This window comes from Mycobacterium paraffinicum (assembly GCF_001907675.1).
Lineage (GTDB): Bacteria > Actinomycetota > Actinomycetes > Mycobacteriales > Mycobacteriaceae > Mycobacterium > Mycobacterium paraffinicum_A.
On sequence record NZ_MPNT01000042.1, the window covers coordinates 1 to 44,947 of the forward strand.

Here is a 44,947-nt window from a genome sequence, read left to right on the forward strand (position 1 = left end):
TGGGAGCCGACTACAACATGCTGCTCGTTTCGCGAATGCGTGAGGAATCGCCAAACAGCATGCGTTACGGCATCGTTCGCACTCTGGGTTCCACCGGCGGTGTGATCACCGCGGCAGGTCTGATCTTCGCCGCCTCCATGTGCGGCCTGTTGTTTTCCAGCATCAGCACCGTGGTGCAGGGCGGCTTCGTGATCGGCGCCGGAATTTTGCTGGACACCTTTCTGGTGCGCACCATCACCGTTCCCGCGATTGCTGCGCTGGTGGGATCGGCGAACTGGTGGCCGTCACGAGTGGGGCCACGGCGGCTGCCGGCCGGACGCGCCGAGCCGCAACCCAATTAGCGCGCGCACATGAGGTGTGTGAGACTACGAGACGATTCAAGCGGTCAGGAGTAGGGATGAAGAAACTACTCGCAGGAGTCACGGTGCTGGTAACTGTCGGCGCCACAATATGTTTCGGCGTTGTCACCGCGACGGCCGACGACACACCCATCGGTGGCCCGCCGACCCCCGGGGCGCCGGGTGACCAAACCGCCTTCGCCCTCGGCGGCGCTCACGTTCTGGGCATCCCTTACGACGAATACATTCGCCAGGAGGGCGCTCAGTGGTTCCCCGGCCAGCACCGAGAGATCGTCCGCTACCCGGCGGGCCAGGTTCAGGGCCACGTGCTGGAGCGACTCTTTCCGGGCATCGGCAAAGTCGGCGATGACCTGTTCCCCGGCCTGGGGCTCGACGGCCCCAGCGTGGGCGAGTCGGTCGACGTGGGACTGGGCAACCTGGATGCCGCGATCCGAACGGGTCGTCCCGGCACTGCGATCGGCCTGTCCGAGGGCGGGTTCGTGGTCGACGGCGAGCAGGCCCGGCTGGCCAACGACCCGACAGCTCCCCCGCCGGACAAGCTGAACTTCGCCACGTTCGGCGACCCGATCGGGCGTCATGCCTTCGGTCAGAGCTTCCTGACCGCCATGTTCCCGGTCGGCAGCGTCGTTCCCGCGCTCGACTACACCATGCCGCCGCCGTATGAGAGCCAGTACGACACCAACCGGTTCGTGGCCGCGTACGACTCGATCGCGGACTTCCCCGACCGGCCGGACAACATGTTCGCTCTCGCCAACACGCTGCTGGGCCTCGCCACGGGTCACACCGCGGTGGCCTTCACCAACCCGAGCATGGTGCCGCCGCAGAACATCAGGACGACGATCAACTCTCGCGGCGCCAAAGACACCACGATCATGGTCCCGGAACAGCACCTTCCGCTGGTCATGCCGTTGAAATACATCGGGATACCGGAGGACACGTTGAACAAGCTGGATGCAATCCTGATTCCCCGGGTGAACGCGGGTTACTCGCGAAACGACGACCCGGCGACCGCTCCGGTCCAGGTGGACCCGGTGCACGGCTTCGACCCAGCGGAAGTGACCGCGCCGGCCAACCAGGTGACCTTCGGCGGCGGCGCCGACCCGCTTTCCCAAATCCTCAGCGGCGCCACATCCGTGTTGTCCCACGGCGCCGGCTGACAACGCGCCTATGTCTCAACCAACGATTCTGTCCATGTTGCATGGACGTGCCAGCATGCGGCCCGACGACGTGGCGTACACGTTTACCCGTTACGAAGACGACTGGGCGGGTGTTCCGGAAAGTCTCACCTGGTCGCAGGTGGCCCGTCGAACTCTCAATGTGGCGCAAGAACTTGGCCCGCACGGGTCGGTCGGCGACCGGGCGGTGATCCTGGCCCCCCAGGGCCTCGACTACATCGCGGCGTTCCTGGGATCCATGCAGGCCGGGCTGATCGCGGTTCCGCTCCCGCTGCCGCATCGCGGTTCGAGTCATCAGCGGGTGACCGCTGTCCTTGCCGATACGTCGCCCGCGGTCGTCCTCACCACGTCCGAGGTCGCGGAAGATGTCGCCGAACACGTCGACCAAGCGCGCATGGAAGACGTGCCCAAGATCATCGAAATCGATTCGATGAACCTTGACGCCGATGGCGGAACAAGCTTCCCGACAGCTGATTTGCCCAGCCTCGCGTACTTGCAGTACAGCTCGGGCTCGACCCGCACACCTACCGGTGTGACCATCTCGCACCGTAATCTTCAGGTGAATTTCGAACAGTTGATGCGCGGCTTCTTCGCGAAATCGCATGCGAAGGCCCCAACGGACGCCACGATGGTGTCGTGGTTGCCGTTCTACCACGACATGGGTTTGGTGCTGGGGGTATGCGCGCCGATCCTGGGCGGCTATCGCGGCGAGCTGATGAGTCCGGTCGCATTCCTGGAAAGGCCGGCCAGGTGGATGCGATCCCTGGCTGAGAATCCGTCTTCTTGGTCGGCGGCGCCCAACTTCGCCTTTGACTTGGCGGCTCGCAAAACAAGTGACAGGGACCTGGCCGGGCTCGACCTGTCCGGCGTGCTGGGCATCATCAGCGGCGCCGAGCGGGTCGAGCCGGCAACTTTGAATCGCTTCGTCGACCGTTTTGCTCACTTCAACTTTCGGGACGACATGCTGCGTCCTTCCTATGGCTTGGCCGAGGCAACCGTGTTCGTGGCGAGTGGCACCTGGGGTGACTCGTCGACGGTTCGTTTCGACCTCGACGAGCTATCCGCGGGTCGGGCACGGCGGTGTGCGGGGACAGGCGCAGCGCTGGTGAAATACACAGTGCCGCAATCGCCCACCGTGCGCATCGTCGACCGCGACACAAACCGGGAGTGCCCGCCGGGGTTGGTCGGCGAGATCTGGGTGCATGGCGCCAATGTGGCCGAAGGCTACTGGCGTAAATCGCCGGAGGGGCAGGGCTGTTTCGGCGCGACGCTGGTGGACCCGTCCCCGGGTACGCCCGAGGGACCCTGGCTGAAAACTGGGGACCTGGGTTTCATCTACTCCGGCGAGCTGTTCATCGTCGGCCGCATCAAGGATCTGCTCATCATCCGCGGGCGCAACCACTACCCGGAAGACATCGAGGCGACGGTCCAGGAGATCACGGGTGGCCGGGTCGCGGCGATATCGGTTCCGGTGAACGGTACCGAGCAGCTCGTCACCGTGATCGAGCTCAAGAAGCGCGGCGATTCGGATGAGCAGGCGATGCGCTGGTTCACCTCGGTCAGGGCAGACGTCACTTCCGCCATCTCCAATGCGCACGGCGTGAACGTTGGGGACGTCGTTCTGGTCCCGCCCGGCTCAATTCCCACCACCACGAGTGGCAAGATCCAGCGCGCCGCCTGTGTCGACCACTACAGCCGGCACCAATTCACGCGGTTGGACGCTTAAACCCGGCCGGGGGGGCCCGCCGACAATGGCAATGCTGGTCACTGTCCTGCTGATGGCGGTTGCCGTCAGTCTCGAACCTTTCCGGATCGGCATGACGGTACTCATGCTGAACAGGCCGAAACCGGTGCTGCAACTGCTCGCGTTCCTGGCTGGTGGTTACGCGATGGGCATGACGGTTGGCCTGGTTGTCTTGTTCGTCTTTCGACGCACATCGCTGGGCTCTGCGCACTTCGCGCTGCCCCAGGTTCAGATCCTGGTCGGGCTCCTCGCGCTGCTCGTCGCGGTAGCCGTGGCCGTCGACCTCCCCGCGCGGTTGGGCTCGCGCACGACGAGAATGGCGACGCCGGCTCGACGATTGCTGAGCGGGCATTCGTTGTCCGTCGCCGGAATCGCCGGTCTCGGGATCGCGTTGCCGTCGGTCGACTATCTCGCCGCGCTGGCCGTCATCCTGGCCTCCGGCACCGCGGTCCTGACGCAACTAGCCGTGCTCTTCCTGTTCAACGTCGTGGCCTTCGCGCTCGTGGAGTTCCCGCTGCTGGCCTATCTACTGGCGCCCAAAGCGACCGCAACTTCGGTGGCGGCGCTGCACAACTGGATTCGATCGCGTCGCCGCCTTGACGTTGCAGTGCTACTGGCCGTGGTAGGCGGTGTGGTCCTCGCGCTCGGCGTGGCAGGGCTTTGACCCTTCTCGAACCGCCGCGTAGCGCTGACTAATAATGAGTCCAACCGCACCGGCAAAGGAGCCAGCATGAGCACCACCAGCACCGGCCGTCCCATCCGCGTCATCCAGTGGACCACCGGGAACATCGGACGACGTTCGCTGCACGCGATCATCGGCAGGCCGGACATGGAGCTGGTCGGGGTGTACGCACACGGGGCGGACAAGGTCGGGGTGGATGCTGCCGAACTGGCCGGCTGGCCGCAAGCGACGGGCGTGCGGGCGACCAACGACATCGACGCGCTACTCGCCCTGGGCGCCGACGCCTGTTGCTATAACCCCTTGTGGCCCAAGGTCGATGAACTCGTCCGGTTGCTGGAATCCGGCGTCAACGTCTGCTCCAGCGCGGCCTGGATCACCGGGGGCAAGCAGACGCCCGAGGACCGCGAACGCATCGCGGACGCCTGCAAGCGAGGCGGTTCGACGATATTCGGCAGCGGCGCGCACCCGGGCATGACCAACATGGTGGGCATGGTCCTGTCGGGCGCCTGCGAACGCGTGGACGAAATCCGCATCACCGAATCGGTGGACTGCTCGTCGTACGAATCCGCGGAAACCCAAACGGCGATGGGCTTCTCGCAGGACCCCGATACTCCTGGGCTGGCGGAAACCGTGCGGCGTGAAAGCGAGGTCTTCGCCGAATCGGCCGCCATGATGGCCGACGCGATCGGGGCGAAGCTGGACCGGATGACGTTCGACGTCACCTTCACCACCGCCACCGGGGATTCCGATCTGGGCTTCATGACGATTCCCGCGGGGACCGTCGGCGGCGTCTATGGCTACCACCGCGGCTGGGAGGGCGACCGCAACGTGGTCAGCGTCGGGTTCAACTGGACCATGGGCAGTCATGTGGTGCCCCCCAAACCGTTGGAGCACGGCCACGTGATCCAGGTGTTCGGGCTGCCCAATATGCGCACCGTCCTGCATTGCCTGCCGCCCAAGGAGTGGACGGAACCGGGGTTCATGGGCTTGGGAATGATCTACACGGCCATGCCGGTGACCAATGCGGTCCCGACCGTGGTGGCCGCCGAGCCCGGGATCGTCACGCTGGCCGATCTCCCGCCGGTCACCGGCCGCGTGGCCCGCTAGCCGCACCATATGCCGTTCACCACATCGAAGGCCCCCGGAGGAACGCTTGCGTGCACTAAGGTTTAGAGTGCTTAGCTGAGCAAATAGTCTCAAAGACGGCGGTGCCGTCGACGACGTAGGTGAGCTTCGTGGCAATGCCGGACGGCGGGCAAGCGGAAGGCGGTCAGGTGGTGGCTGGTCAAGACTCGGGTCCACGTGCTGGCACCGTGACGCGGGTGCTCAAGCGGGCGTGGATACCGCTGGTTTTGGTGGTCGTCCTGGCCGTATCGGCATTGATTGTGTCTCGCCTCCATAAGATTTTCGGCTCTCAAGACCTCAACGCGAACGCCGGCAAGGGGATCGAAATCGTGCAGTTCAACCCGAAGGTGGTCGTCTACGACATCACCGGGCCACCCGGGGCCACCGCCAACATCAACTACTGGGACGAGAACGCCAACACCCATCAGGTGAACGCGGCGCCGCTGCCGTGGTCGACCACCATCTCGACGACTTTGCCGTCGGTCAGCGCCAACATCATGGCGCAAAGCGACAGCGGTGAGATCGGCTGCAAGATCACCGTGGACGGCGTCGTGCGAGAACAGCGGAGCTCCGACGGCCACAACGCCCAGACCTTCTGCCTGGTGAAGTCCGCATGAGCAACACGAGTAACGAGACCCAGCGTGACCTGAGCGCGGCCGACACCGGCCCGATCACCACCAAGGGCCTGTCCAAGGCCGAGCGGGGCCACCGCCCATACCTGCCGCACGCGATCCGCATCTTTGCGGTGCCGATCATTTTGGTTTGGTTGTTCGTGACGATCCTGGTGAACGTCATCGTTCCGACACTGGAAAAAGTCGGCGAGGCCCACTCGGCGCCGATGACACCGCTGGACGCACCGTCGATGAAGGCGATGATGCGCCTGGGCCACAATTTCCACGAATTCGACTCCAACAGCACGGTGATGATCGTGTTGGAGGGCCAGCAACCGCTCGGCCCCGACGCGCACCAGTATTACGACAAGCTGATTCGGCAACTCCGCCAGGATCCCAAGCACATTCAGCACATTCAGGACTTCTGGGGCGACCGACTGACGGCCGCGGGTGCCCAGAGCGCCGACGCCAAGAGCGCCTACGTGCAGGTGAACCTCGCCGGTAACCAGGGCACGACGCTGGCCAACGAGTCCGTGGATGCCGTCCGCAAGGTGATCGAGGAGAACAAGGCGCCGCCCGGCGTGAAGGCCTACGTCACGGGCCCTGCCGCGCTGTCCGACGATATGCACATCATCGGTAACGCCAGCCTGGCCAAGATCACGCTGTTCACCCTGGGCGCCATCGCGATCATGTTGCTGCTGGTCTACCGGTCCATCGTCACCACGCTGGTGCAGCTGTTCATGACCTTTGTCGCGCTGGCGTGTTCGCGGGGGGTCGTAGCGGTTCTGGCGTACCACAACGCATTCGGGCTCACCACCTTCGCCGCCAACATCCTCACCATGTTGGCGATCGCCGCGGGGACGGACTACGGCATCTTCCTGATCGGCCGCTATCAGGAGGCGTTGGCCGCGGGCGAGGACCGAGAAACCGCGTACTACACCACATTCAAGGGCGTCGCCCCCGTCGTCTTGGGGTCGGGCCTGACGATTGCGGGCGCAACCTATTGCCTCAGCTTTTCGCGGCTACCGTGGTTCAACACCATGGGGGCGCCCGTGGCGATCGGCATGATCGTCGTGGTGCTAGCGGGCGTCACGCTGGGGCCCGCGGTGGTCTTCGTTGGCAGCCGCTTCCACTTGTTCGAGAAGCAGGCCAAGCGTGGCCGGCTGTGGCGCCGGGTGGGTACCGCCGTAGTGCGTTGGCCGGCACCGGTTTTGGCCGTCAGCGCCGCGGTGGTGCTGGTCGGCATGATCGCCCTGCCGAGCTTCCACACCAGCTACAACGACCGCCATTACCTGCCCTTGTCGGCCCCGTCCAATCAAGGGCAAGAGGCCGCGAACCGGCATTTCTCCGAGGCACGGATGAACCCCGACCTGTTGATGGTCGAATCCGACCATGACATGCGAAATCCGGCCGACATGCTGGTGCTGGACCGGGTAGCCAAAAACGAGATGCGCACGCTGGGCATCGCCATGGTCCAGGACATCACCCGGCCGCTGGGCATTCCGATCCAGCACAGCTCGATACCGTTTCAGAACAGCGTCCAGAGCCAGACGACGATGCAGAACATGAGCTTCCTCAAGGAACGCATCGCCGACATTCTGCGGATGGCCGACGACCTGCAGACCCAGATCGACACCACGCAACGCCAATACGAGGTGTCGCTGGACCTGGCCAACGCCGCCGATGACAGCGCGAAGACCACCGCGGTGACGTCGCAGATCACCGACACCCTGCGTGACCACATCGCCGATTTCGACGACACCTTCCGGCCGATACGCAGCATCTTCTACTGGGAGCGGCACTGCTACGACATTCCCGTGTGCATCGGGTTGCGGTCCCTGTTCGACACGTTCGACGGGTTCGACCAGCTCGCCGAGCAGTTCCACTATCTGACAGCCGATATCGAGCACACCGCCAAGGCCACCCATGACCTGAATGCGCTGTTTCCCACGCTGATCAACACGCTGAAGACCACCAGGGGCATCACGCTCACCCTGTATCAGACGTTCAAGGCGATGATCGACCAGATGGAGGCGATGAGCAACACCGCGATCGTGATGGGTCAAAGCTTCGACGCGTCGAAGAACGACGACTTCTTCTATCTGCCGCCCGAGGCCTTCGACAACCCGGACTTCCAAACCGGCCTTCGCATGTTCTTGTCGCCGGACGGTAAATCGGCGCGGTTCTTCATCACGCATCAGGGCGATCCGATGTCGCCGGAGGGCATCGCGCAAGTCGACGCCGAACGCACCGCCGCGCAGGAGGGCCTCAAGCAATCGTCGCTGTCCGACGCCCGGGTCTATCTGGGCGGAACCGCCGCGACGTTCAAGGACATGGCCGACGGCGAGAAGTACGACCTGATGATCGCCGTGGTGTCCGCCCTGACGCTGATCTTCATGATCATGCTGCTGCTTACCCGGAGTGTGGTGGCCGCGTTGGTGATCGTCGGCACCGCGGCCAGCTCGATCGCGGCGTCATTCGGCCTATCGGTGCTGATTTGGCAGGACCTGTTCGGCATCAGGATCCACTGGATCGTGATGGCGCTGTCCGTGATCATCCTGCTGGCCGTCGGGTCCGACTACAACCTGTTGCTGGTCTCCCGGTTCAAAGAAGAGATCCATGCCGGCCTCAAGACCGGAATCATCCGGTCGATGGCAGGCACCGGCGGGGTGGTGACGGCGGCGGGTCTGGTGTTCGCGTTCACGATGGCGGCCATGTTGGGCAGCGACTTGCGGGTGCTGGGGCAGTTCGGTTCGACGGTCTGCATCGGTCTGCTGCTCGACACGCTCGTCGTGCGCACATTGCTGATGCCGTCGATCGCGACGCTGCTGGGCCGGTGGTTCTGGTGGCCGCAAGTGGTGCATCCACGCGGCGACAACGCGCGGCGGTCGGTGGCGGCAGCCCCCGTCTAAGGCGTCGGCGGCGGCGGCGGCCTCCGTCTAAGGCGTCGGCGGCTGCACGACGACGGCGACGGCCCCGGCGCCGACGTGCAGCGCCAACACCGGCCCCAGCGGGGTGATGATCGCCGGCTCGCAGGCCGGTAACCGCCGCGCCAGCGTCGCGGCCACCTCCTTGGCCCCGTCCGGGTTGGCGACGTGATGCACCGCCAGCGCGGCGGGGCCGTCGCCGGCGACCTGGCAGACCCGGTCGATCATCGCCTCCGTCGCGTGGCTGACAGTGCGCACCCGTTGGGCCAGAACGAGTTTCCCGTCGTCGATGCGCAGCAACGGCTTGAGCGCCAGCGCGGTGCCCAGCCACGCCTTGGCCCCGCCGATCCGCCCGCTGCGGCGCAGGTTGTCCAGTCGATGCACCACCATGAACGCATGGGTCTGCCGCGCAGCCGAATTCGCCGCCTCGGCGACGGCGTCAAGGTCACCGCCTGCGGCCGCAACCCGCGCGGCCGTCAACGCCACGAAGCCGGTGCCCATCGCGGTCGACTTCGAGTCGACGACGCGCACGTGGGGGTCCAGGTCGGCGGCGGTCCGTTGCGCAGCGCCGCAGGTGCCCGACAGTGCGGAGGAGATGTGCACCGCCACCACGCCGTCTCCGCCGCTGTCGGCCAACGCCTGCTGATATGCATCGGCCAGTTCGGCGGGTGTGGCCGCCGCGGTGGTCGCGTGGCGCTGGTAGACGTCCTCAGGGATCTGGTCCACGCCGTCACGCAGATCGACGCCGTCGAGCAGAATGTGCAGCGGGACAACGCGAATCGCCCACTTGTCCAACAAGTCGGCGGGCAAGCGCGCCGACGCGTCGGTCACCACAACGACGGGCATAGTCAGCCGCGCGGTTTCTCAGCCACTACGCCAGCCTCGGCGAGCGCCTTGAGCATCAGCTCGGCAACCGCCTGGTGCGCCTCGAAATTCCAGTGGATGCCGTCGGGATTGCCCCGGCCGGACATGATCTGTTCGGCGACGGCGGCTTTCAGGTCAACCAGAGGCACGTCGTGGGTCTGCGCCCACTCGGTAATCGCCGCCGCCGTTCCCGTGCGACCGTGGTGGGCCCTACCGTAGGTGTCGGCGATGTGCACCGAGGGCAGCGACGCCACGACCGGAATACCGGGCCGGTTGAAATCGATTGCGCTGCGGGTCTGTTCGAGGTATTCGACGCTCAGGTGCGGGGGCAGCGCCGACCTGGCCACCGGTGAGAGCCGGGGCTGTAGCCAGCCGTAACCGTCGCGGACCCAGCGCCGCAAGCGTGGCGGGCGCACGTAGCGGATGAGTTCCCTTAGCGCGGTCGGCAGCACCGACGGCAACGAATCCATGCCGCCGGTGGCGAAGATGACGGCGCCCGCCCTCGGCAGCGCCGCCCAGGCGCGCGGGTCCTGGGTGGCCGCCCACCAGATGTCGCGACAGGTCCAGCCGATGCGACCGATGAGTTCGACGTCCCAATCCAATTGGTTGGCAACGAGATTCGGCCAAATGCGAGGATCGTCGGCGGGCAGACCGCCGGTCGGCCCGTAGTACGCCAGGGAGTCGGCGAAGATCAGCAGGGTGGGCCGAGCATCAGAGGACATCGTTGGCCACCTGCGCCGAAGCGTTCCACACGTCGAGGCGCCAGCGGATGTCATCGAAACCCGCGCCTTGCTCGTTCCAGTGACCGGAAAGCTGCACCCAGCTGGCGTTTCCCATGCCGCCCAACACCGGCCAATTGGCGACCGGAAGCTTCAGCAGCGCGGCCGACAGTGCGGCGATCAGGCCACCGTGCGCCACCAGCACCACCGGCCGATCGGCATGCTGGGGATCACCCCATTCCGGTTCGCTGGCTACCAGTTCGGAGACTAGTGGCACGCTACGGGCGGCCACGTCGACGCGGCTCTCACCGCCATGCGGCGCCCAGGTGGCGTCCTCGCGCCAGGCCAGCCGGGCACCCGGAGCCTGCGCGTCCACGTCGGTGTGCGTCAGCCCCTGCCAGTCGCCGAGATGGGTCTCCCGCAACCGCTCGTCCACCCGGATCGGCAGGCCGGTTCGCTCCCCCAGCCTGATCGCCGTGTCGTAGGCGCGATGCAGATCCGACGACACGATCAGTAACGGCTGCAGCTTGCCGAGGACCTCGGCGGCGGCAATCGCTTGGGCGCGGCCGAGTTCGCTGAGTTGGGAATCCAGCTGCCCCTGCATTCTGCTGCCCGCGTTGAACTCGGTTTGCCCGTGCCGCAACATGATTAGCCGACGAATCGTCATGGCGTGCCGGTCGAGTCGTCGGGGTCTTCGGTGAGGTCCACGGACACCACGGGGCAGTCTCCCCACAACCGGTCCAGGGCGTAGAAGTCGCGGTCTTCCTGATGCTGGATGTGCACGACGATGTCGCGGTAGTCCAGCAGCGTCCAGCGGCCCTCCCGGGTGCCCTCCCGGCGCGCGGGCTTGTAGCCGGCCCTGCGCATCTTCTCCTCGACCTCGTCGACGATGGCGTTGACCTGCCGCTCGTTGGACCCCGAGGCGATCACGAAACAGTCGGTGATGAACAGCTGGCCCGACACGTCGATCACGACGACGTCGTCCGCCAGCTTCGAGGCGGCCGCGCCGGCGGCGACGGTCGCCATGTCGATGGCCTCCTGCGTGGCGGTCATGTGTTGTTCCCGGCGGGCAGGGTTGATCGGCTCACGGTGTCCTTCGAGTGGTCGCCGGCACGGTACAGCCGGCGCTTGGAGACGTATTGCACGACGCCGTCGGGCATCAGATACCACAGGGGTCGGCGTTGTTCGGCGCGCAGCCGGCAATCGGTCGACGAGATGGCCAGTGCGGGGATCTCGACGAGCGTCAGCACATCCTCGGCCAGCTCGCCCAGCACACCGGTGATGTGTTCACGCCGGAGCTCGTATCCGGGCCGGCTGACGCCGACGAATCGCGCCAAGTCGAACATCTCCTGCCAGCCCTGCCACGACAGGATGGAGGCGAGCGCGTCGGCGCCGGTGATGAAGTACAGCTGCGAATCCGGGTTGAGGGCGTGCAGATCCCGCAGGGTGTCCTTGGTATAGGTGGGACCGGCGCGATCGATGTCGACCCGGCTCACCGAGAAGCGCGGGTTAGACGCGGTGGCGATCACCGTCATCAGATACCGGTCCTCCGCCGCGGAAACGTGCCGGTCTTTTTGCCAGGGCTGGCCGCTGGGCACGAACACCACTTCGTCGAGGTCGAACAGGTCGGCGACCTCGCTGGCGGCCACCAGGTGCCCGTAATGGATGGGATCGAACGTCCCACCCATCACACCTAGCCGGCGCAGCTCCTTTTGCACGGTTTGCCAGCTTACTTGAGGCCCCCGATCAGGCCCGATTCGTCAGCCCGGCCGCAGCCGCCCCGGGGCCGCCCGCGTGGGCTCGGCACGCTGGCGTGACTCTCGGCGCTCACGGTCACCCTGGCGTGGCGCTGGGCGGCGGGGCCGGTGCCCCCATGTCCCGGCGCCTAACGACAGGGCAACGCCCTAGACCGGCAGCAGCTGGTCGATCACCGCTGCCAACTGTTTGGCCGACCGGCACTCGTGCATCGTGATGACCTCTTGATAACGCGGCACCGCCGAGTCGCCGCTGCCCCACAGGTGCTTGGGCTCGGGATTGAGCCAATGCGCGTGCCGGCTGGCGGTCACCATGTGGGACAGCAGCTCGGTCTCCGGATTGCGGTAGTTGGTGCGCCCGTCGCCGAGCACCAGCAGCGAGCTGCGCGGCGACAGCACGTTGGGGAACGCCTGCGCGAACGACGCGAACGCGTTGCCATAGTCGGAATGCCCGTCGCGGCTGAACACACCGGCCTCCCGGGTGATCCGCTGGATCGCCACGGCCAGATCGGCGTCCGGCCCGAACATGTGCGTCACCTCGTCGGTGGTGTCGATGAAGGCGAAGACCCGCACGCGCGAAAACTGTTGGCGCAGGGCGTGTACCAGCAGCAGAGTGAAGTGACTGAAGCCGGCGACGGAGCCGGACACGTCGCACAGCACCACCAGTTCCGGCCGGGCCGGGCGGGGCTTGGCCAGCACCACGTCGATCGGCACGCCGCCGGTGGACATCGACTTGCGCAGCGTCTTGCGCAGGTCGATCACGCCCGCGCGCGACCGTCGCCGCCGGGCGGCGAGCCGGGTGGCCAGCGTGCGCGCCAGCGGCGCCACCACCCGTTGCATCTGGCGCAGCTGTTCGCCCGAGGCGCGCAGGAACTCGACGTTCTCCGAAAGCTGTGGGATGCCATACATCTGGACGTGGTCGCGGCCGAGTTGCTCGGCGGTGCGCCGTTTGGTCTCGGCGTCTACCAGCTTGCGCAACTGGGTGATCCGTTGCGCGGCCATGGCTTTGGCGATCTGCTCCTGGGTGGGCGTGGGCTCGTCGCCGTACGGGGCGAGCAGCCCCGCCAACAGCTTGCCCTCCAGCTCGTCCAGCGCCATCGCCTTGAGCGCCTGATACGAGGAGAACGAGGGGCCGCGGCTGGAACTGTACTTGCCGTAGGCCTCCACAATGCGCGCGATCATCGCGACGAGCCGCTCGTCCATGTCGGCTAGGTCGGGATTCTCGTTGAGCAGGTCCAGCAGCATCTGCCGCATCGCCTCGACGTCGTCTGGCGGCAACGAGTCGTCGCCCTGCGGGCCGTCGGCTCCTTCGTCGGCGACCACCGCGCGTGCGCCCAACGCCGCGGGGAACCACAGGTCGAACATGGCGTCGTAGGTGTCGCGGTGATCGGGTTGGCGCAGCACGGCGCAGGCGATGCCCTCGCGCAGCACCTCACGATCACCCAAGCCGAGGGTCGCCATCACCCGGCCGGCGTCCACCGTCTCGGATGGTCCCACCGAAATGCCAACGCCGCGAAGCGCTTCGACGAAGCCGACCAAGTGGCCCGGCAGTCCGTGCGGGGCGAGGGGACGGCTGGGGCGGATGCGGCGGGGGGCCATGGGTACCTAGTTCAACCGTAGCTCGCCGCTTGCGCGCTGCTGATCGGACTGATGCTTGAGGACGACGCCCAGTGTGGCGGCAACGACGGCGTCGTCGATGGTGTCCAGGCCCAGCGCCAGCAGGGTGCGACCCCAGTCGATGGTCTCGGCGATGGACGGGACCTTCTTGAGTTGCATGCCGCGCAGCACGCCGATGATGCGCACCAGCTCGTCGGCGAGGTGCTGGGGCAGCTCGGGCACGCGCGACAACAGGATGCGGCGCTCCAGTTCGGGACTGGGAAAGTCGATGTGCAAGAACAGGCACCGGCGCTTGAGGGCCTCGGACAGCTCCCGGGTCGCGTTGGAGGTCAGCACGACGAACGGCGTCCGCTCCGCGGTGATCGTGCCCAATTCGGGGACCGTCACCGCGAAGTCGGACAGCACCTCGAGCAGCAGGCCCTCGATTTCGATGTCGGCCTTGTCGGTCTCGTCGATCAACAGCACGGTGGGGTCGGTGCGCCGGATGGCGGTCAGCAGCGGCCGCTGCAACAGGAACTCCTCGCTGAACACGTCGTCCTTGGTCTGGTCCCAGTCCCCCGAGCCGGCCTGAATACGAAGTATCTGCTTCGCATGGTTCCACTCGTACAGGGCGCGTGCCTCGTCCACCCCCTCGTAGCACTGCAGGCGGACCAGTCCCGAGTCGGTCGCCTGGGCGACGGCGCGGGCGAGTTCGGTCTTGCCGACACCGGCGGGACCCTCCACCAGCAACGGTTTGCCGAGCCGGTCGGCCAGGAACACGGCGGTGGCGGTGGCGGTGTCGGGCAGGTAACCGGTCTCGGCCAACCGTCGCGAGACGTCGTCGATGTCGGCGAACAACGGCCTGGGCCGGGCGGGGACGCTCACTATCTGGGTTCTCCTAAAGCACTTTTCGTCGCGTCGTCAGGCGGGCCGGACTTGCCCGTCGCCCCACGCAATCCACTTGGTCGAGGTCAATTCCGGCAGCCCCATCGGGCCACGCGCATGCAATTTCTGCGTGGAGATGCCGATTTCGGCGCCGAAGCCGAATTGCTCGCCGTCGGTGAACGCCGTCGACGCGTTGACCATCACCGCGGCCGCGTCGACGCCTTCGCTAAACCGTTGGGCGGCAGCCATATTGCTGGTCACGATCGCCTCGGTGTGCCCGGTCCCGTACTCGTTGATGTGAGCGACCGCGGCGTCGATGCCGTCCACCACCGCAACGGCGATGTCCATCGACAGGTACTCGCGGCGCAGATCGTCCTCCCCGGCGTCCGCCGAAACCCCGCCGTGCACGGTCACACCCGCATTCTCGAGGGCGGCCACCAATCGGGGCAGCGCCTTCTTCGCGATCGCGGCGTCCACCAACAGCGTCTCGGCGGCGTTGCAGACGCTGGGGCGGCGGGTCTTGGAGTTCAGCAGGATTCGTTCCGCGAGGTCCAGGTCGGCTCCCTCGTGCACGTACACGTGACAGTTGCCCACACCCGTCTCGATGGTGGGCACCTGCGCGTCGCGAACCACCGCATCGATCAGGCTCGCTCCCCCGCGCGGGATCACGACGTCGACCAGGCCGCGGGCCTGGATCAGGTGCGTCACCGTGGCGCGGTCGGCGGCTGAAAGCAGTTGCACCGCATCGGCGGGCAGGTCCTCACTGACCAGCGAGGCGCGCAGCACCTGCACCAGCGCCTGATTCGATCGGGCCGCCGAGGAGCTGCCCCGCAGCAGCACCGCATTGCCCGACTTGAGCGCCAGACCGAAGGCGTCGACGGTGACGTTGGGCCGGCCCTCGTAGATCATGCCGACGACGCCGAGCGGCACGCGCTGTTGCCGCAGATGCAAACCGTTGGGCAGGGTGTAACCACGCAGCACCTCTCCGACCGGGTCGGGCAGGCCGGCGACCTGGCGCAGGCCGGCGGCGATCCCCTCGACGCGTTTGGGGTCCAGCGCCAGCCGGTCGAGCATCGCGGTCGGGGTACCGGCGGCTTCGGCCGCGCTGAGATCTTCGGCGTTGGCGGAGAGAATCAGATCGGTATGAGCCGCTATCGCGTCGGCCGCGGAGCGTAGCGCCTGGTCCTTGGCCACCGTCGGCAACAATGCCAGGACGCGGGAGGCGACCCGGGCGCGGCGAGCGGCGTTGTGGACCTCCCGGCGCAAGTCAGGAAGCGAGGGTGCCTGCAGACTCATTGAACCAGGGTATCGGGCGTTAGCCAGCCGAGCGCGGCGGCCCGGGTATTACGCCATTCGCTCCGCGCGTAACGCGCCCCACCGAGATTCTTGAGCGTCGCCGGGTCAACGCACCGGCTTCGCCGGCTCCGGCGGCGCAACTTGGGCATGCCCGACCCGGTCGCGGTGGGCGGCCTCTCGCACCTTGGTCTGCCGCTCTTCGATCAGTCGACCTAAGTCTTGAAGTAGCAACGGTTTACGCATCACGAGATGCTCGAGGTGCTCACGCTCGATCTGCAGCGCCGTCACCTCGTCCAGCGCGTACGCGCCGGCCAGGTTGGGTTGACGAGTCAGCGCGGTCAGGCCGAGGAACGATCCCTCGTCGAGGATGCTGGCCGGCACCACCGACCCGTCTTCGGTCGTCGCCGTCAAGCGAACCCGGCCGGCGACCAGGAAGGTCATGCCGGAGGACACCTGACCGGCGGACTCGATGATTTCGTCGGCACCGTAGCGGACGAGCTTGGCGTAGGGCACCAGCGATTGCTGATCGGTGTGACTGAGCCGCAAGGCCGGCGCGACCACCGTGCGCAGCGCTTTCTCCACGCGCTGCTTGGTGGAGTAGTTGTCGTCGGCACCGTCCAGCCGCAGGCGGGCCCGCCGCGCGGCGTACCAAACCCAGCGCAGGAAGGTGGCTTCGGTGGCTTCCGCGTCGGCGGGCGACGTCAACCGGATGGTGGTGCGGTATTGGGCGCCGCCCAGCGCGACCGTGGTGGGCAACACCTCCGGTTTGCGGGCCGGCAGCGCACCCGCGACGCGCGTCAGCATGGCGCACACCTTGTCCGGGGAGTCGCCGGCCGCGAATTTGGTGGTGATCGCACAGTCGTATGCGCGCGACGGGCGGCTCAGGTTCGTGAACGAGGTGCTGGCCAGCATCGAGTTGGGCATGATGCGGATCCCGCTGCCGGTGTCGATGTGGACGGACCGCCAGTTCACTTCGACGACACGCCCCCGCGTCGTACCGGTGTCCAGCCAGTCGTTGATCCGGAACGGCTGCTCGAACAGCATGAACAAGCCGGAAACGACCTGTCCGACGGAGTTCTGCAGCATCAGGCCGATGACCACCGAGGTGATGCCCAGCGCGGTGAACAGGCCGCCGATCCGGACGCCCCAGATGTAGGAGAGCATCACCGCCAGCCCGACGCCGATGACTCCGAAGCGGGCGACGTCGATGAAGATGGCGGGCAACCGCTTGCGCCAGCTTTCTTCGGGCGCGCTCTCGAACACGGTGGCATTGAGCGCGGAAAGCACCAACACGAGCACCAGCAGCCCGAAGACCGTGGTGAGGATCCGCACCGAGCCGTCCCCGGCCGGAATCTGCGAGGCCTTCACGACCAGGAGCAGCAGCGCACCCAGCGGCAGCAGGTAGTTGCGCAGCAGGCTTACCTGCCTGGCCAGGTGGCTTCTCCGTCTGACCAGCGTGCGGTGCAACTCGGTGAGCAGGATCAAACAGACCGGGAATCCGACGGCGATCCCGATCGCCCAGTAGAACCACGACGATTCGAACAGGTTCATGACCGCTCCGCCAACCGGTAGATGGCCTGCTCGGTACCGCCGACCGAGATGGTGCCGGCGGGAGCGAACTGGCGCACGTCACGCATCGCCTCATACACCTGCGACGCGACGTAGATGCCCGACTGATCTGAACCGCTTTGCATTTGGTAGGCGAGGCTCACCGCGGCGCCCCACATGTCATAGACCAGCCCCGAGCGGCCGACCAGACCGCTGATGACGTTGCCGGTGCTGATGCCCACCCGTAGGCGCAACTCGTGACCGGTTTGGCTGTTGAACCGCTCGATGATGTGGCGCATTTCGAGCGCGAAGTCGACGCTTCGATGGATGCTGTCCAGCCGCGGCGTCACCACGCCGCAGCTGGCGAGGTAGCCGTTGTGGAAGGTGCGGATTCGCTCGACGCCGAGAGATTCTGCGGCCGAGTCGAATTGCCGGAAAAGTTCGTCGACGATCCCCACCAGTTCGTCGCCGGATACGTCGACGGACACCTCGTCGAGTCCGACGATCTCGGCGAAGATGACGGCCACGTCCTGGTGCTCCTGTGCGATGGTCTCCTGGCCCTCCCGATATCGCTGGACGACGGACTCGGGCATCAGCGCCAACAACAACCGGTCATTTTCCCGGCGCTGTTCGTTGAGCAACTCCTCCTTGATCGCCAGGTTGCGGCTCATCTCGTTGAAAGCCGCGGTGAGCTCGCCGATTTCGTCGCGCGTCTTCACCGGGATGTTGACCTCGTAGTCACCGGAGCTGATCTTCTGCGTGCCGGCCTGCAGCCGACGGATCGGGCGTAACATCAGCTGGGCCAGCACCATCGACGCCACGCAGATGGCGAAGATCATGATCGACACAGCCAGCACGAGCGTTCTGCTGAACCGGCCGAGGCGTGCGAAGGCATCGGAGTTGTCGCGCGTCGCCAGGATCGACCAGTGCAGGTCGGAGTTCGGCACCGTCAGCGGGGCGTAGGCCTCCAGCTCCCTATTGCCCAGATAGTCGGTGGCGCTGACGACTCCGGTTTGTCCGCGTTGGGCGGCGCGAAGACCCGCGGTCGGGACCGGCTGCACCAACGTCGTGCCACCAAGGCGGATCGCTTCCTCCACGACGTCGGGCGGGGTGCCGGAAGCCACCGCCTCGCGCTGGTACTCGGCTCGATCCTCGAGGAAAAGCCTTGAGTCGGAACGCATCAGGTTATCGGGGCCGGCCAGGTACGTCTCCGTTGCCGGGCCCATTCCGGCGGCCTCCCAATGCTTGTCGGCGGTCATGATCTTGTTGATCTTCGAGATCGGCAGCGGGAGCGCCATCACGCCGTTGAACTTGCCGTTCATCCCCACCGGCGAAACCACCCACGCCGTCGGGGCGTCGAGTTGCGGCTGGTAGGGCTGGAAGTCGGTGATCCAGACGAAGTCGAGATCGTTGGAGCGCAAAGCCTTTTGGTACGCGTCCCGCAGATTGGATTCGCGGTACGGGCCGGTCAGAATATTGGTGCCCAAGTCTGGGCCCTTGTTCACCGAGAACACGACGTTGCCCTGCATGTCCAGCAACAGCGCGTCGGGGTATTCGAAACGGGTGACGATGTCGCGCATGTAGAAGCTGTAGCGGGCGCTGGCCGCCGACCAGGCGCTACCGTCACCCGCGTCCTCGACCCTCCTCGCCTCGGCGGCCGATGGGTACTGCGCGGTGTAGTTGGCCTGAAGGTACTTCTGCGCGTTGGAACTCGGGAAGATCGCGTTGCGGTCGAGTTCCTCACCGGTGATGCGCTTGATCGGCTTGATCATGTTGTTGTCGTAGTAGTTGACGAGCGCTTGCTGCTGGGGCGGCGTGATCGTCGCGTTGGACAACTGCGCGAAGCCGTCGGTGAACGCCGTGGTGGCCTCGACGATGCTGAAGCCGCCGCTGTAGACGATCAGGGAATTCGTGACCTCTTTGAACAGCGACTGCACCTGCCGCCCCTGGGATTCGCGGAGCTCGGTTAACCGCTCGGATTCGACTTGGCGCAACGCGTTGCGACCCGACGATACCCCGATGAAGGCGATCACCCCGATCGACAGGATGCTGCACAACAGCAGCGTCAGCAAAAGCTTGGATTGGAGGCCGATCCGGAAGAACCGACGACGGCGATACTTAGGGCCTTTGCCGGCCTCGCTCGCCTGCGTCACAACCGATTCGGCCGGGCCGGGAGCCGGGGCGGGCGCCGGTGCGTTCTCCGAAGCCGGCTCAGCGTCCCGTACCTCGCTCGATGTCACTCGACTTCGCCCTTCCTGGACAGGCAGCATCGCTCACGCAGCACACTAGCGCGCGCCTCTCAAGATATGGGCGATTGCGGCAAAGCGTTCGAGGCGAAGAACGCTCGGACCTTCATCGACCCGACGGAGTGCACCTATCCTTGGCGCTATGAGCGACTCGTGCGCGGACGGTTGCGGTTGCGGCGCCAGCGACGTGGCTACCATCCGGGGTGCCGAGCGCGACGCCGAATGGATACGGGCGGCGCGCTGGGCGCGATGGCTCGCGTGGGCGAGCCTGCTCTGGATGTGCGCGGAGGGCGCGCTCGGGCTGTGGCAGGGGTTCACCGTCGGGTCCATCTCGCTGATCGGTTGGGCGCTCGGTAGTGCGGTCGAGGGCTTGGCGAGCGTGATCGTCGTGTGGCGATTCACCGGTGACCGGATGCTGTCGGAGACCTCGGAGCGCCGGGCGCAGCGCGGGGTGGCCGTCTCGTTCTGGCTCATCGCGCCCTACATCGCTGTCGAATCGGTCCGGAATCTGCTCACCGGCGCCCACCCCGGCACGACGTTGATCGGGATCGCCTTGACCGCGGCGGCGCTGGTCTTGATGCCGCTGCTGGGATGGGCTAAGCGGCGGCTCGGCGGGCGCCTGAACTCACGCGCCACCGCCGGGGAGGGCACCCAAAACTATCTGTGCGCCGCGCAATCCGCGGCGGTGCTGCTGACGCTCGCCGTCATCGCCGTGTGGTCGGGCGGCTGGTGGCTGGACCCGGTGGTCGGACTGGTCATCGCCGGTGTCGCGGTCCGCGAGGGTTTCCAGGCGTGGCGCGGCGAGGACTGCGGATGTTGACACCCGCGCCAAAATGGTGGCGCCACAGACGTTTTGGCCCGCGCCATCGGCTGACGTCGACGTAATGGCGCGAATTTGTGTGGTCGGCAGCGTGAACATGGACCTGTCGCTGCGCGTCGACACCCTCCCCCGCCCCGGCGAGACGGTGCTGGCGTCGTCGCTGACCTCCGCGCCGGGCGGCAAGGGCGGCAATCAAGCGGTGGCGGCGGCGCGTGCGGGTGCACGGGTGCAATTCGTCGGAGCGGTCGGCGACGACCCGGCCGCCGCGCGGTTACGCGCCCACCTGCTGGACAACGGCGTGCGTTTGGACGGCACCGCGCAAGCGCCCGGGCCGAGCGGCACGGCGATCGTCGTTGTCGATGCCGACGCCGAGAACACCATCGTGGTCGCGCCGGGGGCGAACGCGCGTCTGACGCTGGACAGCGCCGCCGCGCGAGGCGCGATCAGCGACTGTGACGTCTTATTGACGCAGCTGGAAATTCCCGTGCGGGCGGCCACGGCCGCGGCACGGCTAGCCCGGTCGGCCGGCGCGGTCGTCATCGTCAACGCCTCACCGTCCGGGCAGGACCCCAGCTCGTTGCCCGACCTTGCCGCCGTGGCCGACGTGGTCATCGCCAACGAGGCCGAGGCCGGCGCGTGGCCGTGGCGCACCGATCACCTGGTGACCACCCTGGGGGCGAGCGGCGCGCGGTACGTCGGCGTCGACGGCGACTTCACGGTGCCCGCTCCGGCGGTGGCCGCGGTGGACACCAGTGGGGCCGGGGACGTGTTCGCCGGCGTGCTCGCGGGAAGCTGGCCACCCCATCCGGGTTCGCCCGCCGAGCGGCTGCACGCGCTGCGGCGCGCCTGCGCCGCGGGCGCGCTGGCGACGCTGGTCGCCGGCGCCGGCGACTGCGCACCCGATGCCGAAGCGATCGACGCGGCGCTCGAATCACCTGCCTGACCTGCGGTTGGCAGCAGTTGGCAGCGTCTGGCGTCGATCTGGCAGTGGTTCGCGGGCAGCGTCGGTGGCGATCGCTATCAGCCATCGAGAAAGGACCCTCATGTCCGCTACCACGATTGATCGCACGGGCACCCGGGACGGCCTGCTGCGGCTCGCCATGCGCGCCGACGCCGCCATCAGTGGGCTGGTCGGCCTGGCCGGCATCCCGCTGGCCGGCCGACTCGCCGAGCTGTCGGGCACCACGAAGGCGTTCGAGTACGCGATGGGCGCGTTCTTGATCGGCTACGGCGTGGTCGTCTTCGGGCTCGCCAGCCTGCCGTCGGTGCGCCGCGCCGGCATGGGCGTCATCATCGCCAACTTGCTCTACACGGTGAGCGCCGTGGTGCTGGTGCTCACGGACGTCTTCCCGCTGACCTCGGCCGGCGTCGCATTGAACCTGGCGGCCGGGGCCTACACCCTGGTATTCGCGGAGCTGCAGTACCAGGGCTGGCGCCGCGCGAGGGCGTGAGCCGGGCGTTCGGGCCCGTCCGGCGATCCCGGGCGGGCCCGCAGCGCGCTATTCCTCGGGAATCTGGCGGTCGATCTCGTCGAGCCAGATGCGCGCGGACATGTCCGACGGGGCGCGCCAATCACCGCGCGGCGACAGCGCGCCGCCGTGCGACACCTTCGGGCCGTTGGGCAATGCCGAGCGCTTGAATTGGCTGAACGAGTAGAACCGCTGCACGAAGATCCCAAGCCAATGCCGAATCTCCTTCAGCGAGTACGTCGGTCGCTTGTCCTCGGGGAATCCCGGCGGCCAGTTGCCCCGCTCGGGGTCGCTCCACGCGTGCCAGGCCAGGAACGCGATCTTCGAGGGCCGGAACCCGTAGCGCAGCACGTGGAACAACGAAAAGTCTTGCAGGGCGTACGGTCCGACCTTGTCCTCGCTGCTCTGCAGCTCCTCCTCTTCGCCTTTCGGGACGAGCTCCGGGGAGATCTCGGTGTCGAGCACCGACTGCAGCACGTCGGTGACGTCGGATTCGAACTGGCCGGACGAAATCACCCAACGGATCAGGTGCTGGATCAGTGTCTTTGGGACACCGCCATTGACGTTGTAGTGCGACATCTGATCGCCCACCCCGTAGGTCGACCACCCCAGCCCGATCTCGGAGAGGTCGCCGGTGCCCAGCACGATGCCGCCGCGCTGGTTGGCCAGCCGGAAGAGGTAGTCAGTGCGCAGGCCCGCCTGCACATTTTCGAAGGTGACGTCGTAGACCTTCTCGCCGCGCCCGAACGGATGGTCCATCTCCTTGAACATCATCATCGCGGTCTCGGTGATGTCGATCTCGGAGAAGGTGACGCCGAGCGCGCGGCACAACTCGATCGCGTTGCGTTTGGTGCGGTCGCCCGTGGCGAAACCCGGCAGCGTGAACGCGAGAATATCGCTGCGCGGCCGTTCTTCCCGGTCCATCGCGCGCGCGGCCACGATCAGCGCGTGCGTCGAATCCAGGCCGCCGGAAATTCCGATGACGATCTTCGGGTAGTTGAGCGCTCGCAGCCGCTGCTCGAGCCCGGCGACCTGAATGTTGTAGGCCTCGTAGCAATCTTGTTCCAGGCGTTCGCGATTGGCGGGGACGAACGGGAAACGCTCGACGTCGCGGCGCAATCCGAGGTCGCCGGCCGGCGGCTCCAGCCGGAAGTCGACGCGCCGGAACGACTCGGCCGACCCGCGGTGGTGGCGCCGGTTGTCGTCGAATGTCCCCATGCGCAAACGTTCTGAGCGCAGCAGGTCCAGGTCGACGTCGGCGACGCTGCGTCGCTCCCCCTTCGGGAAGCGCTCGGACGAGGCCAGCAGTTCGCCGTTCTCCCACACCATGGTCTGACCGTCCCAGGCGAGATCGGTGGTCGACTCGCCCTCACCCGCGGCGGCGTAGACATAGGCGGCCAGGCAGCGCGCCGACGCCGAGCGGGCCAGCAGGCAGCGGTCCTCGGCGCGGCCGATCGTGATGGGACTGCCGGAGAGGTTGGCCAGCACCGTCGCGCCGGCCAGCGCCGCTTCCGCACTGGGCGGGATCGGCACGAACATGTCCTCACAGATTTCGACATGCAGCACGAAGCCGGGGATGTCGGAGGCGGCGAACAGCAGGTCGGGGCCGAACGGGACGTCGGCGTCGCAGATTCGGATGGTGCCGCGCTCGTCATTTCCAGGCGCGATCTGGCGGCGTTCGTAGAACTCCCGGTAGGTGGGCAGGTAGGACTTCGGCACCACACCCAGCACGGCACCGCGGTGAATCACCACCGCGGTGTTGTAGATGCGATGCCGGTACCGCAGCGGGGCGCCGACTACCAGGATCGGCAGCAGATCGGCCGAGGACGCGACGATGCTCTCGACGGCGGCCGTCACATCGTCCAGCAAGAGGTCTTGCATCACGATGTCCTCGATCGAATACCCGGACAGCGTCAGCTCGGGGAACACCGCCACCGCGACGCCATCGTCGTGGCACTCGCGCGCCAGCCCCAGGACCGACTCGGCGTTGGCCGCCGGATCGCCGATCGTGGTGTGATGGGTGCACGCGGCGACCCGGACAAAGCCCTGGCTGTAAGCGTTGTAAAAGTCCATCGCCCTTCCATTGTCGCCTTACCGGTGTCAACCCGCGGCCGCCGGGTATCCCCTCCATCATGAGCGATACTGCCGTCGTGGTGGTCGACATGATGAACACCTATCAGCATCCCGACGCTGAGGAACTAATACCCAATGTCGCGAAGATCATCGACCCGCTGGCCGATTTGGTCCGGCGCGCACGCGAATCCGACAACGTCGACCTGATCTACGTCAACGACAACTACGGCGATTTCGCCGCCCAGTTCTCCGACATCGTCGGCTCCGCGCTCGACGGGGCCCGGCCCGATCTGGTCAAGCCGATCGTGCCGTCCGGGGACTGCCGCGTGATGACAAAGGTGCGGCACAGCGCGTTCTATGCGACCGCGCTGGCGTATTTGTTGAACCGGCTGGAGACCAAGCGGCTGGTCCTCACCGGGCAGGTCACCGAGCAGTGCATCCTCTACACCGCCCTCGACGCCTACGTGCGCCATTTTCAGGTCGTCATCCCCACCGACGCCGTCGCCGGTATCGACGCCGAGCTTGCCGAAGCGGCGTGCAAGATGATGGCAAAGAACATGTCGGCGGAGATCACCACCGCCGCGGACTGCCTCGGTTAGGGGACCGCAGCCGCCCGCATTTCGGGTGCGTTTGGCAACGAATGGGCATAGCCGCAACAGTTGCACTTTGCTGGTTTTACCGCTGCTGTGGTCAAAGTTTCGGGATCCAGCCGTCGGCTGCGGCTCTATGATTACCAGACATGGTCGCGTCGCAATTAGCGCGGTGATCCGACGAGGCAATTTGCTACACCGCCCGCGCATTCGCCGGAATTTCGATCCAATTGTGAATAAGATACGGATTCTTCCGCGAAAATCAGACGCGGATGGCCCAGGGTTCGTGCGATTGGCTCGGTGAGCGGTGAAGCGGAAGTTCGCAGTAGTCCTGCCTTTGGTGATGATCCCCGTCGGTGTGGCGACGGCTGGGTGGTTTCTTCATCTCGCGTGGATACCCAATCTTGCGCGCTACACATATGGCGACCGCAGCGCCGCCGTCGCGGATGTCCGAAGCGCTCTGGGCGCCGCGCTCGCCGCCGACCTCCTGTTCATCGGCGGCTACGCGCTGTTTCTGGGCGGATGCGCCTGGATCTTTCGACTTCGCGCGATCTCAGGATTCGGGCGCGGGCTGTCACGCTACGTGCTTACCGCAGTGGCCGTGACGGTCGCCGCCAATGTGATCGAGGACTGCCTGCTTGTCATCACCGCACACATCCCCCAGGTCCCCAAGATCTTGATCACCGCGACCGCGGCGGCCGCGATCGTGAAATGGTGCGCGGCGCTGCTGGCTCTGGCCGGCGTAGTGGCCGCGCCGGCGATCGGCTTCCGTGAGTTAGCGGCGTGGAGCCGACTGGCGCGGCGGCGACGCAAAGGCAGAAGACGTGACGTCCTAGGGGCTGTTTCGGCTGACAACTGGTGGGAGCGCGCCCTAGAGGATCCCGAATTGCCCGACATGACCTGGCGCGGACAACATGCGGCCGAAATGAGTAAAGAGGAATGGAGCTGGGTCGACGCATACAACGTGCCGGGGGCGAATGCCGTGATCGCAAATCGCAAACCCGAGCCAGTGCAGGCGGTTTGCCTGTCCGGCGGCGGGGTCCGATCGGCATGTGTGGCGATGGGGGCGGTGCAAGTCTTCTCCAAGGCAAAAGCAATTAACCCCGTGACGGGGGATGGGACGACGTCGGGTACCCGCAAGGGAACGCTAATCGACACCGTCGACTACGTGATCTCGGTGTCCGGCGGCGGCTACACCGCAGGCGCACGACTGCTGGCCACCCAACCCACCGTAGACGCGCCCGAGAAGCCCCTGCTTTCAGAACGTTTCGAGGAAGGCTCGGTCGAATTTGACCACTTCCGCAGGGGGGCAAGCTATATCGCGGATTCCCCGATCACTCTGATCCGGGCCCTCGCCGAAGTCCTGAAGAACCTCGTCGCCTCGCTTATCACGTTGTTCATCGTGCCGGTCATCGTGGGGAGTGCGGCCGGGTTCCTGCTGGCCCTGCCCGCCGGCTCCATCGCCGCGCTCGTCCCGGTGCCGAACGACAAGGTCACCGACGCGTTCAAGCATGACAATCCGGAAGTGCTGTGGTCGCTGATCAACCACCCGGCGGCATGGTGGGCTTTGGGGCTATTCGCGCTTCTGACTGGGTTTTTCACCGTCTGCGCCACCTTCGCCGAATGGGCCGGTAACGGCACGCGAAGCGAGTGGTGGCGGGTGCGGATGACGCTGTTATCGCAGGCCAGTGCGGTGTTCGGCCTGCTTATTTTGATGATCACTGTGGGCCTGCCTGTGCTTATGCGGCTGTGCACAAAACTGGGGCACAGCGTCGATGCCGGCCAGCGCGGCGGAGTGACGGCGGCGGCCATTACCGGCGTGATCGGTTTAAATTACTTGACGGCGATCGTCGCGATGGTCTGGAAAAAGGTCAAACTTCCTGGCGATCTGGCGAGGCCATCGTGGTGGAAATCACTGGTGCCTGTGGGTGTTTGGCAGATTCTCCTGGTCGTGTTCACCCTTGCGGTCTTGCTGGCGGTGTGGCTGATCACCCTGGGCAGCTTCGCGGCGGGCGCGTTTCAGCAGATGACAGGTGGCGATGGCATCCATCTTGGGGCGATCCCGAACTGGCAATGGTGGCTGGGCGGGCTCGGCGCTCTCGCGCTGTTCATCGGCTTCGCTGACGTCACGTCGCTCAGCCTGCACCCGTTCTACCGGCGACGGCTGGCGCAAACCTTCGCGGTACGGCGGTTGCCGCTCGGGCCGATGCCCGAAGCCGGGAGCGACGCACCGCAGGCGTGGCAGGCCCGATGGTACGGCGACGAATGGACCTGGCTCGACCGGAAGGGCCGGGTGCCGGCCGGCGGCCCGCGCTTCGTATTCGCTGCGGCCGCTACCCTCACCGGACGCGCGCGACCCGCGCCAGGTCTCAACGCCGTCTCGTATGTCCTGTCCGCCGACCATGTCGGCGGTCCGGATCTGGGCTGGTTCGACACCGAGAAGTTGATCGCGGAGTGCCCGCCGCGGCTGCAACGGGATTTGACCGTCGAGGCCGCGGTCGCCATCAGCGGAGCGGCGTTCGCGTCGGCGATGGGCCGCCAGAACAAGGGATTCCAGACGCTGCTCGCCGCCTCCGGCGCTCGGCTTGGCACTTGGCTCCCGAATCCGAACTTTGCCGCCAAGCTGGCCTGCGCAGCGGCAAAGAACTGCGCCGATCCGGACGATATCGGCAGGCCGTGGCCAAAATCGCTGCCGTCCATCCGCGGGGCCAGCTATTTCTACCGGGAGCTGTTCGGGATGAACTACGAGGACGCGCGCCTGGTCCAAGTCACCGACGGCGGTCACTACGAGAACCTCGGCCTGGTCGAGGCGTTGCGGCGGCGCTGTCGGCTCATCTTCTGCATCGACGGCGGGGGCGACACCCCGCCGCTGGCCAGCGGGCTTACCGACGCGATACGCCTGGCCCGCTACGAGCTGGGCGTCAAAATCCGACTTAGCGAGGACGGTCCCTACAAGGTCGACGACATCGCCCCGGGCACCGGAAAGGTCGACGAGCGCGGGACCTTCGCCAGCCTGAAACAGCGGGTCACCAAGGGCACGGTGGTGGCTGGCACGATCACCTACCCGCCCGCCGCAGGCCTTCCCGAATGCAAAGGCGTGTTGATAGTCGCCAAAGCCGTTCTGTGGCAGCGCTGCCCGTACTGGTTGTTGACCTACGCGGCGGCCCAGCCGCAGTTTCCGCACGACCCCACGTCGGATCAGTGGTTCAACGAAGGCCAATTCGCGGCTTACACCGAACTCGGGCGCATCATCGCCAAGCAGGCTTTGCAGTGCGCGGAAGACATACAAGAGTACGAACGCAAGAGGCTGAGTGGCAAAACGCAGGGAGACGACGAATAGCCCACCACATCCTCTTATGGCGCGTCGTCGACGACCCGTACTCTCGAACAGATGACCGCCGACCGCGCCGAATCGCCGGAGCTGGTCGCGTTGCTGGCCGGTCGTCGGATCGCGGTGCTGACGGGCGCCGGCCTGTCGACCGACTCGGGTATTCCCGACTACCGCGGGCCCGATTCGCCGCCCAGCAATCCCATGACGATCCGCCAGTTCACCTCGGATCCGGTATTCCGGCAGCGCTACTGGGCGCGCAACCACGTCGGCTGGCGACACATGGACGACACGCTGCCCAACGCCGGACACCGGGCGCTGGCCGCGCTCGAGCGCGCTTCGGTGGTGAGCGGGGTGATCACCCAGAACGTCGACCTGCTGCACACCAAGGCCGGCAGCGCCAACGTCGTCAACCTGCACGGCACCTTTGCGCGGGTGGTTTGCCTCGGGTGCGGATACACCATGGGCCGCGCTGCGCTGGCCGATCAGCTGGAAGCGCTCAACCCGGGATTCATCGAACGCGCCGAAGCGGTCGGCGGTCTGGCGGTCGCCCCGGACGCCGACGCCGTCGTCGCCGACACCGCCTCGTTCCGCTATCTCGACTGCCCGAACTGCGCCGGCATGCTCAAACCGGACATCGTCTACTTCGGTGAGAGCGTGGCCAAAGCCGTTGTCGACCAAGCGTATTCACTGGTGGACGAGGCCGACGCGCTGCTGGTCGCCGGTTCCTCGCTTACGGTGTTCTCCGGCTACCGGTTCGTGCGCCACGCCGCCGCGCTCGGCACGCCGATCGCCATCGTCAACCGCGGCCCCACCCGCGGGGATGACCTGGCCACCGTCAAGGTCGACGGCGGCTGCTCCGAGCTGCTGACCTTGCTCGTTGACGAGTTATCGCCGCTGGCAATCCTTTAGAACGTGCACGGCATGCTGCGGATGGCGTGGACGAAATTGCCCGCCACGTAGGAGGGATCGCCCGCCTGAATGTCCGGCAGCTGCCGCAACAGCTCCCCGAAGATGGCCCGCAACTGCGCCCTGGCCACATGCGCCCCGAGGCAGAAGTGCAGGCCGCCGCCGCCGAAGCCGACGTGCGGGTTGGGGCTGCGGCTCAGGTCCAATCGCTCGGGATGGTCGAACACCTCGGTGTCCCAATTGCCGGACGGATAGAACATCACCACCTTCTCCCCCGCCCGGATCGTCTGGTCACCTAGCTCGAAATCCGTTGCCGCCGTGCGGCGGAAGGTCATGACGGGACTGGCCCAGCGGACGAATTCCTCGATGGCCGTTCCTATCCGGTTGTCGAAATCCTCCATCAGCCAGGCTCTTTGATCTCCGAAGTCGGTCAGAGCTTTGATCGCGTGACTGGTGGTCTGACGGGTGGTGTCGTTGCCCGCCACGGAAAGCAGCACGAAGAAGGCGGCCACCTCCGCATCAGTCAGCCGGTCACCGTCGACCTCGGCGTTCACCAGGCCGCTGAACAGGTCGTCGCCAGGATGGTCGCGGCGCTCGGCGGCCAATGCGCCGGCGATTTGGTGCAGATACCCCTGGTTCTCCAGCAGAACCTCCAGCGGGTGGCGACCGTCGAGGTAAATGGGGTCGGCCCAGGACACCAGCGCGTCGGCGGCGTGCGCCACCCGCTCCCGCTCCGAATCCGGGATGCCCACCATGTCCGACAGGGTGCGGATCGGCAGTTGCTTGGCGCAGTGCTCGACGAAGTCCGCGCCGCTGCCGGCCGCGCGCAGCTCTTCGACGATCGCCCTCGCGTTCGCCCTGATCGAGTCCTCGACGCGGCGGATCTGGCGTGGGGTGAACGCGGCGCTGACCAGTTTGCGCAGTTTGGTGTGCCGCGGCGGGTCCATCGCCAGGAACGACTGGGACGCTTCGAGCAGTTCCACGGGGATGTTCTCGAACATCACGCCCTGGCCCGACAGAAACACCTCGTTGTTGCGGCTGACGGTGGCGATGTCGGCCCTCCGGGTGACCGCCCAATAGCCCGGATCGGCGGGATCGGGCATCAGCGCGTCCTCGACCGGCGGGTGCCAGCTCACCGGCCGCTCGGCCCGCAACACCGCGAACGAACGTTCCCGCTCGGCCGCCGTCGTCGACCAAAACGCGCGCGAGGACAGGTCGATGGGGTCGTAGGGGCGACCAGGCTTTTCGCGGCCCGACGTCCCGGTCAGCACGGTCATGGCGATCCTCCGTTGGATATGACCTCGGTCACAGACTCCCCGCGACACTATTCCTAGACATAGTGTCTAGTCAAGCTGTCCAATAGCGTTCTATGCTGGAGAAATGCCATCGGTCACCCGAAAGCCGCAGGCCAACCGCGAACAGGAGCGGCAGCAGCGCAGAGAACAGATCGAACGCCGACTGCTGGACGCCACCGAGCGACTGATGCGCGACGGTGCCAGTTTCACCGAGCTCAGCGTGGACCGGCTGTCGAGCGCGGCCGACATCTCGCGCGCGAGCTTCTACATCTACTTCGAGGACAAGGGGCACCTGCTGCGCCGCCTGGCCAACCAGGTGTTCGCCGACCTCGCCGACAGCGCGGACCGCTGGTGGCGCGTGGCCGGGCGGCACGATCCCGGTGACGTCCGCGCCGCGATGGACGGCATCATCGCCAGCTATCGGCGTCACCAACCGGTGTTGGTCGCCCTCAACGAGATGGCCGGCTACGATCCGCTGGTCGCGGCGACCTACCGCAACCTGTTGACCGCCGTCACCGGGCGGATGACCCGGGTGATCGAAGACGGTCAAGCCGATGGCTCGATCCGGCCGGAGTTACCCGCGGCCACCACCGCCAGCGCGCTGACGTGGATGGTCGAGCGGGCGTGCCAGCAGAATCTGCCGACCGCGCCCGCCGGCTACGACGGCGAACTGGCCGACACGCTGGCCGAGATCGTGTGGGCCACGCTGTATCTCAAGCCGACCACGGCCCGGTGATGCACCGGTGGTGTGACCAAGCCGATATAGTTAGGACCCTAACTATTCGCTTACCATGCAATTGTGGCGCCGCTGACCGCACCGGAGATCGACCCGCTTTCCCTCGAACAGCAGGTCTGCTTCGCGCTGAGCGTGACCAACCGCGCCGTTTTGGCGGTCTACCGGCCGCTCTTGGAGCCGTTGGGGCTGACGCACCCCCAGTACCTGGTGATGCTGACCCTCTGGGATCACCAGAAGGCGCCCGAGGCACGACGGAAACCGCTGTCGGTCAAGGACATTGCCGCCACATTGCAGATGGATTCGGCCACCCTGTCACCGATGCTCAAGCGCCTGGAGGCGCTCGGCCTGATCACCCGCACCCGAAGCGCCGTCGACGAGCGCACCACCGAGGTGAAACTCACCGAAAGCGGCACCGCCCTGCGTCGACGTGCGCTGAAGATTCCGCCCGCCGTGGTCGAGCGCCTCGGCGTCGACATCGATGAGCTTCAACACCTGCACCGAGTGCTCACCCGCATCAACACGGCCGCCCTGGCAGCGGGCGCATTACAATCCTGATCCGTCCGCCCAGTAGGAGCCACCATGACCGACACCAAACCGAACGTCTGGCAATACATCGCCTACTCGTACGGTCGATGCCTGCCCAGCTCGATGCGCACCTGGGTGGCCAACGACCTGGCCGGCCCCGGAGCCGTACGCAGGCACATGATTCGCTGGGCCATCCCGCCGCTGTTCGTTCTCGCGCCTTTCTGGCTGCTCCCCGCGTCGTTGTATGTGCACACCGAGATGACGGCGCCGCTCTACATCTGGGCGCTGCTGATCTCGCTTGCGCTGAACAAGGTTTGGCGACGGCACCGGCTGGCCCAGCATGGCCTCGACCCGAATCTGGTCGATGTGATCAAGAACAGGAAGCAAGCGAAGATGCATGAGGACTACGCCCGCCGTTTCGGGCCGCGTCCCGAGTCGGCGGCCTGGCAGGACAACAGCAACCCGTTCAGCTAGCCGCCCTACACCGCCACGAGGTCGTCGGCGTGCACCGCGGGCCGACGGAGTTCGCCCGGCAGCTCTGTGGTTGACCGGCCCATCATGGTCGCCAGTTCGGTGGCGTCATAGGCCACCACGCCCCGGGCCACCATGGCGGCGTCCGGGCCGCGCAATTCGACGACGTCTCCGGCGTAGAACCGGCCCGATACGGCGGTGATCCCGGCCGCCAACAGCGAACGACGCTGGTCCACCACCGCGCGTACCGCACCCTCGTCGAGCGTCAGCGCGCCGGCCGCTTCGGCGGCATAGCGCAGCCAGAACCGGCGGGCGGACATCCGGGCGGGCCGTGCGGCAAAGACCGTGCCGACCGAGGCATCGGTGAGCGCGGCGGCGGCGTCGGACGCCGCGGCCAGCAGCACCGGCACCCCGGCATCGGCGGCCAACAATGCCGACGACATCTTGGACGCCATTCCTCCGGTTCCAAGGTCGCCGCCCGGGCCGGCGACCACACCGGCCAGATCCGCCGCGCCCGATACTTCCTCGATGAATCGGGCGCCCTTGGTTTTTCGGGGATCGGAGTCGTACAGCCCGTCGATGTCGGAAAGCAGCACCAGGGCTTCGGCGCCGACCAGATGTGCCACCAGCGCCGACAACCGATCGTTGTCGCCGAACCGGATCTCGTTGGTGGCCACCGTGTCGTTCTCGTTGACGATTGCCACCGCGTGCAGGGTCCGCAGCCGGTCCAGGGTGCGCTGGGCGTTCGTGTGCTGGGCCCGCATGGAGATGTCGTGCGCGGTCAGCAACACCTGCCCCACCGTGCGGCCGTACCGGGCGAACGCCGCGCTCCACGCGTTCACCAGCGCGACCTGCCCGACGCTGGCCGCGGCCTGCTTGGTCGCCAGATCCTTGGGGCGGCGGGTCAATCCGAGCGGCTCGATGCCCGCCGCGATGGCGCCCGACGAGACGATGACGACGTCGGTGCCCGCCTTCATGCGCGACTCGATGGCGTCGGCCAGGCCGGCCAGCCGTCCGGCGTCGAACACCCCGGAGTCTGTTGTCAGCGCGTTGGTCCCGATCTTGACCACCAGGCTGCGCGCCGTCCGGATCGCCTCACGATGCGCGGTCACGACTCGTCACCGCGTTCACGACGCTGACGCCGGGCCGCCTTCCGCTCCGAGGCGCCGGTGCGCTCGCTGCGTTCCAGCCGCACGTCGGTGCCTCTCCCCGACATCGCCACGTGTTGTCCCGCGGGTGTTTGCGGCTCCCAGTCGAACGTCATATCCCCGATGGTCACCGCGCACCCGGGCTGCGCGCCCAGCCGCAGCAGTTCGTCCTCGACGCCCAGCCGGGCCAGGCGGTCGGCGAGGTAGCCGACGGCTTCGTCGTTGTCGAAGTTGGTCTGCCGCACCCATCGCTGGGGTCGGGCTCCGGTCACCACGAAGCCACCCTCGCCGTCGGGCTCGACGGAGAAGCCGCTGTCATCGACGGGAACCGGACGGATCACCGGCCGCCGCGGCACGATCTCCGGCTGGGCTGCGTTGTATTCCGAGATGATCCGCCACAGCCCGAATACCAACGGCTGCAACCCTTCCCGGGAGACCGTCGACACCAGGAACACCGGCCAACCGCGCTCGGCGATCTCGTCGCGGACGAACTCGGCGAGCTCGCGCGCCTCGGGCACGTCGATCTTGTTGAGCACCACCGCACGTGGCCGCTCGGCGAGGTCGCCCAGCGTCGTATCCCCTTGCAGGGTGGGCGTATACGCGGCCAGTTCGGCTTCCAGCGCGTCGATGTCGGAGATCGGGTCGCGGCCGGGCTCCGCGGTGGCGCAGTCGACGACGTGCACCAGCACGGCGCAGCGCTCGATGTGCCGAAGGAAATCCAAGCCCAAGCCGCGGCCCTGCGACGCACCGGGGATCAGGCCGGGAACATCGGCGACGGTGAAGGTGTGCTCGCCGGCAGAGACCACGCCGAGGTTGGGCACCAGCGTGGTGAACGGGTAGTCGGCGATCTTTGGTTTGGCCGCCGAGATCGCCGATACCAGTGAGGATTTCCCGGCCGAGGGGAACCCGATGAGACCCGCGTCGGCGACGGTCTTGAGCTCAAGCGTCAGGTCCCGGGTTTCGCCCTCCTCACCGAGCAGCGCGAAGCCGGGGGCCTTGCGGGCGCGCGACGCGAGCGCCGCGTTGCCGAGGCCGCCACGACCACCGGCCGCGGCCTCGAAGCGGGTGCCCGCGCCGACCAGATCGGCGAGCAGCCGGCCGTTTTCGTCCAATACGACGGTGCCGTCGGGAACTTTGACTTCCAGGTCCGCGCCGGCCGCCCCGTCGCGGTTGTTGCCCATCCCCTGCTTGCCCGACGGCGCGGTGACGTGCGGATGGAAGTGGAAGTCCAGCAGGGTGTGCACCTGCGGGTCGACGACGAACACGATGCTGCCGCCGCGCCCGCCATTGCCGCCGTCGGGACCGCCCAGCGGCTTGAATTTCTCGCGATGGACCGACGCGCAGCCGTTACCGCCGGAACCGGCGCGCGCGTGGATGACGACCCGATCGACAAATCGAGGCATCGGATACCAGCCCTTCGGATCTCACGCCAGGGCGAAAATACCTCGCGAAGTCGCCGCGGCGTTTCCCCGCACGGGGGCGGCGCCCCCGGCTCGCGAGGCCTAGACCTGGGGGGTGATGCTGACGGTTTTGCGACCGCGCTTGACGCCGAACTCGACGGCCCCGGCGGCCTTGGCGAACAACGTGTCGTCGCCGCCACGCCCAACGTTCACACCGGGGTGGAACTTGGTGCCGCGCTGGCGAACGATGATCTCGCCCGCCTTGACGATCTGGCCGCCGAACCGCTTCACGCCCAGCCGCTGCGCAGCCGAATCGCGACCGTTACGCGAGCTGGAAGCGCCCTTCTTGTGTGCCATGTCTGTGGTCTCCGCTCAGTCTTGTCTGTTCTTCGCCTGACGGCTCATCACTTGATCCCGGTGACCTTCAGGACCGTCAGCTGCTGGCGGTGCCCCTGACGCTTGTGGTAGCCGGTCTTGTTCCTGAACTTGTGGATACGGATCTTGGGGCCCTTGGTGTGCTCGAGCACCTCGCCGGTCACCGCCACCTTGGCCAGGGCCGCGGCGTCGGTGGTCACCTTCGCGCCGTCCACGACCAGGGTGACGGGCAGCGAGACGTTCGCACCCGGGTCGGAGTCGAGCTTCTCGACCTTGACCACGTCACCGACGGCGACCTTGTACTGCTTGCCGCCCGTCTTGACGATTGCGTAGGTCGCCATCGTTGCTCCTGCCTTCTTTCCTCTGCTCAGCCGGCTCCTCGCGCGCGAGCCACCGGCGTGCGCGTGGTGGGTCTGGGTTGCGGGTCCGCGCCGACTTGCCCGGGAGTCCCGCTGTCGCCCGCCAAAGTCCAAACGGCCTGGCGACAACTGTCCTAGGGTACTTGACCAGCGACTAAAGGGTCAAACCGGCCCTGGTCAGTCCACATGGATCGGCGGGCCCGCCGGCCGGCCGGCCGCGCGGCGCCGCCGCGGACGTCCGAACCCCGGTCCGGCGTTGACGGACCCCTCGTCGTCGGAGTCATCGGAGTCGTCCTCGACGTCCAGGTCGTCGTCGTCCATTTCCAGGTCGTCGTCATCGTCGCCGAGGTCTTCCTCGTCGTCGAGGTCCTCGTCGTCGTCCTCGTCGAGGTCGTCGTCGGACTCGTCCTCGGCGTCGTCGTCAGACTCGTCGTCGGCGTCGTCGTCGGACTCCTCGAAGTCCTCCTCATCCGTGTCCTCGACGTCGGCCACGTCCCGTTGCCGCTGCTCGTCGGGCTCGTTGGTGCCTTCCTCGGCGGATTCGTCGGATTCTTCGTCATCCGGGCCGTTCTGGCTGGACCCGCCGGCCGCCATCGCCTTGAACATCGGGTGCTCGCCGGGAGCATGCGCGGGCACCTTGGCCACCACCGGCTCTTCGGCCCGGTTCTTCTTGGAGCGCCTCCCCCGGCGGCCACCGGATTCGGACTTGCGCCCATTCGAAGGGGCCGAGTCCACCGGGTCGGTGTGCAGCAGGATCCCGCGGCCGCCGCAGTGGGTGCACGACGTGGAGAAGGCCTCGATCAGCCCCGTTCCCAGCCGCTTGCGGGTCAGCTGGACCAAGCCCAGCGACGTCACCTCGGAAACCTGATGGCGGGTGCGGTCACGGGCCAGCGCCTCGGTCAGCCGCCGCAACACCAGGTCGCGGTTGGACTCAAGCACCATGTCGATGAAGTCGATGACCACGATGCCGCCGATGTCGCGCAACCGCAGTTGGCGCACGATCTCCTCGGCCGCCTCCAGATTGTTCTTGGTCACGGTCTGCTCGAGGTTGCCGCCGGAACCGGTGAACTTGCCGGTGTTGACGTCGACCACCGTCATGGCCTCGGTCCGATCGATCACCAGCGTGCCGCCCGAGGGCAGCCACACCTTGCGCTCCATCGCCTTGGCGAGTTGCTCGTCGATGCGGTGCACGGCGAACACGTCCGGGCCGGCCTGCCCCTCGGGACCGCTGGGCGGCTCATATTTGCTCAGCTTCGAAACCAGATCGGGCGCAACGGAATTCACATAGTCGGTGATGGTCGTCCACGCTTCGTCACCGGACACGATCAGGCCGGCGAAGTCCTCGTTGAACAGGTCCCGGATCACCTTGACCAGCACGTCCGGCTCCTCGTAGAGCGCGACGGCGGCGCCGGCGGCCTTCTCGCTGATTTCGGCGGCCTTCGCCTCGATCTGCTTCCAACGCTCCTGCAGGCGGGTGACGTCGCTGCGGATGTCGTCCTCTTTGACGCCCTCGGACGCGGTGCGGATGATCACCCCGGCATCGGAGGGCACGACCTCGCGCAGGATCTCCTTGAGCCGCTGGCGTTCGGTGTCGGGCAGCTTGCGGCTGATGCCGGTCGACGACGCGCCCGGCACATAGACCAGATACCGGCCGGCCAGCGACACCTGGGTGGTCAGCCGGGCGCCCTTGTGGCCGACGGGGTCCTTGCTGACCTGGACCACGACGTAGTCGCCCGGTTTGAGGGCCTGCTCGATTTTGCGGTCCGACCCGCCCAGTCCCGCGGCTTCCCAGTTGACCTCGCCGGCGTAGAGCACGCCGTTGCGGCCGCGGCCGATGTCGACAAACGCGGCCTCCATCGAGGGCAGCACGTTCTGCACGATTCCGAGATAGATGTTGCCCACCAACGAGGCGGAGGCGGCCGACGTCACGAAGTGCTCGACGACGATGCCGTCTTCGAGGACCGCGATCTGGGTGTAGCGCGCCCCCTGATGCGGCGGCTCGGTGCGGACCCGGTCGCGCACGACCATGATCCGCTCGACGGCCTCGCGGCGCGCCAGGAACTCCGCCTCGGTCAGAACCGGTGGGCGGCGCCGCCCGGCGTCGCGGCCGTCCCGGCGGCGCTGCCGCTTGGCTTCCAGTCGCGTGGAGCCGTCGATGCCCTTGATCTCGGCGTTCGACGAGCCGTTGCCGCCGCCGTTCTTGCCGCTGCGCGGCGCGCGCTCGTGCACCACGGTGTTCGGCGGGTCGTCCGGCGACGAGTTTTCGTCACCGTCGTCGCTCGAGCCCGATTTGCGGCGCCGACGTCTGCGGCGGCGGCGGCTGGCGCCCTCCGCCGAGCCGTCGTCACCGCTGTCGGAGTCGTCGGAATCGTCGGAGTCGTCAGAGTCGTCGCCGTCATCGTCCTCGCCGTCGGAGGAGTCGCCGCGGCCCGCCTTCTGGCCCCGCTGTTGCGGCTCGTCGTCGTCACCGGCGTCGCTCTGACCATCGGGGCCGCCCTGCTCACCGCGGCCGCGGCCACGACCGCGACGGCCACGACGCCGCCGCCGGTTGGCCGGGCGATCGGTCTGTTCGTCGTCTTCGTCGTCGGTGTCGGAATCGTCGGAGTCGGAGTCGTCGTCGGCGTTCCCGTCCTCCTCGTCCGCCTGCATCGGCTGCGGCGCGACGAACAGCGGCATGTAGTGCGGTCGCTCGGCGACGTTCTCGGGGGCCGCCAGCATCAGCCGGGATTCGGGTTCCTCGGTGTTTTCGCCGGTCGCGGCCGCGTCGGCGGCGTCAGCGCCGGCATCGGGCTGCGCCGCCAGCAGATCGCGAACCCGGACCGCGTCCTCGCGGTCGACGGTGGAGTGCGCGCTGCGAATCCGCCCGTCGAGCGCGCTCAGCGCGTCCAGCACCCGCTTACTGGTGGTCCCCAGCGTCCGTGCCAGCGAATGAACTCTCAGACGGTCCGGCAGTTCGTCGTGCCCTGTCGGCTCTTCGGATGACTCTGTGGATGGTGCACCGTCTACCACGTATTCTCCTCAAGCCCCCGGGCGCGTCCTTGCGACGCGGCCACGCGAGGGCTTCGCTATGGGTCCGGGTGGACTTCTCCCGGACTTGTGATGGTCTCGCCCCGAGCGGTTCGCGGGGAACCCACTCGGCGCCGTGCTGAATGACGGCCTGACATGCCGCGCACCAACGCGGGATGGCGATGATCGCGCTTGTCTAAGTCTTCATTCGGGTGTCCGACACCGGTCCGGCGACGTTCACCCTCCGTCAGTATCCCACATCACCCGGCGAGCCCAACCGCCCCTGAGTAAACGCGCCCCGCGCGAGGCCGCGCGGCGTCGTTAGCTGGGGCGCTACGCGCCGGGAAACCAAAGTGCGATTTCGCGCTTCGCGGACTCGGTGGAATCGGACCCGTGCACCAGGTTGAACTGCGTCTCCAGCCCGAAATCGCCCCGGATCGTCCCCGGGGTGGCCTTGTCCACCGGGTCGGTACCGCCCGCCAGCTGTCGAAACGCGGCGATCGCCCGCGGTCCCTCGACGATCGCGGCCACCACCGGCCCCGAGGTGATGAACTCCAGCAGGGATCCGAAGAAGGGCTTGCCCTCGTGCTCGGCGTAATGCTCGGCGGCGAGGTCCTCGCCGACGTGCCGAAGCTCCAACGCGGCAATGGTCAGGCCCTTGCGCTCGATGCGGCTGAGGATTTCCCCTATCAGCTGCCGCTCGACGCCGTCCGGCTTGATCAGTACGAGGGTCCGTTCGGTCACGGCGCACAGCGTACAGAACCGGGCGGCGATCGGTGGGGCGGCGAGGGCGACCGCCCTACCGCTGACGGCGCAGCACCTCGGCGCGGAAGTAGGCGATCACGGCCCACAAGCCGGTGAACAGCACCCCGATGAATCCCACGCCCGGATACACCGCGAAGCCGGCGAGCAGGAGCAACTGAGCGGCCAGGTTCACCCAGATCGCCCAGGGTTTGCGCTGCACCCCACCCAGGACGACGAGCAGCCCGGCCACCCCGACCAGGTAGCCAAGCGACACCGGCGTCAGCCCGCCGCCCACCGCCCCCACCACGGGAATCGCCAGCAACACCACGATCGCCTCCAGCAACAGCGTCGCCGCCATCACCGCGCCGAAGCTCTTCCAGGGATCAGCCCGGTTCTGGTCCGTCATTCCGGATCACGGCCGAACAGGGTCCGCGCCGCCCCGGCGGTGACGACCGAGCCGGTGATGACGATCCCGGTACCGGAGAAGGCCTCCGCGTCCGCGTCCAGCGTCGCGTCGTCGACCAACGCGGTCGCGGCCTCGACGGCGTCGCGCAGGTTCTCGGCCGAGGTCACCCGTTCCGGCCCGAATCGCTCGCCGGCCGCCAACGCCAGCGACTCGACGTCCAGCGCTCGCGGCGAACCGTTGTGGGTCACGACGACCGAGTCCAGCACGGGCTCGAGCGCGGCAAGGATGCCGTTGACGTCCTTGTCGGCCAGCACGCTGAGCACACCGACCAGGTAGCGGAAGTCGAATTCGTCGCTCAGCGTCTGCGCCAGCGCGGCCGCACCGGCCGGGTTGTGCGCGGCGTCGACGAACACGGTGGGTGCGCTGCGCATGCGCTCCAGCCGGCCGGGGCTGGTGACGGCGGCGAACCCGGCCCGCACCGCCTCGACGTCGAGCTGCCGCTGAGCGCCGGCGCCGAAGAAGGCCTCCACCGCCGCCAGTGCCACCGCCGCGTTGTGCGCCTGGTGTTCGCCGTGCAGCGGCAGGTAGATGTCGGAGTACACCCCGCCGAGGCCCTGGAGCTCCAGCATTTGTCCGCCGATCGCGACCTGACGCCCCAGGACCGCGAACTCCGAATCCTCGCGGGCCACCGCGGCGTCGGCGCGCACCGTCTGGGCCAGCAACACCTCCATCGCCTCGGGCGCCTGGCGCGCGATGACCGCGACGGTGTCCGGAGCGCCTTCGGGCGCTTTGGTGATGATCCCGGCCTTCTCGCCGGCGATGCCGGCGAGGTCGTGACCGAGGTACTCGACGTGGTCGATTCCGACCGGGGTGATGACCGCCACCGGCGCGTTGACGACATTGGTGGCGTCCCACCGCCCGCCCATGCCGACCTCGATGACCGCGACGTCGACCGGCGCGTCGGCGAAAGCGGCGAACGCCATCGCGGTCAACACCTCGAACTTGCTCATCGCCGGTCCGCCGGCGGCTTCCGATTGCGCGTCGATCATCTGCACGAAGGGCTCGATCTCCCGGTAGGTCGCGACGTACTGCGCCGGGCTGATGGGGCGTCCGTCGATCGCGATGCGCTCAACCGCCGACTGCAGGTGCGGGCTGGTGGTTCGCCCGGTGCGCCCGTGCAGCGCGGTCACCAGCGCGTCGACCATGCGGGCGACCGAGGTCTTGCCGTTGGTCCCGGCGATGTGAATCGAGGGATAGGCCAGCTGCGGTGAGCCCAGCAGGTCCATCAGCGCGCTGATCCTGGTCAGGCTCGGCTCGATCTTGGTCTCCGGCCAGCGTTGGTCCAGCAGGTGTTCGACCTGCAACAGGGAAGCGATCTCGTCGGGGGTCGGGGCCAGACTGGTGGCTTCGCCGGGCTCGGACCACTCGGAGGGCTCGCTCACTGCAACCCGGCCAGCCGCGCGGTGATCCGGTCGGCTTCGTCCTGGGCCACCCGCTGGCGGTCGCGGATCTTGCCGACGACATTCGGCGGGGCCTTGGCCAGAAAGTCTTCGTTGGCCAATTTGGCTGTGGTGGAAGCCAATTCCTTCTGCGCCGCCGCGAGGTCCTTCTCCAGCCGGCGGCGTTCCGCCGCGACATCGATGGTGCCCGAGGTGTCGAGTTCGACGACGACCGTGCTGTCCATGTTGGGGCCGAGCCGCACCTCCAACGACACCGACGGCTGGAAATCGTCGCCCGGCGCGGTGAGCCACGCCAGCGACGTCACCGCGGTGACCTGTCCGCTCAGGTCCGCGTCGTCCATTCCGCCCAGCCGGGCCGGCACTTTCTGCCGGTCGGCCAGGCCTTGATCGCTGCGGAACCGGCGGACCTCGGTGACCAATCGCTGCATGTCGCTGATCCGTTGAGCGGCAACGGGATTCAGGTCGATGCCCGACGACTCCGGCCAGTCGGCGATCACCAGCGACTCCTGGTGGGTCAGCGCCTGCCACAGCGCCTCGGTGAGGAACGGGATGACGGGATGCAGCAACCGCAGCAGTGTGTCGAGCACCGCGGCCAGCACGGCGGTGGTGTGCGCGTGCCCCTCGGCCAGCTGCGTCTTGGCCAATTCGACGTACCAGTCGCAGAATTCGTCCCAGGCGAAGTGGTAGAGCGCCTCGCAGGCACGGCTGAACTCGTAACCGTCGAGCGCCGAATCGACTTCGGCGCGAACCTCTTCCAGCCGTCCCAGGATCCAGCGGTCGGCATCGGTCAGCTCGTCGCGCGGGGGCAGCGGCGCGAGCCGGGCCCCGTTCAGCAGTGCGTACCGGGTGGCGTTGAACAGCTTGGTGCAGAAATTACGCGACGCGCGCACGGCGTCCTCGCCGACGGCCAGGTCACCGCCGGGGCTGGCGCCGCGGGCCAGCGTGAACCGCAGCGCGTCCGCCCCGAACATGTCCACCCAGTCCAACGGGTCGATGACATTGCCCTTGGACTTGCTCATCTTGCGGCCGAATTCGTCGCGGATCAGCCCATGCAGGAACACGTCGGTGAACGGCACCTGCGGGCCGCGGCGGCCGTCGAGGGTGATGGCGTCGTCGTCGCCCACGAAGGTGCCGAACATCATCATCCGCGCCACCCAGAAGAACAGGATGTCGTATCCGGTCACCAAAACGCTGGTCGGATAGAACTTTTCCAACTCCGGAGTCTTCTCCGGCCAGCCCAGCGTGGAAAACGGCCACAGCGCCGACGAGAACCAGGTGTCCAAAACGTCGGGATCCTGCTCCCAGCCCTCCGGCGGCGCCTCGTCGGGCCCGACGCACACCTGCTCCCCGTTGGGCCCGTACCAGATCGGGATGCGATGGCCCCACCACAGCTGTCGCGAGATGCACCAGTCGTGCATGTCATCGACCCAGGCGAACCAGCGCGGCTCCAGGCTGGCGGGGTGAATCACGGTGTCGCCGTTGCGAACCGCGTCACCCGCGGCCTTGGCGAGCGAGTCCACCCGCACCCACCATTGCAGCGACAGGCGGGGCTCGATCGGTTCGCCGCTGCGCTCGGAGTGCCCGACGCTGTGCAGGTAGGGGCGCTTCTCCTCGACGACGCGGCCCTGGGCGGCCAGCGCCTCGCGCACCGCGACGCGGGCCTCGAAGCGGTCCATGCCGTCGAACTGTGTTCCGGTGTCAGCTATCCGGCCCTTGGTGTCCATGATGGAAATCATCGGCAGCTGGTGCCGCAGGCCGATTTCGAAGTCGTTCGGGTCGTGGGCGGGCGTGACTTTCACTGCACCCGTGCCGAATTCCGGGTCGACGTGTTCGTCGGCGACGATGAGCAGCTGCCGGTCCACGAAGGGGTGCGGCAAGGTGGTGCCGACGAGGTGGCGGTAGCGCGCGTCGTCGGGGTGCACCGCGATGGCGGTGTCGCCGAGCATCGTCTCGACCCGCGTGGTGGCGACCACGATGTGGGGTTGCGAGTCGTCGAGCGAGCCGTAGCGGAACGACACCAGTTCGCCTTCGACGTCAAGGTAGTTGACTTCGAGGTCGGAGATCGCCGTCTCGAGCACCGGGGACCAGTTGACCAGCCGCTCGGCCTGATAGATCAGCCCGGCGTCGTAGAGCCGCTTGAAGATGGTGCGCACCGCCCGCGACAGGCCCTCGTCCATGGTGAACCGGTCCCGGCTCCACGCCACCCCGTCGCCGAGCCGACGCATCTGGCCGCCGATGGCGCCACCGGACTCGCGCTTCCAGTCCCACACCTTGTCGACGAACAGTTCCCGCCCGAAATCTTCCTTGGTCTTGCCGTCGACCGCCAGCTGCTTTTCCACCACGCTCTGGGTGGCGATACCCGCGTGGTCCATGCCCGGCTGCCACAGCACCTCGTATCCCTGCATCCGCTTACGGCGCGTCAGGGCGTCCATCATGGTGTGTTCCAGCGCATGGCCCATGTGCAGGCTGCCGGTGACGTTCGGTGGAGGCAGCACGATGGAGTACCCGGGTTTGGGACTGGTCGCGTCGGCCTCGAAGTAGCCCGCGTCGAGCCACTTCTGGTAGATCGCAGCTTCGGCCGCAGCGGGGTCCCACGACTTTGGCAGGTCGGTGGCGGGGCTGCGGCTGGCGGTCACCCGTCAATTCTAGGGAGCGCCGTTTACCCCGATGTAAGTGCCCAAACCGCAGGTGAGTCGGCTCACTATGCCAGCCGGTCGACGTGCAGCGTCACACCCGCGGCGGGGAACCTGGCCAGCAGCGCGTCACCCATGGCAGCCGCGGGAGTCAGCACGCCGCGCAGATCCGAGAGCTTGCCACGGTCGAATGCCAGCGCAAGGCCGCACTCCCCCAACAGCACGGAGGTCGCCTTATAGCCGGGGTCTCCGCGCTGTTCCATGCGCGCGACGTATCGGGCGCCGGTGGTTGTGGTGGTGTACGTCTCGGTGCGGTAGTAACCGCGCTCGCGAACCGCCGCGCTGGGGCCGGTGCCGGGCTTCGGGACGACGCGTTCCACCAGCCGGCGCGGCAACAACTTGAAATAGCGGCTGCCCAGTTCCACGCTGGCGTTGCCCACGCCGCTCAAGACGGCGGATCCCACCGGCGCCAGGGGCGATGACCCGAGGCTCATGCTCTCGGTGTAGCGGAAGCGCCGGCCGTAGGCCCAGTCCAACAACGCGTTGCTGCGCCGGACGATTCGGGTGTTGGCCGGCGCCATCATGAATCCGCCGGTCCACACGCCGGCCAGTTCGGGCGCGATCTGGCGTCCGCGACGCCAGGGCAGATCGGGCTGGCGGCCCAGCTCCGGTTCGGCGGCGCGATCGGGGCTCAGCGTGTAAGGGTCGGTCAACTGGCGCCGGATGTCGGGATCCCCGGAGGCGGCGTCGAGAACTTCGAGCAACGATGCCAGGGTGCCGCCGGAGAGCCCGCCGGAGAGGGAGCGCACGACGAAATCGGTCTGGGCAAGCTCACCCGTGCCGTCGTCGCGGGCCGCCAGGTAGAGCGCATACACGCTGAGATCGGAGGGAATGGAGTCGAATCCGCACGCGTGCACGATGCGCGCGCCGGTGTCGGCGGCCTGCTTGTGGTACTGGTCGATGCTGTCGCGGATGAAGGGCGGTTCGCCGGTCAGATCGGCATAGTCGGTGCCCGTCGCGGCGCAGGCGGCCACCAGCGGCAGCCCGTATCGCGTGTAGGGGCCGACCGTGGTGATGACGACCTGGGTGCGGGCCGCCATCTCGTTCAGCGTCGACGGCGACGAGGCGTCGGCGGGGATCAGCGGCCAGGACTGCGCTGTCTCGCCGAGAGTGTCGCGGACGGCCCGCAGCCGCTCGGTTGACCTGCCGGCCAGCGCCACTCGCGTGCCCGGACCCGTCTGCGCCAGGTATTCGGCGGTCAACTTCCCAACGAAGCCAGTCGCCCCGTACAACACGATGTCGAATTCGCGCGGCGTTGCGGTCACGGGCCCGACGCTACCGGACCCGAAGACAAGTAATGCCGGGCCCAAGGCCCGGCATTACTTGGTCTGGCGCGTCGGTCAGCCGCGGCGTCCGCAGACCGGCCAGGCGCCGATGCCCTGCGAGTGCAGCACGTTCTCGGCGACCCGGATCTGCTCCTCACGGCTCGCGCTCTGCGGCGAACCCGACCCGCCGTTGGCGCGCCAAGTGCTCGGGGTGAACTGCAGGCCACCGGAGAAGCCGTTCCCGGTGCTGATCGACCAGTTACCGCCCGACTCACACTGCGCGATGTCGTCCCAGTTCACGCTGTACGCCCGGACCGGCGGGGGCGGCGGGGCTTCCGGGCCCA

Annotated in this window: 39 protein-coding genes; 16 read left to right on the forward strand and 23 right to left on the reverse strand. The window is 67.2% G+C overall.

Translation table 11 applies throughout. The annotated features are described in order from the left end of the window. The 7 genes from BRW65_RS27505 to BRW65_RS27535 all read left to right on the forward strand — a co-directional run. Positions 1-341, forward strand: a 341-nt coding sequence (locus BRW65_RS27505; RefSeq protein WP_167374107.1) for an MMPL family transporter, incomplete at its 5' end; no start/stop codon positions are given. Between the two features lie 56 nt (positions 342-397). Then, positions 398-1,516, forward strand: coding sequence for an acyltransferase PE (gene pe, locus BRW65_RS27510; RefSeq protein ID WP_073880113.1), 1,119 nt, complete (start codon positions 398-400; stop codon positions 1,514-1,516). 10 nt (positions 1,517-1,526) lie between these two features. Then, positions 1,527-3,260, forward strand: a complete 1,734-nt coding sequence (locus BRW65_RS27515) for an AMP-binding protein (protein WP_073880115.1) — start codon at positions 1,527-1,529, stop codon at positions 3,258-3,260. A 31-nt stretch (positions 3,261-3,291) separates the two neighbouring features. Continuing rightward, positions 3,292-3,942, forward strand: a complete 651-nt coding sequence (locus tag BRW65_RS27520; RefSeq protein ID WP_073880117.1) for a GAP family protein — start codon at positions 3,292-3,294, stop codon at positions 3,940-3,942. Positions 3,943-4,008: 66 nt separating this feature from the next. Next, positions 4,009-5,067: an NAD(P)H-dependent amine dehydrogenase family protein gene (locus BRW65_RS27525; RefSeq protein WP_073880119.1), complete on the forward strand. Its 1,059-nt coding sequence runs from the start codon at positions 4,009-4,011 to the stop codon at positions 5,065-5,067. Positions 5,068-5,273: 206 nt separating this feature from the next. Beyond that, on the forward strand, positions 5,274-5,702 hold the full coding sequence (locus BRW65_RS27530) for an MmpS family transport accessory protein (protein ID WP_139273270.1): 429 nt from the start codon (positions 5,274-5,276) through the stop codon (positions 5,700-5,702). Then, positions 5,699-8,608, forward strand: a complete 2,910-nt coding sequence (locus BRW65_RS27535) for an RND family transporter (RefSeq protein ID WP_073880121.1) — start codon at positions 5,699-5,701, stop codon at positions 8,606-8,608. The genes BRW65_RS27530 and BRW65_RS27535 overlap by 4 nt, the downstream gene beginning before the upstream one ends. Positions 8,609-8,635: 27 nt before the next feature. Here BRW65_RS27535 and BRW65_RS27540 read toward each other — a convergent pair whose 3' ends face one another. From BRW65_RS27540 to BRW65_RS27585, 10 genes are all read right to left on the reverse strand, one after another. Continuing rightward, a complete protein-coding gene (locus BRW65_RS27540; RefSeq protein WP_073880123.1) occupies positions 8,636-9,469 on the reverse strand; it encodes a DegV family protein in 834 nt (277 codons plus the stop codon). Between the two features lie 2 nt (positions 9,470-9,471). Continuing rightward, on the reverse strand, positions 9,472-10,209 hold the full coding sequence (gene octT / locus BRW65_RS27545) for a diglucosylglycerate octanoyltransferase (protein WP_073880125.1): 738 nt from the start codon (positions 10,207-10,209) through the stop codon (positions 9,472-9,474). After that, entirely contained in the window at positions 10,199-10,873 is a 675-nt protein-coding gene (gene gpgP, locus BRW65_RS27550; RefSeq protein WP_073880127.1) for a glucosyl-3-phosphoglycerate phosphatase, read from the reverse strand. Before gpgP ends, octT begins: the two co-directional genes overlap by 11 nt. After that, positions 10,870-11,259: a ribosome silencing factor gene (rsfS, locus tag BRW65_RS27555; protein ID WP_073880129.1), complete on the reverse strand. Its 390-nt coding sequence runs from the start codon at positions 11,257-11,259 to the stop codon at positions 10,870-10,872. Before rsfS ends, gpgP begins: the two co-directional genes overlap by 4 nt. Beyond that, entirely contained in the window at positions 11,256-11,912 is a 657-nt protein-coding gene (nadD, locus tag BRW65_RS27560) for a nicotinate-nucleotide adenylyltransferase (RefSeq protein WP_279627705.1), read from the reverse strand. Before nadD ends, rsfS begins: the two co-directional genes overlap by 4 nt. Before the next feature lie 198 nt (positions 11,913-12,110). Further along, positions 12,111-13,559, reverse strand: coding sequence for a vWA domain-containing protein (locus BRW65_RS27565; RefSeq protein WP_073880133.1), 1,449 nt, complete (start codon positions 13,557-13,559; stop codon positions 12,111-12,113). Between the two features lie 6 nt (positions 13,560-13,565). Then, positions 13,566-14,441, reverse strand: coding sequence for an AAA family ATPase (locus BRW65_RS27570; RefSeq protein ID WP_073880135.1), 876 nt, complete (start codon positions 14,439-14,441; stop codon positions 13,566-13,568). 36 nt (positions 14,442-14,477) lie between these two features. Next, the gene (locus BRW65_RS27575; protein ID WP_073880137.1) at positions 14,478-15,737 is read right to left on the reverse strand and encodes a glutamate-5-semialdehyde dehydrogenase; all 1,260 of its coding nucleotides are present in this window, start codon (positions 15,735-15,737) and stop codon (positions 14,478-14,480) included. A 105-nt stretch (positions 15,738-15,842) separates the two neighbouring features. Next, the gene (locus tag BRW65_RS27580; RefSeq protein WP_073880139.1) at positions 15,843-17,288 is read right to left on the reverse strand and encodes a mechanosensitive ion channel domain-containing protein; all 1,446 of its coding nucleotides are present in this window, start codon (positions 17,286-17,288) and stop codon (positions 15,843-15,845) included. Further along, positions 17,285-19,525, reverse strand: a complete 2,241-nt coding sequence (locus BRW65_RS27585; protein ID WP_073880141.1) for an adenylate/guanylate cyclase domain-containing protein — start codon at positions 19,523-19,525, stop codon at positions 17,285-17,287. Before BRW65_RS27585 ends, BRW65_RS27580 begins: the two co-directional genes overlap by 4 nt. Positions 19,526-19,673: 148 nt before the next feature. Here BRW65_RS27585 and BRW65_RS27590 point away from each other — a divergent pair, with 148 nt between their 5' ends. From BRW65_RS27590 to BRW65_RS27600, 3 genes are all read left to right on the forward strand, one after another. Continuing rightward, the gene (locus BRW65_RS27590) at positions 19,674-20,351 is read left to right on the forward strand and encodes a cation transporter (protein WP_084188034.1); all 678 of its coding nucleotides are present in this window, start codon (positions 19,674-19,676) and stop codon (positions 20,349-20,351) included. A gap of 64 nt (positions 20,352-20,415) precedes the next feature. Then, positions 20,416-21,294 (forward strand): ribokinase, encoded by an 879-nt coding sequence (locus tag BRW65_RS27595; RefSeq protein WP_073880143.1) that lies wholly within the window; start codon positions 20,416-20,418, stop codon positions 21,292-21,294. A 100-nt stretch (positions 21,295-21,394) separates the two neighbouring features. Next, positions 21,395-21,802 carry a hypothetical protein gene (locus BRW65_RS27600; RefSeq protein WP_073880145.1) on the forward strand — a complete coding sequence of 136 codons (408 nt, stop codon included), beginning with the start codon at positions 21,395-21,397 and terminating at the stop codon, positions 21,800-21,802. 48 nt (positions 21,803-21,850) lie between these two features. On the opposite strand, the gene BRW65_RS27605 is transcribed toward BRW65_RS27600, so the two are convergent. Next, a complete protein-coding gene (locus BRW65_RS27605; protein ID WP_073880147.1) occupies positions 21,851-23,893 on the reverse strand; it encodes an NAD(+) synthase in 2,043 nt (680 codons plus the stop codon). A 59-nt stretch (positions 23,894-23,952) separates the two neighbouring features. Between BRW65_RS27605 and BRW65_RS27610 the strand changes: the two genes are divergently transcribed. The 3 genes from BRW65_RS27610 to BRW65_RS27620 all read left to right on the forward strand — a co-directional run bounded on the left by BRW65_RS27610 (position 23,953) and on the right by BRW65_RS27620 (position 28,723). After that, the gene (locus BRW65_RS27610) at positions 23,953-24,492 is read left to right on the forward strand and encodes a cysteine hydrolase family protein (protein ID WP_073880149.1); all 540 of its coding nucleotides are present in this window, start codon (positions 23,953-23,955) and stop codon (positions 24,490-24,492) included. A 331-nt stretch (positions 24,493-24,823) separates the two neighbouring features. Then, positions 24,824-27,823 (forward strand): hypothetical protein, encoded by a 3,000-nt coding sequence (locus tag BRW65_RS27615; protein WP_139273266.1) that lies wholly within the window; start codon positions 24,824-24,826, stop codon positions 27,821-27,823. Between the two features lie 51 nt (positions 27,824-27,874). After that, on the forward strand, positions 27,875-28,723 hold the full coding sequence (locus BRW65_RS27620) for an SIR2 family NAD-dependent protein deacylase (RefSeq protein WP_073880153.1): 849 nt from the start codon (positions 27,875-27,877) through the stop codon (positions 28,721-28,723). Here BRW65_RS27620 and BRW65_RS27625 read toward each other — a convergent pair. Further along, positions 28,720-29,997: a cytochrome P450 gene (locus tag BRW65_RS27625; RefSeq protein WP_073880155.1), complete on the reverse strand. Its 1,278-nt coding sequence runs from the start codon at positions 29,995-29,997 to the stop codon at positions 28,720-28,722. The two genes, BRW65_RS27620 and BRW65_RS27625, sit on opposite strands and share 4 nt — an antisense overlap. 103 nt (positions 29,998-30,100) lie before the next feature. Here BRW65_RS27625 and BRW65_RS27630 point away from each other — a divergent pair, with 103 nt between their 5' ends. The 3 genes from BRW65_RS27630 (at position 30,101) to BRW65_RS27640 (ending at position 31,750) form a co-directional block, all read left to right on the forward strand. After that, entirely contained in the window at positions 30,101-30,751 is a 651-nt protein-coding gene (locus BRW65_RS27630) for a TetR/AcrR family transcriptional regulator (RefSeq protein ID WP_073880157.1), read from the forward strand. A 63-nt stretch (positions 30,752-30,814) separates the two neighbouring features. Further along, on the forward strand, positions 30,815-31,306 hold the full coding sequence (locus BRW65_RS27635) for a MarR family winged helix-turn-helix transcriptional regulator (RefSeq protein ID WP_073880159.1): 492 nt from the start codon (positions 30,815-30,817) through the stop codon (positions 31,304-31,306). A gap of 24 nt (positions 31,307-31,330) precedes the next feature. Further along, positions 31,331-31,750 carry a DUF5313 domain-containing protein gene (locus tag BRW65_RS27640; protein WP_073880161.1) on the forward strand — a complete coding sequence of 140 codons (420 nt, stop codon included), beginning with the start codon at positions 31,331-31,333 and terminating at the stop codon, positions 31,748-31,750. A gap of 5 nt (positions 31,751-31,755) precedes the next feature. Here BRW65_RS27640 and proB read toward each other — a convergent pair whose 3' ends face one another. From proB to BRW65_RS27695, 11 genes are all read right to left on the reverse strand, one after another. Beyond that, a complete protein-coding gene (proB, locus tag BRW65_RS27645) occupies positions 31,756-32,859 on the reverse strand; it encodes a glutamate 5-kinase (RefSeq protein WP_073880163.1) in 1,104 nt (367 codons plus the stop codon). Next, positions 32,856-34,298: a GTPase ObgE gene (gene obgE / locus BRW65_RS27650; protein ID WP_073880165.1), complete on the reverse strand. Its 1,443-nt coding sequence runs from the start codon at positions 34,296-34,298 to the stop codon at positions 32,856-32,858. Before obgE ends, proB begins: the two co-directional genes overlap by 4 nt. A 99-nt stretch (positions 34,299-34,397) precedes the next feature. Continuing rightward, positions 34,398-34,652, reverse strand: coding sequence for a 50S ribosomal protein L27 (rpmA, locus tag BRW65_RS27655; RefSeq protein WP_067752467.1), 255 nt, complete (start codon positions 34,650-34,652; stop codon positions 34,398-34,400). A 47-nt stretch (positions 34,653-34,699) separates the two neighbouring features. Continuing rightward, on the reverse strand, positions 34,700-35,011 hold the full coding sequence (gene rplU / locus BRW65_RS27660) for a 50S ribosomal protein L21 (protein ID WP_007169506.1): 312 nt from the start codon (positions 35,009-35,011) through the stop codon (positions 34,700-34,702). A gap of 195 nt (positions 35,012-35,206) precedes the next feature. Further along, complete coding sequence (locus BRW65_RS27665) at positions 35,207-38,038, reverse strand: Rne/Rng family ribonuclease (protein ID WP_084188036.1); 2,832 nt, start codon at positions 38,036-38,038, stop codon at positions 35,207-35,209. Positions 38,039-38,368: 330 nt separating this feature from the next. Beyond that, complete coding sequence (gene ndk / locus BRW65_RS27670; RefSeq protein ID WP_073880167.1) at positions 38,369-38,779, reverse strand: nucleoside-diphosphate kinase; 411 nt, start codon at positions 38,777-38,779, stop codon at positions 38,369-38,371. A gap of 55 nt (positions 38,780-38,834) precedes the next feature. Continuing rightward, positions 38,835-39,185, reverse strand: a complete 351-nt coding sequence (locus BRW65_RS27675; RefSeq protein WP_073880169.1) for a DUF4233 domain-containing protein — start codon at positions 39,183-39,185, stop codon at positions 38,835-38,837. Then, positions 39,182-40,627 (reverse strand): bifunctional tetrahydrofolate synthase/dihydrofolate synthase, encoded by a 1,446-nt coding sequence (gene folC, locus BRW65_RS27680; RefSeq protein ID WP_073880171.1) that lies wholly within the window; start codon positions 40,625-40,627, stop codon positions 39,182-39,184. Before folC ends, BRW65_RS27675 begins: the two co-directional genes overlap by 4 nt. Continuing rightward, positions 40,624-43,281: a valine--tRNA ligase gene (locus BRW65_RS27685; RefSeq protein WP_073880173.1), complete on the reverse strand. Its 2,658-nt coding sequence runs from the start codon at positions 43,279-43,281 to the stop codon at positions 40,624-40,626. Before BRW65_RS27685 ends, folC begins: the two co-directional genes overlap by 4 nt. A gap of 65 nt (positions 43,282-43,346) precedes the next feature. Further along, the gene (locus BRW65_RS27690; RefSeq protein WP_073880175.1) at positions 43,347-44,603 is read right to left on the reverse strand and encodes a saccharopine dehydrogenase family protein; all 1,257 of its coding nucleotides are present in this window, start codon (positions 44,601-44,603) and stop codon (positions 43,347-43,349) included. A 75-nt stretch (positions 44,604-44,678) separates the two neighbouring features. Next, the coding region (locus BRW65_RS27695; RefSeq protein ID WP_139273268.1) for a transglycosylase family protein at positions 44,679-44,947 on the reverse strand (269 nt) is incomplete at its 5' end.

Coding starts and splice junctions, on each gene's coding strand:
- pe (WP_073880113.1), top strand. CDS start 398: ATGAAGAAACTACTCGCAGGAGTCACGGTGCTGGTAACTGTCGGCGCC.
- BRW65_RS27515 (WP_073880115.1), top strand. CDS start 1,527: ATGTCTCAACCAACGATTCTGTCCATGTTGCATGGACGTGCCAGCATG.
- BRW65_RS27520 (WP_073880117.1), top strand. CDS start 3,292: ATGCTGGTCACTGTCCTGCTGATGGCGGTTGCCGTCAGTCTCGAACCT.
- BRW65_RS27525 (WP_073880119.1), top strand. CDS start 4,009: ATGAGCACCACCAGCACCGGCCGTCCCATCCGCGTCATCCAGTGGACC.
- BRW65_RS27535 (WP_073880121.1), top strand. CDS start 5,699: ATGAGCAACACGAGTAACGAGACCCAGCGTGACCTGAGCGCGGCCGAC.
- BRW65_RS27540 (WP_073880123.1), bottom strand. CDS start 9,469: ATGCCCGTCGTTGTGGTGACCGACGCGTCGGCGCGCTTGCCCGCCGAC.
- octT (WP_073880125.1), bottom strand. CDS start 10,209: ATGTCCTCTGATGCTCGGCCCACCCTGCTGATCTTCGCCGACTCCCTG.
- gpgP (WP_073880127.1), bottom strand. CDS start 10,873: ATGACGATTCGTCGGCTAATCATGTTGCGGCACGGGCAAACCGAGTTC.
- rsfS (WP_073880129.1), bottom strand. CDS start 11,259: ATGACCGCCACGCAGGAGGCCATCGACATGGCGACCGTCGCCGCCGGC.
- BRW65_RS27565 (WP_073880133.1), bottom strand. CDS start 13,559: ATGGCCCCCCGCCGCATCCGCCCCAGCCGTCCCCTCGCCCCGCACGGA.
- BRW65_RS27575 (WP_073880137.1), bottom strand. CDS start 15,737: ATGAGTCTGCAGGCACCCTCGCTTCCTGACTTGCGCCGGGAGGTCCAC.
- BRW65_RS27580 (WP_073880139.1), bottom strand. CDS start 17,288: ATGAACCTGTTCGAATCGTCGTGGTTCTACTGGGCGATCGGGATCGCC.
- BRW65_RS27590 (WP_084188034.1), top strand. CDS start 19,674: ATGAGCGACTCGTGCGCGGACGGTTGCGGTTGCGGCGCCAGCGACGTG.
- BRW65_RS27595 (WP_073880143.1), top strand. CDS start 20,416: ATGGCGCGAATTTGTGTGGTCGGCAGCGTGAACATGGACCTGTCGCTG.
- BRW65_RS27600 (WP_073880145.1), top strand. CDS start 21,395: ATGTCCGCTACCACGATTGATCGCACGGGCACCCGGGACGGCCTGCTG.
- BRW65_RS27605 (WP_073880147.1), bottom strand. CDS start 23,893: ATGGACTTTTACAACGCTTACAGCCAGGGCTTTGTCCGGGTCGCCGCG.
- BRW65_RS27610 (WP_073880149.1), top strand. CDS start 23,953: ATGAGCGATACTGCCGTCGTGGTGGTCGACATGATGAACACCTATCAG.
- BRW65_RS27620 (WP_073880153.1), top strand. CDS start 27,875: ATGACCGCCGACCGCGCCGAATCGCCGGAGCTGGTCGCGTTGCTGGCC.
- BRW65_RS27625 (WP_073880155.1), bottom strand. CDS start 29,997: ATGACCGTGCTGACCGGGACGTCGGGCCGCGAAAAGCCTGGTCGCCCC.
- BRW65_RS27630 (WP_073880157.1), top strand. CDS start 30,101: ATGCCATCGGTCACCCGAAAGCCGCAGGCCAACCGCGAACAGGAGCGG.
- BRW65_RS27640 (WP_073880161.1), top strand. CDS start 31,331: ATGACCGACACCAAACCGAACGTCTGGCAATACATCGCCTACTCGTAC.
- obgE (WP_073880165.1), bottom strand. CDS start 34,298: ATGCCTCGATTTGTCGATCGGGTCGTCATCCACGCGCGCGCCGGTTCC.
- rpmA (WP_067752467.1), bottom strand. CDS start 34,652: ATGGCACACAAGAAGGGCGCTTCCAGCTCGCGTAACGGTCGCGATTCG.
- rplU (WP_007169506.1), bottom strand. CDS start 35,011: ATGGCGACCTACGCAATCGTCAAGACGGGCGGCAAGCAGTACAAGGTC.
- BRW65_RS27675 (WP_073880169.1), bottom strand. CDS start 39,185: ATGACGGACCAGAACCGGGCTGATCCCTGGAAGAGCTTCGGCGCGGTG.